This window comes from Paracholeplasma manati, from assembly GCF_025742995.1.
Lineage (GTDB): Bacteria > Bacillota_I > Bacilli_A > Acholeplasmatales > UBA5453 > Paracholeplasma > Paracholeplasma manati.
Window position 1 is genome coordinate 173,015 of sequence record NZ_JAOVQM010000003.1, and the last position, 57,671, is coordinate 230,685.

At 38.1% G+C, this 57,671-nt stretch carries 52 protein-coding genes, 1 other RNA gene, 1 pseudogene and 1 other annotated feature (2 of these 55 running past the window's edge); of the genes and pseudogenes, 29 read left to right on the forward strand and 25 right to left on the reverse strand.

Going from position 1 to position 57,671, the window contains the following annotated elements; genetic code table 11:
* Positions 1–745: the 3' portion of an RluA family pseudouridine synthase gene (locus N7548_RS05080; protein WP_263608381.1), read on the forward strand. 167 nt of this gene lie to the left of the window's left edge; 745 of the gene's 912 nt are visible here — the last part of the coding sequence; its start codon lies off the left edge, out of view; its stop codon occupies positions 743–745.
* A 25-nt stretch (positions 746–770) separates the two neighbouring features.
* Here N7548_RS05080 and rnhC read toward each other — a convergent pair whose 3' ends face one another.
* The gene (gene rnhC / locus N7548_RS05085) at positions 771–1,643 is read right to left on the reverse strand and encodes a ribonuclease HIII (RefSeq protein WP_263608382.1); all 873 of its coding nucleotides are present in this window, start codon (positions 1,641–1,643) and stop codon (positions 771–773) included.
* Between the two features lie 63 nt (positions 1,644–1,706).
* Here rnhC and N7548_RS05090 point away from each other — a divergent pair, with 63 nt between their 5' ends.
* Positions 1,707–4,022 (forward strand): endonuclease MutS2, encoded by a 2,316-nt coding sequence (locus N7548_RS05090; RefSeq protein WP_263608383.1) that lies wholly within the window; start codon positions 1,707–1,709, stop codon positions 4,020–4,022.
* Positions 4,023–4,097: 75 nt separating this feature from the next.
* Complete coding sequence (gene trxA, locus N7548_RS05095; protein ID WP_263608384.1) at positions 4,098–4,415, forward strand: thioredoxin; 318 nt, start codon at positions 4,098–4,100, stop codon at positions 4,413–4,415.
* 36 nt (positions 4,416–4,451) lie between these two features.
* Here the strand turns inward: trxA and N7548_RS05100 are convergent, their stop codons facing one another.
* Complete coding sequence (locus tag N7548_RS05100) at positions 4,452–4,907, reverse strand: GNAT family N-acetyltransferase (protein WP_263608385.1); 456 nt, start codon at positions 4,905–4,907, stop codon at positions 4,452–4,454.
* Positions 4,908–4,994: 87 nt separating this feature from the next.
* On the opposite strand from N7548_RS05100, the gene truB reads away from it, so the two are divergent.
* From truB to rnpB, 7 genes are all read left to right on the forward strand, one after another.
* A complete protein-coding gene (gene truB, locus N7548_RS05105) occupies positions 4,995–5,855 on the forward strand; it encodes a tRNA pseudouridine(55) synthase TruB (protein ID WP_263608386.1) in 861 nt (286 codons plus the stop codon).
* A gap of 2 nt (positions 5,856–5,857) precedes the next feature.
* A complete protein-coding gene (locus tag N7548_RS05110; protein ID WP_263608387.1) occupies positions 5,858–6,751 on the forward strand; it encodes a bifunctional riboflavin kinase/FAD synthetase in 894 nt (297 codons plus the stop codon).
* A gap of 50 nt (positions 6,752–6,801) precedes the next feature.
* A complete protein-coding gene (locus N7548_RS05115; protein ID WP_263608389.1) occupies positions 6,802–7,125 on the forward strand; it encodes a cyclic-di-AMP receptor in 324 nt (107 codons plus the stop codon).
* Between the two features lie 97 nt (positions 7,126–7,222).
* Positions 7,223–7,492 (forward strand): 30S ribosomal protein S15, encoded by a 270-nt coding sequence (gene rpsO, locus N7548_RS05120; RefSeq protein WP_263608390.1) that lies wholly within the window; start codon positions 7,223–7,225, stop codon positions 7,490–7,492.
* Positions 7,493–7,608: 116 nt separating this feature from the next.
* Complete coding sequence (locus tag N7548_RS05125; RefSeq protein ID WP_263608391.1) at positions 7,609–9,741, forward strand: polyribonucleotide nucleotidyltransferase; 2,133 nt, start codon at positions 7,609–7,611, stop codon at positions 9,739–9,741.
* A 42-nt stretch (positions 9,742–9,783) separates the two neighbouring features.
* Positions 9,784–10,119 carry a Smr/MutS family protein gene (locus N7548_RS05130; RefSeq protein ID WP_263608392.1) on the forward strand — a complete coding sequence of 112 codons (336 nt, stop codon included), beginning with the start codon at positions 9,784–9,786 and terminating at the stop codon, positions 10,117–10,119.
* A 34-nt stretch (positions 10,120–10,153) separates the two neighbouring features.
* Positions 10,154–10,484: RNase P RNA component class B (gene rnpB, locus N7548_RS05135), an RNA gene on the forward strand.
* A gap of 100 nt (positions 10,485–10,584) precedes the next feature.
* On the opposite strand, the gene N7548_RS05140 is transcribed toward rnpB, so the two are convergent.
* Positions 10,585–11,511, reverse strand: a complete 927-nt coding sequence (locus tag N7548_RS05140; RefSeq protein WP_263608393.1) for a hypothetical protein — start codon at positions 11,509–11,511, stop codon at positions 10,585–10,587.
* 191 nt (positions 11,512–11,702) lie between these two features.
* On the opposite strand from N7548_RS05140, the gene lepA reads away from it, so the two are divergent.
* From lepA to N7548_RS05215, 15 genes are all read left to right on the forward strand, one after another.
* A complete protein-coding gene (lepA, locus tag N7548_RS05145) occupies positions 11,703–13,526 on the forward strand; it encodes a translation elongation factor 4 (RefSeq protein WP_263608394.1) in 1,824 nt (607 codons plus the stop codon).
* Between the two features lie 349 nt (positions 13,527–13,875).
* A complete protein-coding gene (locus tag N7548_RS05150; protein WP_263608395.1) occupies positions 13,876–14,697 on the forward strand; it encodes a helix-turn-helix domain-containing protein in 822 nt (273 codons plus the stop codon).
* On the forward strand, positions 14,694–16,739 hold the full coding sequence (locus N7548_RS05155; protein WP_263608396.1) for a glycosyl hydrolase 53 family protein: 2,046 nt from the start codon (positions 14,694–14,696) through the stop codon (positions 16,737–16,739). Before N7548_RS05150 ends, N7548_RS05155 begins: the two co-directional genes overlap by 4 nt.
* Positions 16,740–16,747: 8 nt before the next feature.
* Complete coding sequence (locus N7548_RS05160; RefSeq protein ID WP_263608397.1) at positions 16,748–19,051, forward strand: glycoside hydrolase family 2 protein; 2,304 nt, start codon at positions 16,748–16,750, stop codon at positions 19,049–19,051.
* A gap of 38 nt (positions 19,052–19,089) precedes the next feature.
* A complete protein-coding gene (locus N7548_RS05165) occupies positions 19,090–20,307 on the forward strand; it encodes an extracellular solute-binding protein (protein WP_263608398.1) in 1,218 nt (405 codons plus the stop codon).
* 173 nt (positions 20,308–20,480) lie between these two features.
* Positions 20,481–21,887 carry a carbohydrate ABC transporter permease gene (locus tag N7548_RS05170; RefSeq protein WP_263608399.1) on the forward strand — a complete coding sequence of 469 codons (1,407 nt, stop codon included), beginning with the start codon at positions 20,481–20,483 and terminating at the stop codon, positions 21,885–21,887.
* Complete coding sequence (locus N7548_RS05175) at positions 21,884–22,765, forward strand: sugar ABC transporter permease (RefSeq protein WP_263608400.1); 882 nt, start codon at positions 21,884–21,886, stop codon at positions 22,763–22,765. Before N7548_RS05170 ends, N7548_RS05175 begins: the two co-directional genes overlap by 4 nt.
* 62 nt (positions 22,766–22,827) lie before the next feature.
* A complete protein-coding gene (locus N7548_RS05180; protein ID WP_263608402.1) occupies positions 22,828–23,982 on the forward strand; it encodes a galactokinase in 1,155 nt (384 codons plus the stop codon).
* Complete coding sequence (locus N7548_RS05185) at positions 23,975–24,934, forward strand: aldose epimerase family protein (protein ID WP_263608404.1); 960 nt, start codon at positions 23,975–23,977, stop codon at positions 24,932–24,934. Before N7548_RS05180 ends, N7548_RS05185 begins: the two co-directional genes overlap by 8 nt.
* Positions 24,935–24,942: 8 nt before the next feature.
* The gene (locus N7548_RS05190) at positions 24,943–26,382 is read left to right on the forward strand and encodes a UDP-glucose--hexose-1-phosphate uridylyltransferase (protein ID WP_263608406.1); all 1,440 of its coding nucleotides are present in this window, start codon (positions 24,943–24,945) and stop codon (positions 26,380–26,382) included.
* Between the two features lie 69 nt (positions 26,383–26,451).
* A complete protein-coding gene (gene hemW / locus N7548_RS05195; RefSeq protein WP_263608407.1) occupies positions 26,452–27,543 on the forward strand; it encodes a radical SAM family heme chaperone HemW in 1,092 nt (363 codons plus the stop codon).
* Positions 27,540–28,445 (forward strand): site-specific tyrosine recombinase XerD, encoded by a 906-nt coding sequence (gene xerD / locus N7548_RS05200; protein ID WP_263608409.1) that lies wholly within the window; start codon positions 27,540–27,542, stop codon positions 28,443–28,445. Before hemW ends, xerD begins: the two co-directional genes overlap by 4 nt.
* Entirely contained in the window at positions 28,438–29,610 is a 1,173-nt protein-coding gene (locus tag N7548_RS05205) for a phosphopentomutase (protein ID WP_263608410.1), read from the forward strand. The genes xerD and N7548_RS05205 overlap by 8 nt, the downstream gene beginning before the upstream one ends.
* Positions 29,611–29,620: 10 nt before the next feature.
* Positions 29,621–30,796, forward strand: a complete 1,176-nt coding sequence (locus tag N7548_RS05210; protein ID WP_263608411.1) for a cell envelope integrity TolA family protein — start codon at positions 29,621–29,623, stop codon at positions 30,794–30,796.
* Positions 30,797–30,953: 157 nt separating this feature from the next.
* A complete protein-coding gene (locus N7548_RS05215) occupies positions 30,954–31,796 on the forward strand; it encodes a nuclease-related domain-containing protein (RefSeq protein ID WP_263608412.1) in 843 nt (280 codons plus the stop codon).
* 44 nt (positions 31,797–31,840) lie between these two features.
* Here N7548_RS05215 and pyk read toward each other — a convergent pair whose 3' ends face one another.
* Both pyk and N7548_RS05225 read right to left on the reverse strand, forming a co-directional pair.
* The gene (pyk, locus tag N7548_RS05220; RefSeq protein ID WP_263608413.1) at positions 31,841–33,256 is read right to left on the reverse strand and encodes a pyruvate kinase; all 1,416 of its coding nucleotides are present in this window, start codon (positions 33,254–33,256) and stop codon (positions 31,841–31,843) included.
* A 246-nt stretch (positions 33,257–33,502) separates the two neighbouring features.
* A complete protein-coding gene (locus tag N7548_RS05225; protein ID WP_263608414.1) occupies positions 33,503–34,477 on the reverse strand; it encodes an asparaginase in 975 nt (324 codons plus the stop codon).
* A gap of 752 nt (positions 34,478–35,229) precedes the next feature.
* Between N7548_RS05225 and N7548_RS05230 the strand changes: the two genes are divergently transcribed.
* Positions 35,230–35,661 (forward strand): hypothetical protein, encoded by a 432-nt coding sequence (locus N7548_RS05230; RefSeq protein WP_263608415.1) that lies wholly within the window; start codon positions 35,230–35,232, stop codon positions 35,659–35,661.
* Positions 35,662–35,700: 39 nt separating this feature from the next.
* Here N7548_RS05230 and N7548_RS05235 read toward each other — a convergent pair whose 3' ends face one another.
* The 4 genes from N7548_RS05235 to parE are packed head-to-tail and all read right to left on the reverse strand — an operon-like array spanning position 35,701 to position 43,122.
* Positions 35,701–36,771 (reverse strand): hypothetical protein, encoded by a 1,071-nt coding sequence (locus tag N7548_RS05235; protein ID WP_263608416.1) that lies wholly within the window; start codon positions 36,769–36,771, stop codon positions 35,701–35,703.
* Between the two features lie 25 nt (positions 36,772–36,796).
* Positions 36,797–38,434, reverse strand: coding sequence for a nucleoside kinase (locus N7548_RS05240; RefSeq protein WP_263608417.1), 1,638 nt, complete (start codon positions 38,432–38,434; stop codon positions 36,797–36,799).
* A gap of 1 nt (position 38,435) precedes the next feature.
* Positions 38,436–41,171 carry a DNA topoisomerase IV subunit A gene (gene parC, locus N7548_RS05245; protein WP_263608418.1) on the reverse strand — a complete coding sequence of 912 codons (2,736 nt, stop codon included), beginning with the start codon at positions 41,169–41,171 and terminating at the stop codon, positions 38,436–38,438.
* Positions 41,164–43,122, reverse strand: a complete 1,959-nt coding sequence (parE, locus tag N7548_RS05250) for a DNA topoisomerase IV subunit B (RefSeq protein ID WP_263608419.1) — start codon at positions 43,120–43,122, stop codon at positions 41,164–41,166. The genes parC and parE overlap by 8 nt, the downstream gene beginning before the upstream one ends.
* Positions 43,123–43,264: 142 nt before the next feature.
* Here parE and plsY point away from each other — a divergent pair, with 142 nt between their 5' ends.
* Together plsY and N7548_RS05260 are read left to right on the forward strand one after the other, a co-directional pair.
* On the forward strand, positions 43,265–43,936 hold the full coding sequence (plsY, locus tag N7548_RS05255; RefSeq protein ID WP_263608421.1) for a glycerol-3-phosphate 1-O-acyltransferase PlsY: 672 nt from the start codon (positions 43,265–43,267) through the stop codon (positions 43,934–43,936).
* A 68-nt stretch (positions 43,937–44,004) separates the two neighbouring features.
* The gene (locus N7548_RS05260; protein WP_263608422.1) at positions 44,005–44,802 is read left to right on the forward strand and encodes an AAA family ATPase; all 798 of its coding nucleotides are present in this window, start codon (positions 44,005–44,007) and stop codon (positions 44,800–44,802) included.
* Positions 44,803–44,813: 11 nt separating this feature from the next.
* On the opposite strand, the gene N7548_RS05265 is transcribed toward N7548_RS05260, so the two are convergent.
* Together N7548_RS05265 and N7548_RS05270 are read right to left on the reverse strand one after the other, a co-directional pair.
* Positions 44,814–45,695, reverse strand: a complete 882-nt coding sequence (locus tag N7548_RS05265; RefSeq protein ID WP_263608423.1) for a hypothetical protein — start codon at positions 45,693–45,695, stop codon at positions 44,814–44,816.
* Between the two features lie 56 nt (positions 45,696–45,751).
* On the reverse strand, positions 45,752–45,973 hold the full coding sequence (locus tag N7548_RS05270) for a YneF family protein (protein ID WP_263608424.1): 222 nt from the start codon (positions 45,971–45,973) through the stop codon (positions 45,752–45,754).
* A 137-nt stretch (positions 45,974–46,110) separates the two neighbouring features.
* On the opposite strand from N7548_RS05270, the gene fdxA reads away from it, so the two are divergent.
* Complete coding sequence (fdxA, locus tag N7548_RS05275) at positions 46,111–46,278, forward strand: 4Fe-4S ferredoxin (RefSeq protein WP_263608425.1); 168 nt, start codon at positions 46,111–46,113, stop codon at positions 46,276–46,278.
* A 61-nt stretch (positions 46,279–46,339) separates the two neighbouring features.
* On the opposite strand, the gene N7548_RS05280 is transcribed toward fdxA, so the two are convergent.
* The 14 genes and pseudogenes from N7548_RS05280 to N7548_RS05345 form a co-directional block, all read right to left on the reverse strand.
* The gene (locus N7548_RS05280) at positions 46,340–46,876 is read right to left on the reverse strand and encodes an RsmD family RNA methyltransferase (protein WP_263608426.1); all 537 of its coding nucleotides are present in this window, start codon (positions 46,874–46,876) and stop codon (positions 46,340–46,342) included.
* Positions 46,873–47,946 (reverse strand): Fic family protein, encoded by a 1,074-nt coding sequence (locus tag N7548_RS05285; RefSeq protein WP_263608427.1) that lies wholly within the window; start codon positions 47,944–47,946, stop codon positions 46,873–46,875. The genes N7548_RS05280 and N7548_RS05285 overlap by 4 nt, the downstream gene beginning before the upstream one ends.
* Positions 47,947–48,026: 80 nt before the next feature.
* Positions 48,027–49,682, reverse strand: coding sequence for a DEAD/DEAH box helicase (locus N7548_RS05290; RefSeq protein ID WP_263608428.1), 1,656 nt, complete (start codon positions 49,680–49,682; stop codon positions 48,027–48,029).
* A gap of 322 nt (positions 49,683–50,004) precedes the next feature.
* Positions 50,005–50,886, reverse strand: coding sequence for a UTP--glucose-1-phosphate uridylyltransferase GalU (gene galU, locus N7548_RS05295; RefSeq protein WP_277617976.1), 882 nt, complete (start codon positions 50,884–50,886; stop codon positions 50,005–50,007).
* Positions 50,887–50,913: 27 nt separating this feature from the next.
* Positions 50,914–52,368: a hypothetical protein gene (locus N7548_RS05300; RefSeq protein ID WP_263608429.1), complete on the reverse strand. Its 1,455-nt coding sequence runs from the start codon at positions 52,366–52,368 to the stop codon at positions 50,914–50,916.
* 68 nt (positions 52,369–52,436) lie between these two features.
* The gene (locus N7548_RS08925; protein ID WP_263608526.1) at positions 52,437–52,706 is read right to left on the reverse strand and encodes a Rho termination factor N-terminal domain-containing protein; all 270 of its coding nucleotides are present in this window, start codon (positions 52,704–52,706) and stop codon (positions 52,437–52,439) included.
* Positions 52,686–53,039, reverse strand: a pseudogene (gene rplT, locus N7548_RS05310) (50S ribosomal protein L20); the annotation flags it as partial. The gene N7548_RS08925 and the pseudogene rplT, both read right to left, overlap by 21 nt.
* Before the next feature lie 10 nt (positions 53,040–53,049).
* Positions 53,050–53,250, reverse strand: coding sequence for a 50S ribosomal protein L35 (gene rpmI / locus N7548_RS05315; RefSeq protein WP_263608430.1), 201 nt, complete (start codon positions 53,248–53,250; stop codon positions 53,050–53,052).
* A gap of 18 nt (positions 53,251–53,268) precedes the next feature.
* Positions 53,269–53,826, reverse strand: a complete 558-nt coding sequence (gene infC / locus N7548_RS05320) for a translation initiation factor IF-3 (protein ID WP_308699490.1) — start codon at positions 53,824–53,826, stop codon at positions 53,269–53,271.
* Between the two features lie 22 nt (positions 53,827–53,848).
* Positions 53,849–53,973 (reverse strand) — a sequence feature (ribosomal protein L20 leader region).
* Between the two features lie 62 nt (positions 53,974–54,035).
* Positions 54,036–54,704 carry a hypothetical protein gene (locus tag N7548_RS05325; RefSeq protein ID WP_263608432.1) on the reverse strand — a complete coding sequence of 223 codons (669 nt, stop codon included), beginning with the start codon at positions 54,702–54,704 and terminating at the stop codon, positions 54,036–54,038.
* On the reverse strand, positions 54,691–55,263 hold the full coding sequence (locus N7548_RS05330; protein WP_263608433.1) for an ATP-binding cassette domain-containing protein: 573 nt from the start codon (positions 55,261–55,263) through the stop codon (positions 54,691–54,693). The genes N7548_RS05325 and N7548_RS05330 overlap by 14 nt, the downstream gene beginning before the upstream one ends.
* On the reverse strand, positions 55,250–56,032 hold the full coding sequence (locus tag N7548_RS05335; protein ID WP_263608434.1) for a hypothetical protein: 783 nt from the start codon (positions 56,030–56,032) through the stop codon (positions 55,250–55,252). The genes N7548_RS05330 and N7548_RS05335 overlap by 14 nt, the downstream gene beginning before the upstream one ends.
* Positions 56,029–56,655: a hypothetical protein gene (locus N7548_RS05340; RefSeq protein WP_263608435.1), complete on the reverse strand. Its 627-nt coding sequence runs from the start codon at positions 56,653–56,655 to the stop codon at positions 56,029–56,031. Before N7548_RS05340 ends, N7548_RS05335 begins: the two co-directional genes overlap by 4 nt.
* 78 nt (positions 56,656–56,733) lie before the next feature.
* Positions 56,734–57,671, reverse strand: partial view of an aminopeptidase P family protein gene (locus tag N7548_RS05345; RefSeq protein ID WP_263608436.1) — the 3' portion only. It continues 307 nt past the right edge of the window; the window shows 938 of its 1,245 coding nt (coding positions 308–1,245); its start codon lies beyond the right edge, outside the window; the stop codon is at positions 56,734–56,736.

Consider the following 57,671-nt stretch of genomic DNA (forward strand, 5'->3'; position numbering starts at 1 on the left):
ATTTGATGATGAACTGACAGTCTACTCAAACGATGAGGCAGTTAAGATTGATCCAGTCAACTTGAACTTAGAAATCGTCTATGAAGATGATGACGTCGCTGTTGTATACAAGCCACAAGGGATGGTTGTCCACCCGGCTGTGAGTTATAAAGAAGTTACTTTAGTTCATGGTTTAAAGTATCAAATCCAAACTTTATCAGACATCAACGGCACACTCAGACCCGGTATCGTTCACCGCATTGACAAAGATACTTCAGGCTTGTTGTTGGTTGCGAAAACCAATTTTGCGCATGAATCGTTGGTAACACAACTTCAAGATAAAACGGTTAGACGTGTTTATGAAGCCATTTGTTTGAATCCGATTGTTGAAGATTCAGGCACCATTTCCACTCCTGTGGGCAGGGATGAAATCAATCGCTTAAAAATGGCTGTAACCAATGATGGTAAATTAGCGGTAACCCATTTTAAGGTGCTCAAACGTTATAAAAAACACAATTATATTGAATGTGTCCTTGAAACGGGCAGAACCCATCAAATTCGTGTACATATGCAATACATTGGACACCCTGTATTAGGTGATCCGCTTTATGGTAATAAACCTGTATACGGCACGACTGGACAATTTTTGCATGCGAAAACATTGGGATTTATCCATCCAAGAACTGGAAAATACCTAGAATTCTCACATGAATCGCCTGAGATTTTTAGACAAACATTGGAAAAACTAGAAAACAACGAACTATAAAACAAAACCTCCACAAGTGTGGAGGTTAATTTATTTTGATGGGTCCTTCAATGTGATTCTTGGTTAAATTCTTAAAATTCAATTTGGTAATCGGTGGTAATGCTTGATAACCTCTGGATTTATAGATCTCAACCAGTTGCTTGTCCACCTCACTGCCTGCACCTTTGAGTAAATTGAGGCCGATGAATTTAGAAAATTGTTGCATTTTCGCGAGGAAAGCATAACGAGCGATGATGGAAGCAGCAGCAACACTAATATGCACGCTTTCTGCTTTTGTATAGAAATTGATATCGCGATAAATGAGTTTTTCGGTTTTAAGATAATTAAAGTATATCGGTGGTTCACAAAATTGATCCAAAATCACTGGCACTTTTTCCGTTAATTTTTCGGATGTCTTGATGATGGCGTGGTTGTGTAAATACGCTTTAATCTTGTTCATATTATAACCCTTACGTACCATTTCATTGTATTTTTCAGGGTTAAGAATCAAAATAGAGTGGATTAAACGGTTGGCTAAAATCGGTCCAATCTTGGAAATCATGGTATCTGTCATCGCTTTAGAATCTTTCACACCTAGCGATTCTAGGAACGCAATATCCGTTTTAGAGACATAGGCACTGCAGACAACGATGGGTCCAAATAAATCTCCAGTCCCCACTTCATCAGAACCAATTGCCGCGTAGGTTTCAATCCCTAAAATGCTTTTAATGTGGCTGAGTTCTTGTTCAAAATCGCCTTGTAGCACCACTTTACCGGTTTTATATGCGTGGATGGTTAGTCCATTTTTAACGGCCGAGAAAGCAACATACTGATTCGAGTGATCACGTTCGAACGATTTATATGCTTGAATCAGTATATTTAATTGTTCGGGTGAAATACTCAAACTGTAATTTGCCATATATTTTCTCCTAACTGTATATGATTATACCATAAAATTTGATAAAATGTAAGAGGTGATACTATGAGTTACGCTTTCAAAGCACTCGAGTTTGATGTCGTATTGACGCGCATTTCGAAATATGCCATGTGTCAAACGACGGTACAAAACATCATAAACTTGGTTCCATTGGATGACCTTGAAACTGTGAAGGTAGAGATTCAAAAGACCAAACAAACCTTAGACCTCATCGCTCGCATGGGTTCTTTTCCATTCATTGAAGATTACGATATCGATGATCTATTCAACGCCATTACCATTGGACAAACATTATCGATAAAGGACATTCTCTCCGTTCGTTTATTCATGGTGATGACACGTGACATTTTAAATCAGTTCAAAGAAATGACTCGAAATAAGATGAATTTTGATTCCATCAAATACATTCATGAGCGCTTGTTTCCAACCGATCATTTGATTTCATTGATTGATTCTAAAATTGACCCTGATGGGATTGTCCTAGATAGTGCCTCCGAGGCTTTGATGACAATCCGTAAACAGCAGAGAAGATTAGAACAACAACGTCGTGAAATTCTCAATAGCCTTTTACAAAAAAGAGCTTCACAACTCAATGAACAAATGATTGTGATGCGTAATAATCGCTATTGTTTACCAGTTAAAGCCGATTATAAGCACACCTTTAAAGGAATCATCCATGATGAATCCTCATCCGGGACCACTGCATTCATCGAACCGATTGAAACCATTGAAAAAACCGTTGAACTCGAACGATTGATGTTTGCTGAACAACAAGAAATCATCAAAATACTCGAAGAGATTTCTGGTGAACTTAAAATCGATGTTGATGCGCTCAAAGGCAATCTAGATGCCTTACTGGTGTTGGATTTACTCCAGAGTAAGGCCAAATACGCCCTTGAAATTGACGCCTATGCTGTCTCTATGAATGATCAAGGGTTGATTCGTTTAATCGATGCGAGACACCCATTAATTGACCCTAAAATGGTCGTACCTATTTCTTTGGAACTCAATGAAATTAAACGAACCATCCTCATATCTGGGCCGAATACTGGTGGTAAAACGGTGGCTTTAAAAACCACAGGCTTATTATCATTGATGGCCCAATCCGGCTTATTGGTACCGATGAAAAGCGAAGGCGAACTTTCGATTTTTAAAGGGGTATATGCCGACATTGGTGATGAACAATCCATTTTACAATCCTTATCCACATTCTCATCCCACATGAAGAAAATCAAACACATCGTCGATATCGCGAGTGATGATATTCTGGTATTGATGGATGAACTGGGCAGTGGGACAGACCCACAAGAAGGTAGCGCATTGGCGATGGGTATTTTGGACTATTTAGAACCATTTAATCTTAGGATGATTGTGACAACCCATTATTCTGAGTTGAAGGTCTACGCTTACACACACCCACACATTGCGAACGCTAGTGTCGCATTCGACATCGATACATTAAAGCCTTTATACCGTATCAATTATGGTATTAGTGGATCATCAAATGCCCTTTACATTGCGAAAAAACTCGGTTTGAGCGAACAGGTGATACGATTAGCTCAAGGGTATTCTAGTCTCAAAGAAAATGATTTAACCAAATCCATCAAAGCTTTTGAAGATGAATCATTGATTGTCAAACAAAAAGAGGCTGAGCTTTCGAAAGAACTCCTCCATATCGAAATGCTCCGCAAGGAATATGAACAAAAAATCGATACCTTAGAAGCCGAAAAAGATGCGATCATTGCTAAAACCAAAGCACAAGCCGATAAAAAGATGAAAGCTAACTTGGAAAAAGCACAAGAATTGATCGATATCTTATCCATGAAAGATTTGAAAGACCATGAAGTTGCTCAAATCAAATACGAGTTCAAACAGTTGGATTTTGATGATGTTCCGAAAGAAATAGCCCGTGACTTAAAGGTTGGTGACCATGTGTTCATCAAATCTTATGATCAAAATGGTGTCATCACACAAAAGATTAAAAATCAATTCAAAGTCAAATTTGGGATGTTTGAATTGTTATTTGATGCAAAAGACCTAAAACCAACAGACGAACCCATCATTAGACCCAGAACAGTCAAATCAAAACCGATTGAAACCAAGACAGTGGTTAGTGATGTGAAAATGGAACTGGATTTGAGGGGTTATCGTTTTGAAGATGTGAAAGAAGAACTTGAAAAATTCCTTGATACCGCTGTTTTAAATCATATGCGTTCCGTGCGAATTATTCATGGTTTCGGTACTGGAGCGGTTCGTAAAGCCGTTTATGATGTCATAAAATCCTCACCTTATGTTGGGTCATATCGCTACGGTGGTGAGGGTGAAGGTCTCAATGGTGTAACCATCATATCGTTAAAGTAGGTTGCTTTTGACTTGAATTAAACGGTTACATAATTTATAATAATCTTAAGTAATGATGAAATTGGAGGGTATTTTATGCTTATCACGTATGACGGTAGTGAATTCGAACAAGTCGTTGGCAGACAAGGTCTTGTTTTAGTCGATTTTTTTGCAACATGGTGTGGACCATGCAAGATGTTGATGCCTCAATTGGAAGCTTTATCTGAAGAACAACCACAAATTCCTTTTGTTAAAGTGGATATTGATCAATATAGACCTCTTGCGAAAGAAACTTACGGCATTACTTCGGTTCCAACATTAATCTTATTTAAAGATGGCGTTGAAGTATCTAGACAAAGCGGATTTGCACCAAAAGACGCTGTTTGGAAATGGATTCAAGCAAACAATAAATAAAAAAACACGACAATGTCGTGTTCAAAGGGGTATTCGTCAAGTTGACGAACCCTTTTTTCTTAGTTCCATCGCGTAATGGTCGATACCATCCACCAAATAAATGTCTGAAATCACTTCAAATCCGAAACTTTCATAAAATTTTCTAAGATAACTTTGTCCTTCAATTCGAATGATGGTTTCAGATTGAAATAAATGCGCTATAGCCGCTTTAATCAATGCTTTTGAATAACCTTTATTGCGGACATTTGGATAGGAAACCACTCGACCTAAAGAAGATGCGTCATCGAATTTAACCCCATAGGGCATGGTTCTCACATAAGAAACGATGGTGTCTTGTTCTTTGATGAAAAAATGGGTTGCTTGATAATCTAAATCATCTAAATCTTGATAAATAGCGGTTTGTTCAACCACAAAAACATCGCTTCTCAATTTGAGTAGTTGGTAGAGCTCAGTTGTGGTAAGTTTGGAAAACTTTTTTTGATGAATTTGCATAAAAACACCTCGTTTTTATTATACAGGAAAATGACTTTTTTGGGCATATTTTCGACCTTTTATTGTATAATGTAAGAAGGTGATAATATGGAAGGTATCTTCTTAATCGATAAACCTGCTGGAATGACTTCTTTTGATGTCATCCGCAAGTTAAGAAATCAACTCAATACAAAAGAAGTCGGCCATGCCGGCACTTTAGACCCTATGGCAACCGGATTATTGGTTGTCTTGGTCGGTAAAGCAACCAAACTATCCGATTTATTGCTTTCAGAAACCAAAACCTATCAAGGGACCATTACTTTTGGGTTTTCTACGGATTCTTATGATCGAACTGGAAAAGTGGTCGATACATTGGATACATTTGATTTAAATGAAACACAAATTGATGAAACCATCAAATCTTTTTTAAGTCGTGATTCACAGTTACCACCCATTTATTCAGCGATTAAAATACAAGGCAAAAAACTGTATGAATACGCTAGAAAAGAACAAGCCGTGGAAATTGATGAAAGACCTATGGTAATTCATGAGTTTGAACGAACTTCAGCCTATATGAATCAAAGTTTTAATTTTGAAATTAGAGTATCTAAAGGCACCTATATCCGTTCGATCGCCCATGATTTTGGTGTATCTCTGGCTATCCCAAGTCATTTAAGTGCTTTAAGACGCACCCATTCAGGCCGATATTCATTATCAACGGCTTATCGTTTGGGTGAGATTGATGAATATACCATGCCAAATTTTAGTGTTGAAGATTACGCAAAAACACTGGATAAACTCGTTGTGGATGACTATTTGATTCCACTCATCCGAAATGGTGTCAGACTCGATGAACGTCAAACGACCATGGATGGCCCATTCACGGCGTATTCGAAAGACAATAAGCCGATCGCTATCTTTAAAAAAGATGGGAAAAATTATAAACCACTGATTCAGTTAGGAGAATAGCCATGGATTTACAAATCAATGATTTCCATGCTTTTAAAAATGACCAACCATTAACACTGACCATCGGCAATTTCGATGGATTACACCTCGGTCATCAAGCATTGATCAAAAAAACTTTATACCCAGATACCGAAAGTGCTGTGATGACATTCTTTCCACACCCAATGAAAGTCTTAAGGGGAATGAAAGACCATGTGATTTTAATGAGCCAAGAGAAAAAAATCAAACTCATTGAATCGATGGGGGTTGATCACTTATTCATCGCTAATTTCGATATGCAAATGGCATCCACATCGAAAGAATCATTCATTGAACGGCTAAAATCCTTGAACGTTAAGCGATTGGTGCTTGGCATCGATTTTCGCTTTGGTTCACATGCTTCTGGTCATGTGGAAGACTTAAAGCAACATTTTGAAGTCATCATCGTTGAAAATGTGACACATCAAGATACCCGCATCTCAACCACATACATCAAAGATTTACTTTACTCTGGTGAATTGTCTAGGGCTGAACTCTTGCTTGGCCGTCCTTATAGCATCGAAGGTGTTGTCATTCATGGCGACAAAGTCGGTCGAACCCTGGGTATGCCTACCGCTAATCTAGACTTAGAAACCTATGTGTTGCCACCAAATGGGGTATACTATGTGGATGTACTTTATCAGGGACACATGTATCCAGGCGCACTTAATATTGGCTACAACCCAACCATCAATTACAGTGTTAAGAAAAGGGTAGAAGTTTACATATTGGATTTTAATGAAATGATTTATGGCAAAAAATTGGAGATTTTTTTCCGATTATATTTAAGACCTGAAAAGCAATTCAAGTCCAAAGAAGCCTTGATTGAACAACTCCAAAAAGATATCGAAGATGTCAAACGTCTTTCATCCAAATGATTGATAACTTTCTTCGCGTATGTTAAAATAGACATAAGGTGGTGTATATCATGAAACTCGTATTAGCGATTATCTCAAATGATGATTCAAATAAAGTTTCCAAAGGTTTAGTTAAAGAAAACTATTTTGTAACAAAACTCGCAACTACCGGTGGTTTCCTATTAACAGGAAATACAACCTTTTTGATTGGTACCAATGATGAAAAAGTACCAAGAATTCTAGAAATCATCGAAGAACACTCTAAAACACGTGCAAAACTCGTGCCAAATTCGATCATCAGTGAATTTGGTATGTTCTCTAGCCTACCAGTAGAAGTTAAGGTTGGCGGTGCGACAGTGTTCGTATTAAACGTTGAACAATTTATTAAGATTTAAGTCTTGCAATTTGTTCAATTTGTGTTAAAATGGTTATGGCGTAATCAAGGATTATGGGTGCCTCCTAATCTTTAGATTCACGAGAAAGGATATAAACATGGCAATTTCAAAAGAAAGAAAGCAAGCACTTATCAAAGAATTCCAAATCAATGATAAGGACACAGGATCTGCAGCTGTTCAAATCGCAGTCCTAACAGAAGAAATCAACCAATTGAACGCACACTTAGCTGTTCATACACACGATTTCCATTCTAAACGCGGCTTATTCCAAAAGATTGGCTTACGTAAGAGATTCTTAGCTTACCTAAAGAAGTCTAATTTGGAAGCTTACACTGCTTTGATTGAAAAACTCAATCTACGTGGCTAAAAGATTGCGAAAGCAATCTTTTTTTTACTAGTAAAAGGGCTTTATTTGGTGTATAATGATTAAGGCATACATATATAAAATAGAAGAAAATATAAAATGAAGGAGATTTTTATATTATGAGTGAAAAACGCATTTATGAAACGGTCATTGGCGGCCGTACGCTAAGAGTTGAAATCGGCGAATTAGCGAAACAAGCCAATGCAGCAGCCATGCTTTATTATGGAGATTCAGCCGTATTATCAGTTGCAGTCGCAAAAGACTCAGCATCCACCCAAGATTTCTTCCCGTTAACCGTATTGTACCAAGAAAAACTATACGCAGCAGGCAAAATTCCTGGCGGTTTCTTAAGACGTGAAGGTAGACCTTCCGAACATGAAACCTTAACCTCTCGTTTAATTGACAGACCAATCCGTCCATTATTCCCAGATGGTTACAGAAATGAAGTACAAATCATCAATACCGTCATGTCATCTGACCATGACGCAACCCCTGAAATGACCGCTTTAATCGGTTCATCTCTCACCTTGATGCTTTCAAACATTCCATTTAAAATGGGTGTCGCTGGTGTCATCGTTGGTAGAGTCAATGGTAAACTCATCATTAACCCTACCGTCGCTGAGATGGAACAAAGCGATATCGACTTAACCGTTGCTGGTACCAAAGAAGCCATCAACATGGTTGAAGCTGGTGCTAAACAAGTCACTGAAGAAGACATGTTAGCTGCTTTGATGTTCGGTCACGCAGAAATCAAGAAAATCGTCGAATTCCAAGAACAAATCCAAAAAGAATTGGGTCAAGAAAAAGCCGCTTTCGATATGTTCGTTGTGGATCAAGCAATTGAAAAAGCCGTTAAAGCATTCGCTGAAGAACGTTTAATTAAAGCCGTATCCGTCAAAGGAAAACACGAAAGACAACATGCCATTGACTTAATCGTGGAAGAAACCGTTGAGAAATTCGGACAAAAAGCATTCTTTAAAGAAGTTGAAGGCGTTAAAGTATTTGATGCTGAAGCGAAAGATACTTATATGAAATCCGTTAAAATGACGTTAGAAAACATCGAAATCGATGAAGTTAGACGTCTCATTACCGAAGATAAAGTCAGACCAGACGGCCGTAAGGTGAACGAAATTCGTCCATTATCCAGCCGTGTTGACTTATTGCCACGTGTTCACGGTTCTGCATTATTTACCCGTGGTCAAACACAAGCATTATCGATTACAACCTTAGGTTCCTTAGGCGAAAACCAAATCATTGATGGTCTTTCCCCCGAAGATTCCAAACGTTTTATGTTACATTATAACTTCCCACAATTCTCCGTAGGTGAAACTGGCCGTTATGGTTCTCCAGGTCGTCGTGAAATTGGTCACGGTGCATTGGGTGAAAGAGCCATTCTCCAAGTATTACCAAATGAAGAAGAATTCCCATATACCATTCGTGTGGTTTCAGAAATTCTTGAATCCAACGGTTCTACCTCACAAGCATCCATTTGTGCAGGTACCATGAGCTTAATGGCTGCAGGTGTGCCTCTAAAAGCCCCAGTTGCAGGGATTGCTATGGGCTTGATCAAAAAAGGTGACGCTTATACCATTTTATCCGATATTCAAGGGTTGGAAGACCATTTCGGCGATATGGACTTTAAAGTGGCTGGTACTAAAGACGGTATTACAGCACTTCAAATGGACATCAAGATTGATGGTTTAACCGAAGATATTTTAAGAGAAGCACTTGCTCAAGCAAAAGAAGGCCGCTTAGAAATCTTAAACCACATGTTATCGACCATTCCTGCGGTTAGAGAAGACTTATCTCCATACGCACCTAAAGTCGTTATGATGAAGATCAACCCTGATAAGATTCGTGATGTGATTGGTGCCGGTGGTAAGATCATCAGCCAAATCATTGAAGATTGCAACCAAGTGAAGATTGACATCGAACAAGATGGTCGCGTATTCTTGATGCATTCTGATATGGTATGGATTAAGAAAGCCAAAGCGATGATTGAAAACCTAACACGACAAGCTGAAATCGGCAAAGTGTATGAAGGTACAGTCGTCAGAATTGAAAAATTCGGTTGCTTCGTCGAATTATGGAAAGGTACTGAAGGTTTAGTCCACATCTCCAAATTGGCGAAAGAACGCGTAGAAAAAGTAGAATCCATTGTGTCTGTTGGTGATGTCATCCTCGTTAAATGCATCGGCATCGATGACAAAGGCCGTATTGACCTATCTAGAAAAGACGCTTTAGAACAATAATTTAAAGAAGATGCTTCGGCATCTTTTTTGTTAGGAGAACTTATGATCAAAGTCGATATTAAAACCAGTATGCCTACCGTTGAGGTTGCGAAAACATTATTACTGAATGGCATCAAAATGCATCGATCTGAAAAAGTGATTAAAATCATTCATGGGTACGGTTCATCTGGGGTTGGTGGTAAAATCAAACACATGGTCCATGAAGTATTAGAATCCTTAAAAGAGACCAATCAAATACGCGATTTTATCCCTGGTGAAGCCTTGGTTTCGTTCATGGGCTACGCCGATACCATTCAAAAATATAAACCTTTGATCATGAGTGATTCAGATTATCGAAGAGGCAATGATGGCATCACCTATGTATTTATAAAGCCTTGACATTTGATTGGATTTACTATAGAATATACCTCGTCAATTGAAGGTAATCGAGCCGATTCGTCGGTTAGGAAAGTCCATGCTAGCACAGTCTGAGATGATTGTAGTGATTGTGCCTAAGGAAACAATAACTTAGGATACACGCAAGTGTAATGGCGGTTAAATTTGCTAAAGGAAACCATGCAAATACTGTAATGTGCCACAGAAACGAGTCCATTGGAAACGATGGAATGAAACGCGGTAAACCCCACAAGCTAGTAACCCAAATTTTGGTAGGGGCACTCGAAGCGCATAAATGAATGTAGCTTTGGGCTTATCATAGAGATAAATGATTACACTCGAAAGAGAACAGAACATGGCTTATGCAAGTTGACAACAATAAAAAACAGCTCCTCGGCTGTTTTTTTTTTATTTTAAACGTAAAAAAAAGATGCAACCCATTGGGATTGCATCAATTTGTTTGTTGGATTATTTACCAGCGTATTCGAAAATATCGTCTAATAAGTGGAAGTAACCAGAAGTCTTGATGGTAACACCAGCAAGAGAGTCAACCATTGTACCATTGATAGCACCAGAACGATCAGCTAGAGGATCAACAGAACCATCCCAACCGTTTGCTGCAACATAGTCTAAGATTAATTGGATTTGTTCGTTCCATTCAAGTGTAGTCTTTTCAGTAGTAGAAGCTGTCCAAGCACCGTTAGCATAAGTATTCTTAGCACCAGTACCCTTCATGCCATAAGCTGCACCTAATTCTTGTTTAGTTTGATCTTTCCAAACGAATGTACCAGCAGTTGCATCTTTAGTAGCTTGTCTAACATCGATTAATAAGTTAGAAACTTTGCCTTTTGCGTCTACGTTCATGGTTGCGAAGTAGAAGTCAGTACCAGAGCAGTAAATAGAAGTGAATAAACCAGCTTTTGCATTTTCAACTGCAGCTTTTGCAACTTCAGTGTAAGCATTCTTGATGGTAACACCAGCCATACCGTCAACTGCGAAAGCTTCGCCGATTGGGGTAGAATCTAATGAATCAACACCATTTTCTAATAAGTATGCTTCGATTAAAGCAGCTTGTTCGTACCATTCTAATTGGCCTTCAACTTTAGCCATACCATAGTCATCACCAAGTTCTTTTTTAGTCTTAGCGTTCCATGCCCATGAATAAGCTTGTGTTTCTGTGTTTTGAGTTCTTGTACCTTGACGAACATCAATGTTGTAACCTACGATTTTACCTTTTTCAACGGTAACAGTTACGAATGTTACTTGTGGTTTGTTGGAGCTAACTTCTAGGCTGTAAGCTAAGAATTCGCCGTCAACTTTGAATTCTTTTTCTTGGCAAGCAGACAAGCCAAAAGCGGCTACTACGACAAGTAGTAATACCAAAATCTTTTTCATTATTAAATTCCTCCTATGAATTGATTTATTACGATATCATTATATCTTGTTGTCAACTAAAATGCAATCCCAAATAAAGATGACTTCTTTGAAAACGTTTTATTTCTATTTAAGCATGGCTAGATTGAAATATCTTGCTTATAAAGCGGTAAAATGATAAAATTTTAACGTTAGAAAGTGATGTGCAACCTTTGAATAAACATGATATATTAGAAAGACAAAAACGAATCCGAAATTTTTCGATTATCGCGCATATTGACCATGGTAAATCGACCTTAGCCGATAGAATATTGGAACAAACACAAACGTTGACTCAACGTGAAATGAAAGAACAAATTCTAGATGGTATGGATCTTGAAAGAGAACGTGGCATTACCATCAAATTAACTGCCGTAGAAATCAAATACCGCGCTTTGGATGGTGAACTATACACGTTCCATTTAATCGATACCCCGGGGCATGTCGACTTTACGTATGAAGTCTCCCGCTCACTCGCCGCCTGTGAAGGCGCGATTTTAGTCGTGGATGCAGCTCAAGGCATCCAGGCACAAACCTTAGCCAATGTGCATTTGGCCTTACAAAACAACCTTGAAATTTTACCTGTCATCAATAAGATTGACTTACCAAGTGCTGACCCTGAAAAAGTCAGAAATGAAATTGAGGATGTCATCGGTATTCCCGCTGATCATGCTGTACTTGCATCTGCAAAATCTGGTATTGGTATCCGCGACATCATGGAACAAGTGGTCGCGCATGTTCCAGCCCCACAAGGATCCATCGATGAACCACTTCAAGCATTGATATTTGACTCCATCTTTGATGCGTATCGTGGTGTCATTCCATATATTCGTATTAAAAATGGTATCGTCAAAAAGGGCGATATCATCGAAATGATGAGTAATGGTGCTACCTATGAAGTCATCGAAGTCGGTGTACACGCCCCAAGGGAAGAAAAACGTGATTTCCTCGCGGCAGGTGACGTTGGTTACTTAACTGCAGCCATCAAAACCATCTCACACGTACGCGTGGGTGACACGATTACATTAAAGAACAACCGTGCTAAACAGGCACTTCCAGGGTACCGTAAACTCAACCCTGTGGTATTCTGCGGATTGTATCCGATTGATTCATCAAAATTCAATGAATTGAAAGACGCTTTAGATAAATTAGCGCTTAATGACGCATCTTTGGCTTTTGAACCTGAAACGTCACAAGCTTTAGGCTTTGGTTTTAGAACTGGTTTCTTAGGTTTACTTCATATGGAAGTTGTTCAAGAACGTTTAGACCGTGAATTTGGGATTGAATTGATCGCTACAGCACCTTCGGTTATATATCATGTCAACTTAACCAATGGTGACCAATTAGTCATTGATAACCCTTCTAAATTACCTACCCCACAAGAAATTGAATCGATTGAAGAACCTTACGTTACTGCAACCATCATGTGCCCTTCGGATTATGTCGGTGCAGTCATGGACTTAGCACAACGAAAACGTGGTTTATTCGTCGATATGAATTATTTGGACAAAACACGTGTTGTCATCCATTACGAACTGCCATTATCCGAAATTGTGTATGATTTCTTTGATAAACTCAAATCTTCAACCAGAGGCTATGCTTCATTTGATTATGAAATTGGTGAATACAAAGAATCCAGACTTCAAAAGATGGATATTCTATTAAATGGTGAAATCGTCGATGCTTTATCCTTAATTGTTCATCGTGATTTTGCATATCAACGCGGAAAAGTAATCACGGAAAAACTTAAAGAACTCATCCCACGACAAATGTTTGAAATTCCAGTTCAAGCAGCTGTTGGTAATAAAATCATTGCTAGAGAAACCATCAAAGCCATGCGTAAAGACGTATTAGCTAAATGTTATGGTGGCGACATCTCACGTAAACGTAAATTATTAGAGAAACAAAAAGAAGGTAAGAAGAAGATGAAAGCGGTCGGTTCGGTAGACGTCCCCCAAGAAGCTTTCCTCGCCATCTTATCGAACTCAGAAGAATAACATCCTTAAATGGATGTTTTTTTTATTTTATGTCATTTCTTAATTATAGATATATACGTAAATCTACGTATCTATTTTGGAATGAACACAGATATTTTAACTTTAAAAGATATTAAAAAATCATTTTTTCATGTGGCTACATCTATTTCAAATACCTTTATAATATCTAAATTACGCGATAAATAGCCTAATAATAGATTTTTCAATATATACAAATTTCTACGCAATGTAAAAAACTATTAATAGACAATTTTAATCTATATATAAGAATTTAAGATTCATGTTATAATCATTCCAGATGAAAGCGTTTTTCTATTATAATGAAAGTGAAGGTGGCTTTATGAACTCGATGGACAGCCTACTCGTGGCTAATTTTACTGAATTGTCTTTATTTGAATGTGGCAGGGAAAAATGTCAACCCGATAAACGCATTTTGATGGATATCAAACCATATCATATTTTTCATTATGTCCTTTATGGATCAGGTGTATTTATCTTAAATGCCAAAAAGTATTTTTTAAAAAAGGGCGATTTGTTTTATGTTCCACCTGGTTGTACTGCACAATATTACCCTGATCCGAACGACCCTTGGATCTATGTTTGGATCGGTTTTAATGGATCAAGATCGGATGATTATCTCAACCGCATCGGTTTATCCATTGACCAACCGATTTACCATGATAGTAAATCGCTCGAATTAAAGGCACTATTCAATGATTTAGCAGATAAATACAACCATTCAAAGTATTTAACCATTGAATCCTTGTCTGTATTCATCAGCATTTTATATCGTATGCTCATCAGTAATCGTAAAAAAGATATCTTACTGAGTTCAAAAGAAACACATATCCGTATGGCAAAACAATTTATGGAGAACAATTTTCAGTTTAAAATTAAAATCACCGATATCGCCAGTGCATTATCGTTGAGTCCAAATTATCTAGCCAATATTTTCAAAGAACAACTGGGGATTACTCCAAAAGAATATTTAACCAATCATCGGATGCAAAAAGCAAGTCAGTATTTAATCAACTCACAAATGTCGGTTAAAGAAATCGCATCCAAGGTCGGTTATGATAACGCATTACACTTTTCTGCAGAATTTAAAAGAATTAAAAAGGTTTCACCAACCTTATATCAAAAGAATAATCAATTATCGGAGGAATCATGAAAAAACAGTTATTATTAATTCTATCGTTGGGATTTGTCATCCTAGCGACTGCATGTCAATCCAAAGTGTATGTGGATTATATCGATAAACCCATCAGTTTCACCCCAACCATCGGCGATAAACGAAACAATGAATCCATCGCAGACTTAAAAGTGATTTACAACGATGAGACTGCCGATCAAATCCAGGTGCTACCCGTCGAATTATCGGATGATTTTATCATTGGTGTTGACATGTCATCCATCATCGATGTTTTGGATAAAGGCGGTGTATTCTACAACGCCAATGGTGAAGAACAAGATGTGTTTGAAATCTTAAAATCTTACGGTGTGAATTATGTACGTATCCGTTTATGGCATAACCCTACCAATTCAAATGGTTTAGGTTTCGGTGGTGGCAATAATACCACTGAAGTTGGTATTGAGATTGCGAAAAAGGCTGCACGCGTTGGTATGAGAATTGCGCTAGACTTTCACTACAGTGATTTCTGGGCAGATCCATCGAAACAAAGCATGCCAAGAGCTTGGACAGGTTATACCGATGAACAAGTGGTTGATGCGATATATGAGTATACAAAATCAACTTTGAAATCCTTTGAAAAAGCGGGTGTTAGACCCCATATGGTACAAATCGGTAATGAAATCAATAACGGGATGGTGTATCCAAATGGAAACATCGCGACCCGTGGTTACCGTCGATTGGCGATGTTCTTAAATGCGGGTATCAAAGCGGTTAAGGAAATTAGTCCATCCATCCAAACAGTCATTCACTTGGCAGAGGGGGCTTCGGAGCAACGATTGACCTACTTTTTCGATAAAATGATTGAAAATAACGTCGAGTTTGACATCATAGGCTTATCCTACTATTCCTTTTGGCATGGTACTTTAGCGCAATTCCAACAAACTTTAGAAGCGCTTGATGCGCGCTATACTCAAAAAATCGCTGTCATGGAATATTCTTATGGCTATACCGATTATAGCAATGAATTTTCAGCCAATATTTATTCCTCTGAAATGGAATCTGAAGGTGGCTACAAAACCTCTATGCAAGGTCAAGCGAGCTACATTCGCGACGTTAACGCTGCGATTGCTTCGATAGAATCTGGTATCGGTTCATTTTACTGGGAACCTGCTTGGTTAGCAGTGGCTGGTGCAGGCTGGGCTAGTAGTGGTGCCATTGAATATCTGAATGCACAAGGCGATGATGTCTCATCGATTGGCAAAGCTTCTTGGGCAAATCAAGCCTTATTCAGTTTTTCCGGTAAAGTATTACCTAGTTTAAATGTGTTCAATCTCATGAAAACATCGACATTTAACGATGAACGCATTGAAACACTTGAAACAGAGTTATCGGTAGTCATCAATATTCGTGCCAATGAAACACTACCATCACATACCCTCGCTTATACCTCATTAGATAGACGAACCTTGGTTCCAATCACATGGAATAGAGCAGAACTAGATGCCATTCAAGGTGCAGGAAATTATACCGTTCACGGCACAGTGACCCAAGGCAACCAAATCCTACAAGTCGTATGTACAGTCGAAGCTTATGAAAATTACTTGGTTAATGGCAGTTTCGAAGAAGGTGGAAAAGTCACGGCTGACGTCAAAGATTTTTCCTTAGTCAATGGTTGGCAAGTCACACAAAATATCAATGGTGCTGTAAAAATCGAAAGTAAAAATCCACGTACATCCGATAACAATGGACACAACAACTTAAATATCTGGGCCTCTGCCGCTTATGACTTCACAGTTTATCAAACTGTTACATTGTCACCAGGTACTTATATATTGGTCGTTTATGGCAGAAGTGCGATGAACGGAGAAGTCAATACACCGAGTGTATCGCTTTATGTTGGTAATGGTTCAACTATACTGTTCGAACAGTCCTTTGTTTATGGTGGTTCTTGGAGTGAATGGCAAAAAAATGAATTAACCTTTACAATCACCGAATCAATCACCGTTCAAATCGGTCTAAAAGGCACTGGCGCAGCCACTGCATGGGCACATTTCGATGATTTCGCCCTCAAATCAATGTAGGTGTTTAAATGAGAACAATCATCCCCATCAATGATGGGTGGCGTTTCGGTCATAAAACCGATGAAATAATCAAAATGAATATCGATGATAGCCATTTATCCTTAGTAGATATTCCCCATTCTAACGCCACTTTAGGTTATAACAATTATACTGAATCGGTTTATCAGTTTGAAAGTGTATATCGTAAAAAAGTTTTGATCGAGCATGCCATATCCAAAAAACATTTCATCCGATTTGAAGGTGTTTTACATCGAGCAGATGTCTATTTGAATGATCATTTTGTTGGTAGACATGATGGCGGCTATACCGCGTTTGAATTTGAAGTAACCCCTTATGTTCAATCGGGTGAAAATACCCTCGTGGTCGTTGTAGATTCTAGAGAAACTTTGAATATCCCACCCTTTGGTAAAACGATTGATTATTTAACTTATGGTGGTATTTATAGAGAAGTTTATTGGGTTGAAACCCCAATAAATCACATCAAACATGTCCATATTGCATTACAAAAAGATACCATTAAACCCACACTGCACTTTCAAATTCAAACCGAAGGTGGCACACGGGTTCGAATCCAACTGGCTGAACATGGTAACGTCGTATATGAAGGTGTATACAACCTAAAAGACGATATTGTCATCACACCAAATATTACCTTGTGGGATATCGATCATCCCGTTTTATACGATATCAAGGTTGTGCTAGATGACGCGGATTGTTATGTCTTTAAAACCGGATTCAAGCACAGTGAATTTAGAACAGACGGTTTTTATTTGAATGGAAAGAAAATTAAAATTGTCGGATTAAATCGACATCAAATATACCCTTATGTCGGCTATGCGATGCCGCGAAATGGACAAATCGAAGATGCGAGATTGTTGAAATCTTTAGGTAACGCAGTTCGAACATCGCATTACCCTCAAAGCAAGCATTTTCTTGATGCCTGTGACGCTTTAGGTTTATTGGTCTTTACAGAAGCCCCAGGTTGGCAGTATGTTGGTGATGCTTCATGGCAACAGTCATACATCACACAGGTCAAAGAAATGATTTTAGAACAACAACATCACCCATCGATCATTCTTTGGGGGGTTAGAGTTAATGAATCTGGTGACTTTGATAATTTATATGCGTCTACGAATGCTTTAGCCAAATCACTAGATGGTAGACAAACTGGTGGTGTACGCTGTTTCAGCTTTTCCAATCCACTAGAGGATGTTTACACCTATAATGATTTCTTTCACAATGGCACCAATGATTACATGAAGGCTATTAAAGATGTGACGATTGATCAAAAACCCTATCTGATCACAGAATTCAATGGTCACATGTTTCCAACCAAAACCTTTGATACCCCAACTCGAAAAGTCGAACATGCGTTACGGTATGCACACATATTGGATGCGCACATGGGGAACCCACGTGTGACGGGGGGATTTGGCTGGCAGTTCATCGATTATAACACCCATGAACAGTTCGGTAGCGGTGATCACATCTGTTATCATGGGGTTTATGACGCGTTTAGATTGCCAAAACCAGCCGCACATATTTATCTATCTCAACAAGAAAAACCACACTTAGCTGTTCTAAATAGTACCGATATTGGCGACTATGACGCCGGATACATCGATCATTTAGTTGTAGCAACCAATGCGAGCTACATCGAAGTGTACCAAAACAATCGTTTATTAGGTTCATTTTATCCAGACACCAAGCATTATCCACATTTAAAGCATCCACCCATCATCATCGATGATTTTTATGGAGATGCCTATGCATCTTTAGGACTAACTGAAGATAAAATTAAAACTTTGAAAGCCATTGGGGCTGATATTGCAAAAAGGGGTGGTTTGGACAAGCTGACTTCTTTAGACACATATGACGCCAGCGATATCCAATTGGCTTGGCAGATGTATGGAAAGTATGTGGCTAACTGGGGTTCAGAATCATTCACTTACACCATCATCGGACATTATGAAGGTCAAACCATCCAAAAGGTCCTAGGTCCTTATCGCAACTATCAACTACAAATTCATGTTCATGAACCAGTGATTGAAGTTTTCGATACTTATGATGTTTGTAAGATTGATATAGAAGCGGTAGATGATCGAGGTAATTTAAAGGCTTACGCTTTTGATGTGATATCGATCACAACCAATGACGTTATCGAAGTCATCGGTGAATCCAATGTCGCATTGATTGGTGGACAACGTGCTGTTTGGATTAGAAGCAAAGCCATTGGTGTTGGCAATCTGATGATTCAACATCGCAATCGTCAAATACCCTTAGAAATCATTGTAAAAAAAGGCTCAAACTAAACCTAGTTTAGTAAATATAGAGGAGAAAAAGGAGAAAAATGAAAAAAGTATTTTCACTCATGTTGGTGTTGATATCCATCTTCGGATTAGCTGCATGTCAACCCAAGGAAGAAGAATTAGAAGAGGTTTCATTGACAGTATGGGCATCTGAATTAGACCAAACATTGATGCAAACCATGATCGAAAGTTTTAAAGAAGCGTATAAAGATGAAGCCATCTTTACCATTACTTTAGGTGCAGTTTCTGAAGCTACTGCAAAAGACCAAGTATTGACTGACATTGAAGCTGCTGCAGACGTATTCGCATTCGCAGATGATCAAATCAATGAACTCTATGTTGCTGGCGCGCTTCAAGAAGTACAAGAAAACACCGCTGCAATCATCGCTGCCAATGGTGGTGCAGAAGCCGGTGCCATTAAAGCAGCAACCAAAAATGGTAAACTTTATGCTTATCCAATGACTGCTGATAATGGTTATTTCCTATTTTATGACAAATCTGTTTATACAGAAAATGACGTTAAAACTTTGGATGGTATTTTAGCCAAAGCACAAAGTGATGGTTCTAAATTTACCATGCAAATCAACAATGGTTGGTATTTGTATTCATTCTTTGCAGGTGCTGGGTTACAACTAACCTATAACGGTACTGTAAATAGTGCCAATTGGAATAACGCGACTGGTGTTAAAGTCACTGAATCCATCATTCGCATGGCTTCTCACCCTGGATACATCAACTTAAATGATGCTGGATTCGTTTCTGGTATCAAGGATGGCTCCGTTTCTGCAGGTGTTAATGGGGTATGGAATGCCACTGAAGCACAAAATAAATGGGGTGCAAACTACGCAGCTACCAAATTACCTACTTACACACTTGATGGTCAACAAGTACAAATGAGTTCATTTGCAGGTTATAAATTAATGGGTGTTAACGCCCTTACATTACAACCTTATTGGGCAATGAAATTAGCTGAATGGTTCACCAATGAAGACAATCAAATCTTACGTTTCCAAGAACGTGGACTTGGGCCTTCTAATGTCAATGCTGCAAATTCTACTGAAGTGAAAGCTTCTCCAGCCATTTCCGCATTAGCTCAACAAGGTGCCTTCGCAACCGTTCAAAATGTCGGTGGTAATTATTGGTCACCAACCGAAACTTTCGGAAATATGATCGTTAACGCCGAATTAACCCTTCAAGGCAACATCCAAGATGCACTCGATATCATGGTTCAAGGTATTGTGGCACAACCGATTGGATAATCGTTATAAACACTATGGAATAGGAATGCACTTAGGTGCATTCCTTCACCCTTTACACGAGGTCAACTATGCACATCATTCAAAACATGAATCGGTCTCTTCTAAAAAAACTTAATCGCTTTTGGTTAAATATAAAACGTTTTGGCTCTAAAATACATCAAGGATGGCAATCTTTGAGTCATGACTTTAAAACCGGTGATATTTATGTAAAACTATCCTTACTGTTCTTGAGTATAGGTTTTTTTAGAAGACATCAGATTATTAAAGGCATTTTATTTTCAATCATTCAAATCGGGTTTATTTTGTTTATGATCTTTACAGGTATCCCAAATTTATCACGATACAATACCTTGGGTACCATTCAATTTGAATCCGTATATAACCCAATAACGAGACGAAATGAAGTCAATAATTACGATCATTCTTTCAAAATTCTATTGTATGGCCTCATCAGCATCATCGTGATTATCGTTTATGTGTATATCCATTTAAAAAACATCCATACACAAAGAAAACTACAATGGTGTGAAGCTGAAGGTCAGCACATCAACACCTTTAAAGAGGATTTAATTCAACTCAAAGATGATCGTTTCCACATCACTTTGTTGACTTTGCCAGTATCCGGTATTGTATTCTTCACAATCATTCCGTTGTTATTCATGATCTTGGTTGCATTCACCAATTATGACCAATTGCATATGCCACCAACCAAACTATTCAGTTGGGTTGGGTTTAGAAACTTTGAAATATTATTAACCACAGGTTCAAACACAGTAACATTTGGTTATGCGTTTAGAAAAGTTCTGACTTGGACATTGACATGGGCATTTTTCGCTACCTTTTTAAACTATATTGGTGGTATCATTCTGGCATTACTCATCAATAGCAAATATACCAAATGGCCTAAATTATGGCGAACCATATTTGTCATCACGATTGCTGTACCTCAGTTTGTGTCATTGTTACTGGTTAGACATTTCTTTGCTGACCAAGGTATCATGAATACCCTCCTAAGTTCAAACATCCCATTTTTATCTGACTACACCTGGATTGACTGGATTCGTCAACTCGGATTAATTGGTGCGAATCGTGAGTTCGTGCCATTCCTAACAGACCCTGTATGGTCAAAAGTGATGTTGATTTTAATCAACTGCTGGATTGGTTTCCCATACGTCATGCTCATCACAACTGGTGTATTGATGAACATACCAAAGGATTTGTATGAGTCTGCTGAAATTGATGGTGCCAATAAATTCCAACTATTCGCTAAGATTACGATGCCTTATATGTTGTTTGTTACCGCACCGTATTTGATTACGAATTTTGTCCACAATCTCAATAATTTTAATGTCATTTACCTCTTAACATCGACACGGGTCACATCCAACCAATTACTAGCAAATGCGAATGCATCAGATACCGACTTGTTGGTCACTTGGTTATTTAAGTTGACACAAGACTACTACAACTACAAAATGGCCTCAGTCATCGGCATTATGATGTTCCTATTGTCAGCGATATTTACGTTACTCGCATTTAACTATACCATTAAATCCAATAAGGAGGACCGCTTCCAATGAGCCGAACACCCGATCAAATCAAACGTGCTGCTAAATCTAAAAAGCGTATAAAAACCATCCTTCATAATGGTTTATTGGCTGTGCTATCATTTTTTTGGTTAATTCCTATTTTCTGGTTGATTGCTTCCGCATTCAATACTGATCGCGGGGTCAACATTCGACAATTTTTTCCTATGAATTGGACACTGGATAATTTCTATCAATTGTTTTTTCAAACCGATAGTGTTGCTAACTTCCCTAGATGGTTCTTAAATACATTAACTGTGGCAGTATTCGCCTGCATCATCTCAAGTTTGTTCGTATTAATGGTTTCTTATACGATGAGCCGTTTGAGATTCAATATGCGAAAACCACTCATGAATATCGGTGTTATATTGGGATTATTCCCTGGTGTACTCTCAATGATTGCCATTTATTTCATCTTAAAATCATTGGGATTAACAGACAGTTTATTGGCCCTCATCATCGTCTATTCTGCCAGTTCAGGTTTGGGTTATTTGGTTGCGAAAGGTTTTTTTGACACCATCCCTAAATCCCTCGATGAAGCTGCAAGGATTGATGGTGCTACACAATGGGACGTGTTTTGGCGAATCATCATACCACTGTCGAGACCAATCATTGTTTATACTGTCTTATTAGCGTTCTTAGCCCCATGGGTTGACTTCGTTTTCGCCAATATTATTATGACTTCTCGTGACACCAATAAGTTCACAGTTGCGATCGGACTTTATAACATGTTAGACCGAAATTTGGTCAATAATTATTTTTCATTATTCACTGCAGGTGCAGTGGTCGTATCCATTCCTATATCGGTGCTCTTCATTTTCATGCAAAAATTTTATGTCGAAGGTGTCACAGGTGGGTCTGTGAAAGGTTAAGCACTGAACATCAGTGCTTTATCTTTGTATCTATAGTATAATTTGAATAGAAGGTGACTTTTATGGAACTTAAACAAACATTTAATGACGTATATCAACAACATCCAGAACGACTCTACTATTCGCCAGGTAGGGTCAACATCATTGGCGAACACATCGATTATAATGGCGGATTGGTATTTCCTGCTGCCATATCGATTGGCACTTATGCTGCAATTTCAAATAGAACCGACCAAATGATCCGGTTCTATTCATCCAATTTTAAAGATCAAGGCATCGTCACAGTATCGTTATCGGATTTATCTTATCAAGAAACCCATGGTTGGGTGAATTATGCGAAAGGTATCATCCAAACATTGATAAAGCGTGGTTATCAGATCGAACACGGTTTAGATGTCTTGATTGAAGGTAATCTCCCGCCAGCTTCAGGGTTATCATCCAGTGCGTCCTTAGAAGTGTTGATTGGTTATGTATTTTCAGATGTATTTAACCTCAATTTAACGCGCGAAAACATCGCTTTAATTGGTCAAGAAGTCGAAAACCACTATATGGGTTTACATTGTGGGATTATGGACCAACTGATCATTGCGAAAGGGATTGAAGGGAAAGCCCTCATCATGAATACCCATACCCTTGAAACCCATGCTGTAAACGCAACCTTTAAGGGCTATACCTGGGTCATTATGAATACCAACTACAAACGTAAAAATACCGATTCCAAATACAATGAACGCGTGAAAGAATGTCAAACTGTTTTGAATCAAATTCAAACGATTCAACCCGTTAAAACCTTATGTGAAATCACACCAGATCAATTGGACTCATTGAAATCATGGATTAAAGATGACGTTTTACTCAAGCGATTTAAACACGTCGTGACTGAACAAGCACGCGTGATTGAGGCAGAAAAACGTATGGCCAACAATGACGCTATTGGCTTTGCTGCGCTATTGAATGCGTCTCATGCATCGCTAAAAGATGACTATGAAGTCACTGGTTTACACTTAGATGTCTTGGTCGAAGGTGCGCTAAAAGCAGGTGCCATTGGTGCCCGTGTTACAGGCGCTGGTTTTGGTGGCTGTGCCATCGCACTTGTCCCAAATGATATCATGGGTTCATTTGAATCTTTGGTTTCACAAATCTATACAGATAAAACCGAACTCGTGCCTACTTTTTATGATGTCATATTTACGGATGGGGTGAAACGCATTGAATAAATTCATCACACTTGAAAACGAACACCTAAAGACAGTCATTTCGACGCTAGGTGCTGGTATTTATCAAATTTATTTAAAATCGAATCAAGAAATTCCTGTGTTAGTCACCAATACGAATCCAGATGATTACTTAACGAGTACCAATTATTACGGTAAATCGATTGGTCGCATCTCAGGTCGTTTGTTTGGCCCAAATTATCAGCTAAATCAACATGTATACGATGTGGAGTGTAATCCCAATAGTCCTTTTATGTTACATGGCGGTAAAGATGGGTTATGGATTAAAACATTCGATGTGGTATCACAAAAATCGGATGAGGTTATTTTAGCCTATGTTGATCCTGAAACCAATACATTTCCAGGAGAACTATCTGTTCGCGTATGGTATCGTTTGGTCAATAAAACGGTGCATATTGAATATCAAGCTCAAGGGACAAAAGATACATTATGTAACTTAACCAACCATGTGTATTTCAATTTAAACATTGACGGTGGTGATATTTTAGACCACCATTTGATGTTGAATGCACGAAAATACAATGTCTTAGATGACCAATATCGATTCATTAAGCAAGCAAATGTCGCTCAAACACCTTTTGATTTTATACAACCAAAACCGCTCAGGAACGGCGTTTTAGCTTTGTTAGATACCGCTCAAAAAGGGCTTGATCACTGTTTCATCACCAACAGTAATCACGTTGGCAGTTTATTCGATCCCAAGACCCAAAGACGATTGAATGTCTACAGCAACTACCCTAGTGTGGTCATTTATACCCATAATTTCATATCTAAAAAACCACTGAATACCTCGGTACCTCAAGGGGTTCATTCAAGTATCACATTCGAATGTCAGTATGAACCTGATGGCATTCATCATCCTATATTGAATTCAGCGATTTTAAAGAAAAATGAACCATACCATCATTTTATTGATTTTGAGTTCGAATTTTAGGAGGCTATATGAATCCACTATTCGCGTTAGTTACTTACGGTTTGAAACACCAATGGATTGTCGATCCCAATCCATCCTTACATAAACTATTACAACTCTATAATCTACCACTTAGTCCATTCAAAATGGTGGATGAACCCATCGATTTGGTCATGGAAAAGCTCTTGGATTTAGGGTTTGATTTGGGCTTATTTGAACCCAATACCTTGAATGAACGGGATGCTTTTGAAGCGTATTTATTTGATTTTGTGATGCCATCTCCAAGTGAAACCAAAATGACGTTCTTACGCCTTTATCAACAAAATCGACGTAAGGCATTTGATTATTTATATCACTTATCCATGGATGTGAATTACATTAAAACCAAACGTATCGCTCAAAATGTGTCCTTTCATTATCCATCCATCTATGGGACAATCGATTTGACCATCAATCTATCCAAACCTGAAAAAGATCCAAAAGATATTGCGAAAGCTTTGGAACAAAAGGATGTACCAAAAACAGGTCCGAAATGTCTCATTTGCAAAGAAAACGAACACAATTATGACAATGCAAGAATGAATTTGCGAATCATTCCAATCACGTTATACAAACGTTTATGGCATTTTCAATATTCGCCTTATGCCTATTATAACGAGCATTGTATCATTTTAAGTGATGACCATACACCAATGAAAATGTGTGAAGAAACATTCCACTATTTGCTGGATTTCATCGATTATAACCCAGATTATTTCATTGGTTCAAATGCAGATATCCCGATTGTGGGTGGCTCGATCCTCGATCATGACCATTTTCAAGGGGGAAAACACCATTTCCCAATTGAATCCGCTAAAATCATTAAATCCTATCAAATCCAAGATTTAACCCTCTCACACATTTATTGGCCCTTATCCACCATTAGATTGACCAGTCAAAATAGGGACACTTTATTAAAGGTATCCAAACGTATACTTAACCAATGGCGTACCTACGATCATGAAGCACTCGATATCATTTCAAAATCTTATGGTTTACATAATACAATTACACCCATTGCGAGAAAAGTAAATGATGCTTATCAAATCGATATCATTCTACGAAATAATCGTGTGAATGAGGTGTATCCTGAAGGCATTTTCCACCCACACCGTGATGTCCAACACATCAAAAAAGAAAACATCGGTCTAATCGAGGCCATGGGGTTGGCCATTCTACCTGGTCGTCTCAAAACGGAACTTGCTAAAGGGTTAGATTTCATATTACATGGTACTATTTACCCTGAATTAGCCATTCATCAACCTTGGTTGAATGCATTAAAACAATCCAACCAAGTTCACAACATGGCAGATCTTGAAGCTGCGGTTGGTGATAAATTCAAAACGGTATTAGAGCATGCAGGTGTTTTTAAACTGAACGATTCAGGTATCCAAGCCATGGATGAATTCATCCAAAGTTGTATCCGATAACCGAGCAATCCTCGGTTATTTTTTTTCAATATTATGTAAACCTGTGTTATAATTATTACAGGTGATGTTATGAAAGGCTTATACGTCCATATCCCATTTTGTGAGCACATATGTTTTTATTGTGATTTCGCTAAACGGGTGGCGAAAAACCGTGAAATGATCGATGAATATTTGGTCCATCTCAAAAAAGAGTTTGACCAAATCCCCCTAATTGATCGACAATTTGATACCGTCTATATCGGTGGTGGTACACCTTCGATGTTAGATATCAAGCAGTTAACCTATTTACTAGAATTATTTAAGGACCTTAAACCTTTAGAGTATACGATTGAAGTGAATCCAGAATCATATACCCATGACAAAGGGATGTTATTTAAACAGTATGGCATTAACCGCGTTAGTTTAGGGGTCCAATCCTTTGAACCAGAAATCTTAACCTATATTGGAAGAAAACACCACAATACTCAAGTGTTCTATGCCATCGAAGATTTAAATGACATCGGCATTGACAACATCAGTATTGATTTAATCTTCGCAATTCCAGGTCAAACCATGGCTTCGATTCAACACGATTTAGACATCGTATCCACGTTAGCCATCAAACACATCAGTTACTATTCTCTCATTTTAGAAGAGAAAACCGTATTTTATCACCAATACTTAAAGAAGCAGTTTCGAAAAGCCGATATCGATTTAGAAGCCGATATGTATGAATACATCATCGACCGCTTAAATGCGTTGGGATTTAAACAATATGAAATATCGAATTTCACAAAAGGTAACCACGCTTCTAAACACAACCAACTTTATTGGTCGATGGATCCTTACGTTGGCATCGGCGCAGGCGCACATGGATTTGATGGTAAACTCAGAACTCAAAATCATCGCAATCTCCCTGATTACTATGAAAAACCTTTAGCCTCTGCTTATCATGAAACTGACCAACAATATTTATCCGATACCCTCATCTTCGGATTAAGACGATTGGAAGGCATTCGAATCGATGACATTGAAACACGATTTGGGTTCAAATTATTCGAAAAATACCCAAAATTGATTCAGTTGCAAGCCCTGGGTTTAATTGAAATTGTGGATCAACACCTTCGATTAACTCGAAAGGGTTTATTGTTAGGCAATCAAGTGTTTGAGGTGTTTATATGAAATACTTAATCAATGAATACCAATACTATCTGAAACGTGAAAAAGGGTTAAGTCAAAACACCATAACGGCTTACCTAAGAGATTTAGAACAATATCGGACCTACTTAGAAAAATCCTATGAAATCACTAAAATCCAAAAGATAGAACGAAAACACATCGAAACATTTTTAAAAAGTTTGCACAAAAAAAATTTATCTTCAAAATCGCTATCGAGAAAGCTAACCGCAATCAAAGGATTTCATCAGTTTTTATTGATTGAAAATGAATTAGATACGAATGTCGCTTATGATATAGAGTCACCTAAGGTTGAAAAAACGTTACCGCAAGTTCTATCGGTTCAAGAGGTCATTAAAATCATTGAAGCCGTCAAAGGGACCGATCCGCTATCAATCCGTAATCAAGCTTTATTGGAACTAATCTATGGTTCTGGGTTACGTGTATCTGAATTACTGGATTTGAAAATCGCAGATATCCATCTACTTGAAGGTTATGTTCGTGTCCTCGGTAAAGGCAATAAAGAACGCGAAGTTCCCCTAGGGGACATGTCTGTTCAAGCCTTAAGACTTTATTTGACAAAATCCAGAAATCAACTTACAATGAATAGCATAGATTACTTATTTTTAAATCAAGATGGGAAACGACTTTCCCGTCAAGGTTTCTTTAAAATCTTGAGGAAGATTGCGAAAGTAGCTGGGATTGATCGTGATGTTTCACCTCATACCTTGCGTCATTCGTTCGCAACCCACTTATTAGAAGCCGGTGTGGATTTACGCACCTTACAAGAATTATTGGGTCATGAAGACATTCAAACCACCCAAATCTATACACACATCAGTCAAAAACATTTAAAGGATGTCTATTTAAATACACATCCGAGAGCGAAGGAGAAAAACAATGTATAAACGCGTATTTTTAATCGTCATGGACAGCTTGGGATGTGGCGAAGCCCCAGATGCTAAAGACTACAACGACCTTGGTTCAAATACCATCGGTCATATCGCTGAAAAAATGAACTTGCATATCCCTAATATGCAAAAATTAGGTTATGGCAACATCATACCGATCAAAGGTGTGCCTGCTGCACAAGCCCCTCTTGCAAGCTATACCAAGATTCAAGAAGCTTCAACGGGTAAAGATACCATGACAGGTCACTGGGAAATGATGGGCCTCTATATCACCGAACCATTCCAAACATTTACCGATACTGGCTTTCCTAAGGCATTACTCGATGAATTGACCAAACAAACCGGTAGAGAAATCATTGGTAATGTGGCTGCATCAGGCACAGAAATCATCGCTGATCTGGGTGAAGAACACATGCGTACTGGTGCACTGATCGTCTATACATCGGCAGACTCCGTATTACAAATAGCGATGCATGAAGACATTATTCCTATTGAGGAACAATATCGTATTTGTGAAATCGCTCGTGAAATCACGATGAAAGAGGAATGGAAAGTGGCACGTGTCATTGCCCGTCCTTTTGTTGGAACCAATAAAAATGATTTCAAACGTACACCGAACCGTCATGATTACGCTGTAAAACCATTTGGCAAAACCACATTGAATTTCATGGATGAACATGGATTGGATGTCATTGCTTTAGGTAAAATCAACGATATATTTGTTGGTGAAGGAATCAATCACTATGAACGTACCCTATCTAATGAAGATGGTATGGATAAAATCATTAAGATTGCAAAAAATCACCCATTTAAAGGATTATGTTTCTTAAATTTAGTTGATTTTGACGCCTTATATGGCCATCGTAGAGACCCGATTGGCTATGGTAAAGCCATTGAATCCTTTGATAAGGACCTACCAAAACTCATGGAATATCTTAATGAAGATGATTTACTAATGATCACTGCTGACCATGGTAACGACCCAATTCATCATGGTACAGACCATACCCGTGAATATGTACCGCTATTGGTTTATGCCAAAGGTAAACCTGGTAAAGCATTGCCACTAATGAAGACATTTGCGGATATTGCGGCTACCATCTCAGACAACTTTAAAGTGGAAAAAACCGAAAATGGTCAATCGTTTTTGGATTTAATATAAGGAGGGCATTATGTTAGAATGGTTACAATCTTTAACCCCTGAAGACATCATTGTCTTCTCCGGGATTCTTGTTTTATTTGTGACATCGATCATCACACTCGTTCGTTTGTCACGTATCGCGAACCGTGTAGGTGAACAAGAATTCTATATTCAAGAAACATTATTGGAGATGGATGGCGAACAATACATCAATTTAACCATCATTAATAAAGCTTTCTCTACCAATCATATCAACGTGGTCGGTGTGGAATTACGTAATATTTCACATCCGCTCGAAGAAAAATTGGTTATGATTGCCCCTAGAAGCAAATACCAAGTTCGCTTCAATTTGGCTGAAATCAAGAAATTCGTGTTCGCGAATCGTAAAAAATACCGTAAATTTAGAATTTATGTTGAGAATGAAATTGGCTTAAGAAAGTCCATTAAACCGAAAATCAACAACCGTTTTATGAAACACCAATACAAACTATTGAAACGTCAAGAACGCATCGAAGCGAAACGCATTCGTTTCGAATCTGGGCAATACAATTTCATGGAACGTACGGGATTAATCGTTGGTTTGGTATTTAGACCGTTCATTAAATTACGCCGTCACATGGTGTTATCGACGAATAAAACGTTAAGAGAATCTGAAATTCGTCGACAACAAAAGAAAGAACATGACGCCATCAAATATAAACTTGATCAAGATGAATTTGAACTCAATGAGATTCGTATTCGTGAAGAATCCATTAAGGAAAATCGCACCAGAGAACTTGAACTTGAACGCTTAAAGAAAGAAAAAGAACTCGAAATCGAACGTATCAAAGAAGCCACATTAAAACGTGAATTCGAAGAAAATAAAGCGAAGATTGAAGCGATTGTGCCTGAAGAAGTTGCGCAACAAGAACTGGAACTCGAACGTCAAAATAAGAAACCAGAAGAGAAAAAACGCCCACGTAAAGCGAAAGTTGCTGAAGAAAAAGTGGAAGATGAAGCCGAAGTATCTGAACAAGCTTCTGTTTTACCAGTCGAATCAGCTCCACTGGCATCGGAAGTGCCAGTCGTCGAAGAAAATGAACCTGTTAAGGTTAAAAAACCGAGATCACGCAAGTCAAAGACTGATGTCGTTGAGCCAGTGATAGAGACAAAAGAAGCCTCTGTTGAACCCTTAGGCACCATTCCACTTCAAGAAGAGGATAAATAATCAAACCATACACAGATAATGTCCTTATCTGTGTTTTTTTTCATTAATATGGCTATTTTTTGATCAGTTAAGATAGTAAAATCTAAATTAATTTCATTCAAATGTTAGTAAATGTGTTATACTAAAAACAAATATCGATACGAAAGAAGGCATGTCTATGCATCGTCACCATTCATCTAGAGCGTATTTGAGAGATCTTCTTGAACTAGACTTCTATACGAGATTAATCATTCTAGCCATTACGTTTATGTTATCAGTGGTATTTGGTATTTATAATTTTGTTATTGGGAAGCGAGATGTATTCACTTGGATGTCCATTTCGTTGACAATCGGGACAGCCATCGCCATCATATTAATTGTCGTCTTTAGAAAAATAAAAAATGAGCGACAAAAACAACAATATTTTCGTTCAACCTGTTTCAAAATCTATCAAAAACCGTACCAAAAGGAGTACCATTTACCGAATTATATCGATCAAATCAGTGCTTTTGAAAGCATCTACAACAAGTTTAAATGTCCATTATACTTCGATGTTGTGCTTGAAAATCAATCATTCGATCATAGCGATATATCCATTGATTTGATTTTATTCCATAACTCAGGTATATACGCCATTCAAGTTTTATCCTTTGATGGCCCCATAAAAGGTGACATTACCGAACGTACTTGGACACCTTACTTCTATTTAGGTCTCAAAAAAACACTTAAAGTGGATCAAGATTTATATCATCACTGGATTAAAAGTAATCACTTATCCAATCCAATCATGCAAACCGATTTATATGTAAAAAATATTCAAAAATATTTACCCACATATCCAATTAAAGGCATAACTATTCTAAAAGAAACCATGATCGATGAAACTTTTGACGCCATGAATGAACGTCTTTTCTCACTAAAAGATTTCATCTCATACGTTCAAAATCAACCAAGTATCTATACAGAAAGCGATCTTAAAAACGCTCAAAACAAGTTAGAAAAAAACATCATTAAATACTAAAAAAAGAGTTCAATTGTGAGTTGAACTCTTTTTCTTTGGTTAAATTAGATTTCGATGATACGTAGGGTATTGGTTGAACCATGTTGTTGTGCCCAACCAGAGGTGATGATGATCTTATCGCCTTTTTGGAAGCCAAATTCTTTAGCCACATCGATAGCGACACGGTCATATGAACCCATGTCTGTAAAGTCTCTACGATAAGCAGAGAATACGCCCCAATAATAAGTCAATTGGTTGCAAGTAGCGCGGTTATTGGATACTGCGATCACTGGTACAGAAGGTCTAAATTTGCATAGACGTTTAGGTGTACCACCGGTTTCAGTAAACGCGATGATCACTTTAACTTCAGGTAATGTGAGCGCACTTAAACTAACAGAGATACCAATCGCATCGTTTACTGTGGATTGTGAGGTTTGAATCGCTTTTTGTAGCTTTTCATAATAAGGAATGTTGTCTTCAATGGCTTTTGCAATGGTATCCATGGTCAATACTGATTCCACTGGGTATTCACCAGCAGCGGATTCACCGGATAGCATGATTGCATCAGATCCATCCAAAATGGCATTCGCAACGTCAGAAGCTTCAGCGCGTGTCGGACGTGGGTTGCTCATCATAGATTCTAACATGTGTGTAGCGGTAATCACTGGTTTGCCTTTAGCATTGGCAACAGAAATGATTTTCTTTTGATATAGTGGTACTAAAGCGGTTGAAACTTCAACCCCTAAGTCACCTCTAGCAACCATGACACCATCACAAACTTCAAGGATGCTTTCGAGTTCATCGACGCCTTCTTGAGATTCGATTTTCGCAATGATTTCAATTCTTGGTGCATTGAATTCTTTGAGGATTTCTTTGATTTCTAATACATCGTCTTTACGTCTAACGAATGATAACGCGATCATATCGACAGCCATTTCAGCACAGAACTTCATGTCCTCTTTGTCTTTTTTAGATACAAAAGGCATTGACAATTTAACGTTAGGTACGTTCACACCTTTTTTGGTTTTAATAACGCCGTTGTTAAAAATCTCGCAGGTTAATACTTCATTGTTAGCTTCGATGATATTGAGACGCATCTTACCATCGTCAATGAGTAAGAAATCGCCCACTTTAATGTCATCAAATAATTCTCTACAATCGATATGGAAGGCTTCTTTGGTACCAACGATTTGTTCTTTATGGACTTTTACAATGTCACCCTTTTTAAAGGATGCGAAACCATTTTCGAATACACCAGTACGAATTTCTGGTCCTTTGGTGTCAGCTAAAATACCGACAAAACGGCCCATTCTCGCAGCGACACGGCGAATGGTTTCAATGCGGTTTTTATGTTCTTCATGTGAACCATGGGAGAAGTTTAAACGTGCAACGTTCATCCCTGCTTCAATCATTTTTTCAATCATTACTTCATTTTCACTGGATGGTCCAATGGTACAAACAATCTTGGTTTTACGTTTCATAAAATGCCTCCTAAATTCGATTTTTCGTAGGATCAATTCTGTTATGAATATCCTGATTAAACATCCATAAGTATTTTACCACATATTTCATAAAAAGGTAGATAAAAGGACAAGTTTTTCATATTTTCACAATTCCTTTCAAAAATCACAATAAACCCCATAATGGCGAGATAACGATGTAAAATCTAGAAAGCGCTTTACTTAATTTATTCATAATAAAAAGCCTAGGGTCGCTAGGCTTTCAAGTTAAAATTCAAAGTATTTTTCAACCTTTGTATTGGCTTGACTGAGGGCTAACATGAGCTTTAATCGTGCTTTTTGACTCGATAAATCACCAGCAAATAAGACGCCTAATTGTTTCAAATGATAGCCTCCGCCTTCATATCCATACGTGTCACGCACGCGTCCTTTAGGACAACGTGAAGTAATAACAACCTTAATCCCTTGGTCAAGTGCACGCTTAATTGCTGGTACCATGGTTGGTGGGACATTCCCTCGACCAAATCCCTCTAAAACAATGCCCTGAACTTTTTTTGAATCAACGAAGAAGTCAATAAGATCACCATTTTGACCAGTTACGACTTTAACAATTTCAACTTGAGCCGTCAATTGAGAAGGTGTTAAGTGATATTTTTTCTTTGCGGAATCACGATAATATGTGACATCCTGTTCGTCGACAATCCCAAGTGGACCAAACTCCATAGATTTAAATGTATCTAAAGCGAGGGTATGTGTTTTCGTAACTTCAATGGCTGAATTGATTTCATCATTCAAAACCACAAGACACCCACGATTGTATGAGTTATCACTGGATGCAACCAATATGGCTGACAATAAATTACTAAACCCATCATAACCCAGTTCAGAGAAATTTCGCATAGATCCTGTAACGACAACAGGCTTTTTGGTCTGGACATATAAATCCAAGAAATAAGCTGTTTCCTCTAGTGTGTCTGTTCCATGAGTAACCACAGCACCAACAAATTCATCACTAGATAAGTAGCTATCAATCAGCTGACCAATTTGTAACATATCGGTTGGTGTGATGGATGGAGAAGGCTTCATAGAAAATAAATGCGGAACCAATGTAAAATTATGAAAACGCTTTCCTATTTTACTGATTAAATCAGATTCATTATTCGATATGACAGACTTAGATGTTTGATCATCATTGGTCATGGAAATCGTTCCACCGGTAAAGACAATTAGTATTTTTTTCATAGTCATCAACTCCGAATTCATTTTACCATGAAGCCATGAAATTTGCATTTAAAAAAGATGGTCTTGAAAGAGAATTTTTTCGAGATTAAAAGTGAAGCTTAAACGATATACCCAAAAATGGTAAAATACACCCATCACATTTTGAGAAGGCCGAAATTTAAGGCAAATGAGTTTTAAACATTCCCACAAAAAACCCATCGACCGCACTATAGTCGTTTTTCTATATGGTTTACATAATATACATTATAGGCATAAACATAAAAATAAAATAAGAAACTTCTCTTGATTAAATGATATCACGAATAGAACTTTTATATTGTTTAATGAGGCAATTAAACCTATTGAAAATGATTTAATTATACTCACTAATCGATTATTATATAATTAATATAGTGCGAGAGAGGTGTTTTTAACAAATGACATCTTGTATTGTTAACATTTGCCCATCTAGGGTCATTTTCGACCTTTTTAGGTGTTTTTTGGGGGATTTGTTTAGACCATCTTTTACTGCTAATACTTCTTCTTTTTCTCATGGGTATAGGTGTCATTTTTCATTATAACGAAAAGGAGGTATGATTACAGTTATAGACTATTTTTCTTCCATCGTGTTTGTGTCACTATTTTTGGAATCAGGTATCTAATCATCTTTTAATATAATATGAATAAATATTCGTATTATTACCTATGGTTATGTATTGATGTTTAAATGGAATACGTATAAAATAAAAGTATAAAAGAAACGAGGTAAAAAGATGTCTCTAGGTTTTAATCGTGTCACTTTACCCCATACACATTTAGTTCAAGTCATGGGGAAATCACCTGAGGAGGTTCAATCCGAACTTCATAAATACTTAGATCAAAATGCTGTTAGCGATTTTGAAGTTTATACGTTTGACATGGTCATTAAGCAAGGCGGTGTACGCAATGTCCTTTATGTTGGTTACGCATCCATCCCTGCAGGGCTTAAATCGGTTGGACAATCCAAGGTCATTTCATTGAGCAATAATAAATTCATTGAATGTGAAATCCCTATCTCGAATTATGAAGATTTCTTAGATGGCAAATTCAATGATGAAATGACTGAATACAAGAAAGTCAATCAATTGAAAGATGATATGTCTAGTGTATTCGCTTTGTTTCAAAAGAATGACAATGTCGTTCGTGTTTTAATCCCATATAAATAGAGATCAAAAAAACGCATATCGGCCGATATGCGTTTTGTTTTACTCTGCGTGGTTGAATAGATCCAACTGTTGGGGATTGAACTTTTCTAATTTGTCAGTGACCCTTAACCATTGTGCTGTACGACCACTGCCAAGAGGTCGAATGAGACCGCGTTCTTTCAAACTCATCAATGTTCGATTGATGGTAGCGTCTGAAGCATACGGATGTTTGGCACGGATGTCTTTTTTACTAAAGGTTGCTGGCCCGCTTAAAACAGTGCCTTCAATACTGTTGGTTTTATTCATTTTGCGTTCGAACTCATATTCATGTGCTTTAATTTCTACATTCTTGTGTAAGGTTTCTAATACATTGACAAGAATGCGTTGAATGGGTTCGGTTTGTGAGAAACCTTCACTCCAGTTATAAGATGCTTGAATGAATCCACTATCAAACTGTGGTTGTAAAGGTAATAAAGCTTGAAAGAATGAATCGTAGCGGCATACTTTAAAGTATTTCGCTGCGAGCGTATAAATTGTCATTAATCCAATCAAATCGTTTCTATCCGAAAATAGCCCTAATTTAACAAAATCGATATAGAAGTTCGTCATGATTTGAACCATCTCATATTTGTTGTTTCGTCGATGTTGATGAAACAACTCAATGATCTTTTTGAGTTTGTCTTCTGGTGTCAATTCTTCAAAAGATTTCGCTAAACGTTCCGCTTTCGCTTTGGGGTCTCGAATGAGTCTGATATCATCATACCCTCTAAACATCGTTAGGGTGAGGTCTTTGATCTCATTGGTGGTCAAATCGAAGGTGTCTGCCAATTGTTGTACACGAGATAAGATTTCTTTTAAGTTTTTTAATAGGATCTCATCTTTGTTTTTCGCAACAAAATCTTTTTTCGGATCGCTCAATAATTTGATTCTAGCCGGTGTTAAATTCAGCTTTAAATAATAAGCCAATGCTTGCGTATCGAGTTCGAGTGTGGTTCTTGCCATCACTTCATCATCACGGCTAAACAACGCTTTATAATAATAGGATTGACCCTTTTGTTCATACAGTCTAAACAACTGCATGACCAAGTCATTGGGCAAATGCAATCGTTCCATGTTGCTCAAGCATTTCAAAATAACACCTCCTTAGATTGTTTTTTTATACGTGGAATACAGACCCACCAATGAATTCTCTCAAGAGTGAGTTGTTTGGTACTAAATCATCTTCAATGTCTTTAAAGTATTTCAAGAACTTAATGAGGCGGTTGGCGGTGATGAAGTGTTCAGAATCCCTTGGAATCGCATTGAGCGTTCTAAAGGCATGTTTCTTCATGACGGCTAACTCATAAGTGAGTTCTGAATTAAAGACATAATTGGCGGTTTCTTGGTATGGATAAATCCATTTGAATTCACCACGACGAACACTCGCCCACATCGCGATGGTTTCTTCCGCTGGTGAGTTTCTAAATTTTTGGTCACGTACAATACGTCTTAATAAACGTAAGTCCGTAAAACTAATTGGATTGTGATTGTCGATGTGTAATTGGGTTTGAGGGGCGATGAACACCTTGAATTTTTGATGGTGTGGAATCGACTCAGTCAAACGGTCATTCAAGGCGTGGATGCCTTCAATGATGATTGGGGTGGTTTCGCTGATGCGTACCTTACGACCATCTTCACGCTTGCCTAATTTGAAGTTGAAATGTGGTAAGGTAACCTCTTCACCTTGAATCAAAGCCAACATTTGTTCGTCAAATAGTTGAATATCTAGCGCTTCAATGTGTTCTAAGTCCGGGTTTCCAAACTCATCTTTAGGCGCTTGAGATTTCGGCTTATAGTAGTCATCAATCGAAATCATCAACGGTTTAATCCCTCTGGATAAGAGTTCAATTCTCAAACGCGTTGAGAATGTCGTTTTACCGGATGAGGATGGTCCCGCAATCGCGATCAAACGAATCGAATCGATGTCGGATGCAATTTTATCACCCAATTCCGCCATTTGACGGTTGTGTTTGGTTTCACACATATTGATGAGTTCTACCTCTAAACCCTTTTCAACATATTGGTTGAGTTTTGAAATATAATCGCCACCAATGAGTTTACCCCATTTGGTTGCTTCTTTAATGGTTCTTGAGAAAATCGGTGCGTCATCAAATGCTGGGATGATGCCACCAAGTTCACTACGTGGGTATTGGATAATGAACCCAGGATGGTAAAGGCTTAGCACATATTGTTTTAAGTAACCTGTGCTAGGCAACATGTAACCAAACATATAGTTGAAGTATTGGTCACAGGTGTACATATTAACTTTGTCTTCATCGCGATATTTTAAAATACCGACTTTATCCATACTGCCACTGGATTTGTATAGTTCAATTGCTTCTTCTAAATCCATGTTTTTACGGACAATGGGTAAATCAAGTTCAACCAATCGTTTGATTTCGGAATCAATCGATTTGATGATGGTACGATCAATCTTTTGATCTAAGTTTTCTAGCACCCCTAAAATGGCTCTAGATACGCTATAGTTGAATTTAACATTGACGTTTGGATACAGATTTTTTACGGCCATCGCAATCACATATCTCAAAGTCGCTTCATAAATTCTGACAGCGTCTCGGTCTTTTAAGTCCAGGAAGACCACTTCTGAATTTTTAGTCAACGGGAATGTTAACTCTCTAATTCGGTTGTTGACGGTTGCAGCGTAAGCTTCAATCCCCAATTGATTCTTGAGTGCTTCAAGCGTCATGCCTGGATCAAGTTCTAAGACTTGATTTTTTACGGTAATTCTAATCATGTTACTCCTTCCAATCATCTTCTTCATCGAAGATTGATAATTTTTTAATTTGGATTTTCTTAGACTTTGTTTCCTTCTCTACCGGTTTTTGCTCCGATTCTTTAACAACTTCAACCGGTTCATTTTTTACAGGGTTTTCTGTCTTTTTTAGTTCTGGTTGTATTTTTGGTTCTTCTTTAATGATGGTTTGAGCAATCGGTTTTGGCTCGGCTTTTGGTTTAGGTACCTTCACAGGTTTTTCCTTCTGAACGGCTTCACCTTTTTCAATGATGTCTTCATCAATAGACTCACTCGAGGCAGTTTCAATGGTGATGAATAAGGATTTGCCAAAGGTGTTGAAATCGACAAATGGTTTACCATATTCTGCGCTCGACTTGATATCCTCAACCTTGAGTTGAACTGAACCCAACTTCGCAGTGATGAGGACAGAAACATTTTCTTTGATTTGTTCATTTGAAAGTCTTGAAACGTCACGAATGAAATGCGGATTACGTTTCTTCATCGCGAACAATTGGATTGGATTCTTCAATCGTTTAGACAATGGAATGTTAGCAACCTTTTCTCGTTTCAAATTACCAAGGGAGGTTAAAATAACCAAATCATCGGATGATTTCGCATAAATGGCTTTGACAACTTTATCATCACCCACCAGTGGTAATGACTTAATTCCACTAGCTTGTGTACCATAGATTGGGACATCGGTCGAATTGAATCTAAGCGCATTCGCTTGTTTGGTAAACACAATGATATTATGTTTTGGTCCGAGTTCAACAGAGGTTAATTCATCGTTTTCATCGACCTTCATCGCACGGATTGGTTTGGTGTAACGAGAAACATTGAAATCACTCAACTTGGTTTGTTTGATTTGACCGGATTCCGTAATGAGCAACAAGGTTTGATCTTCAACGAACTCACTGATACATAAAATCTTAATGATGAATTCATTTTTCTCGATTGGGATGATGTTGTTGATGAAAGAACCCAAATCTTTCCACTTGGTTTCTTCAATCTCAAACACAGGCATATACAAATAATTACCTAGGGTAGTAAACATCAACAGTGTATCTTTGGTCGATACTTCTTGATCGAATAACATACCATCTTGTTCTTTTAGACCTGGTTGTTTAGATGCGACATAACTACGAAGATTCGAACGTTTGATGTAACCATCTTTAGTCACACCTACACGAACACGTTCTTCGCTGATAAGGTCAGATTTTTCAATCTTGATGGCTGAAATTTCGTCTTCAATTTGTGTTTTTCTTTCTGTCCCAACTTTAGAAGAGACTTCTTTGAGTTCCTTCTTAATGACAGACAATAAAACCTGTTCATCGGAAAGTACTTTGGTAAGCCATTCGATTTTTTCAGTCAGTTCATTGGATTCTTTGATGAGTGCGTCAATATCTGTTGAGCTCAAACGATATAATTGTAATGTGACGATGGCTTCCGCTTGTAATTCTGTAAAGCCAAAGGCATTCATGATGTTTTCTTTAGAGTTTTGTTTATTTTTAGATTGACGAATGATGTGGACAACTTCATCGACGACATCCACCATTTTGATCAAACCATTGACGATGTGCAAACGTTTCTCTGCACGATCGAGTTCAAAGTTTGAACGGTTGGTGATGACTTCCTTTTGATGGTTGATATACGCATCTAAGATGTCTAAAATACCCATTTGAACGGGTCTTTGGTGGTGTATCGCAACCATATTATAGTTGTATGTGATTTGTAAATCGGTATTTTTTAACAAGTAAGCTAGGCAAATATCTGGATTAGAGTCTTTTTTAAGTTCAATCGAGATTCTTAACCCTTCACGGTCAGATTCGTCTCTAACTTCTTGTAAATCTTCCAGTTTTTTATCAATTCGAAGCATATCGATCGATTTAACCAATTCTGCTTTGTTGACTTCGAATGGAATTTCAGTCACGACGATGCGTGTTTGGTCTTTATTGAATGTTTCAAAAAATGTTTTTGAACGGATAATGACTTTCCCAGACCCTGTTTCGAAGGCTTGACGGATGCCATCACGGCCTTGAACAATCGCACCGGTCGGAAAATCCGGTCCTTGAACGATTTTTAAAATGCGTTCCACATTTAAATCGGGTTTGTCGATTTTTTCGATGGTCGCTTTAATGATTTCTTTTAGGTTGTGTGGTGGAATCTTGGTGGCGTAACCGGATGAAATCCCGTTCGCACCATTGACAAGTAGGTTTGGAAACTTCGCAGGTAAAACGGTTGGTTCCAATTCTTCATCATCGAAGTTTGGGATGAAAGGCACCGTACGTTTATCGATATCTGCAATCAAAAATTCAGCTTCTTTAGACAATCTCGCTTCGGTATAACGCATCGCCGCAGCCGAGTCACCATCAATCGAACCGTTGTTCCCGTGCATGTCGATCAAGCAAACGCCCATTTTGAAGTTTTGGCTCATACGAACCATGGCTTCATAAATAGATGAGTCACCATGTGGGTGGTATTTACCCATGACTTCCCCAGCAATACGAGCCGACTTTTTATATGGTTTGTCGTTAAACATACCCATTTTGTACATGGCAAAAAGAATGCGTCTTTGAACGGGTTTGAGGCCGTCACGCGCATCCGGTAATGCTCTATCTTGGATGATGTATTTGGAATAACGTCCAAAACGTTCCCCAACGATGTCTTCTAAACGTTCGCTGGTGATTTTCTCTTCGATAAAGGTATCAATGGCTTGGGAGACTGGTTTCTTACTCATAATCTGCCTCCTTGATTTGATAATCATCATCATCAATAAACTCAACGTTGTGTTCAATCCATTCACGACGTGGACCTACTTGGTCACCCATCAAGACGGAAACGCGTTTTTCAGCTTCGCCTTCATCTTCTAGACGGACTTGAATCAATGTGCGTGTCTTAGGATCCATGGTGGTTTCCCATAGTTGGTCAAAGTTCATTTCCCCTAACCCTTTGTAACGTTGAATGGTGGTGTTGCCACTTTGAGTCAGACGTTTCAACTCAACATCATTCCAAGCATAGTTGGAAAGGAGTTTGCCACCCTTCTTTTGGGTAACTTTATATAATGGTGGTAAAGCGATGTATAATTTACCCGCTTCAACCAATGGTTTCATATATCTAAAGAAGAATGTGATCAACAAGACTTGAATATGGGCACCATCGGTATCAGCATCGGTCATGATGATGACTTTGTTATAATTACATTTATTAACATCGAAATCGGCACCAAATTCCGCACCAATGGTGTGGATAATGGTATTGATTTCTTCATTTTTCAAAATCGCATCAACGGTTGCTTTTTCAGTGTTGATGACCTTACCACGCAGTGGCAAAATCGCTTGGAAACGACGATCACGGCCTTGTTTAGCCGATCCACCCGCAGAGTCACCTTCGACTAAGAACAATTCATTCTTGGTTTTATCTTTGCCTTGAGCTGGCGTCAATTTACCTGATAAGGAAACTTCTTTTTTATTTTTCTTCTTATCGCTTCTGGCTTCATCTCTCGCTTTGCGTGCAGCTTCTCTGGCCTTAAAAGCATCAAATGCACGTTTGATTAAACCTGAAGAGAATTCCATATTTTCTTCGAGGTAATAGGTTAATTTATCGTAGATGATCGATTCCATCGCGTTTCTCGCTTCAGGTGAGCCTAACTTGGATTTGGTTTGTCCTTCAAATTCAAGAAATGCTTCAGGGATACGAACAGAAATGACTGCAGTCATGCCTTCCCGGATATCAACACCATCGAGATTTTGATCTTTTTCTTTTAAAATGCCGTATTTTCTTGCATAATCATTGATGGCTCTGGTGGAAGCACTCTTGAAACCTGTTTCGTGAGTCCCACCATCTCTCGTACGGACATTATTAACAAACGAAATGATGGTTTCGCTGTATTGATTGGTAAATTGGAATGCGGTTTCGACTTCAATCGCATTGTTTTTATTGACAGTATACACACCCATTAAATCTTTTACTGGGTGATACTCTTGTTTGCCTTTGTTTAAGAATTCGACGTATTCAGAGATACCGCGTTCGTATTGAAATACGTCACTTTGATTGGTACGTTCATCGTTCAAGGTAATCTTGAGATTGCGGATCAAAAAAGCACTCTCACGGAGTCGGTCTTTAATGGTGTCATAGCTGTAAAGTGTGGTGGAGAATACCTTTGGGTCCGGTTTAAACCAAACCGTTGTGCCTGTTCTTTTCGTTTTACCGAGCTCAACCAATGGGGAAATCACTTTCCCACCTTCAGTGAATCGTTGTTGCATGATGAGACCATCACGATAAATGGTGACTTCTAGGAATGTTGACAAGGCGTTAACAACGGATGCACCAACACCATGCAAGCCCCCAGATACTTTATATCCACCCTCAGAACCAAACTTCCCACCAGCGTGTAAAACAGTAAAAATGATTTCCGTCGTTGGTCTGCCAGATTTATGCAACTTATATGGCAAGCCGCGACCAAAATCATTGATCACTATGCTATTATCATTTTTTATGGTGACGTTAATCTCTGACCCATAACCAGATAGGGCTTCATCGATCGCATTATCGACAATTTCCCAAACCAAATGGTGTAAACCCCTGGTATCGGTTGACCCGATATACATCCCAGGACGTTTTCTTACCGCTTCGAGTCCTTCCAATATCTGGATCGAATCCTCAGAATAAGTCTTCTTCAATTCTTCCATTAAATCAGTCCTTGCTTTAGTGATATTATACCAAATTTTAAACCGTTTTCACAATAAAAAATATAGTCATTTTCGATATTTGCAGTATTTTAATTGGAATTTCAAATTATATGATATAATATTGACGTTACGAGGTGAAAAGATGGGGTTTATCGCTATACAAATCGGTTTAATTTTATTCGCTTATTTGGTTGGTTCTATACCGAATGGACTATGGATAGGCAAAGTTTTCTTAAAGATTGATTTAAGAGAACATGGTTCAAAAAATATTGGGGCTTCGAATGCCTTAAGAGTGATGGGTTTAAAGCTAGGTATACTAACATTCGCACTCGATGCACTGAAAGGTGCATTGCCAATCATCATTGTTAGAATCTTAAAAGCAACCATTGAGCTAACGACCAATGTGGTCATTCTCGATCAAGCTTACGATTATGAAATCATCTTTGGTGTGGTTGCAGTACTCGGTCATACATTCCCATTATTCAATCACTTTAAAGGTGGAAAAGCTGTCGCATCTTCTGCAGGTATCGTGTTAACCTTAACACCGATTGCAGGGATCTTATGCATCATCACATACATCGTCACTGTCATCCTAACAAAATATGCTTCACTAGGTTCAACGTTTGCAGCACTAACGGTATTCGCTGCAGCATTCATTGAGTTTTGGATTAGAGGTTTATTGTTAGAACAACTATTTGTGTTGATTGTATACACAATGATGATTTTGTTTATCTTCTATCGCCATCGAGAAAACTACAAACGTTTGCTCAAAGGCACAGAAAATAAGATGTCATTTACAAAGAAAAAAGCATAATACCTGAACCCTTCATTTTTTGAAGGGTTTTTATATGTTATAATGCATATATGTTAGGATGTGAAATCATGTTGATTAAATCCATCGAATTCCCGACCGTTTCGGATCAAAACTACCCCTATTATTTGCCATTTTATGGAAAAACCATTTTAATCACTGCACCAATTACCATTTTGGTTGGTGAAAATGGTACCGGTAAATCGACTTTGTTGAAGCTTATAAACGATGTGATTCAACTGTATCGAATTGATGCAAGTGATGCTTCAAAACGTAAAAGTCCATTAAAATGGTTGAATTTACCCAAAGTCACCTTCTCTAGAACCAAACCCAAAGGATTTTTCTTCAGTGCTGAGGATTTTACCACTTACATACGCGGTTTGGAACAACACCGTCAGGAAGCTTATGACGCTTTGAATGAAGTGGATCGTGAATATGCCAATAAATCTGATTATGCAAAATCAATGGCCCGGATGCCACATATGAGAACCATAAACGACATTGACCAAATGTACCAAAAAGACTTGTTGAGTTCATCCCATGGAGAAGCTTATCTGGATTTTTTCATTTCCAGATTGCGTAGCAACGAACTGTATTTATTGGATGAACCTGAAACACCCTTATCGATTCAAAATCAAATTACCTTATTGAGTGTGATTGATGAGGCCGTCAGTCGCGGTAATCAATTCATCATCGCAACCCACTCACCCATTCTCATGTCTATACCAGGTGCAACCATTCTAAGGATTCAACCTGAAGGTATGGATGAAATTCGTTATGATGATATTGAATCGGTTCAGCTATTAAAACAATTTTTGAACCACAAAGAACAGTTTTTTAGGCACTTATATCAAAAAAAGTCCGAGTAGGACTTTTTATTTTATTCTTGGTCTTGATTCAATAAGACTTTGGTTTCATCCATCCATAATTTTGCGAAATGATTGTTTGAAATGACGATTGGCATCGCAAACACATACAGTAAAGGCAAAATCAAGTAATAATCGAGTGACAAATCAAATACATCGATGATAGCAACCAATACACCAATCGACAAACTCAATAGCCCTAAAGACACAAAATTCCATATGAATCGTTTTTTTGGAATATGAGACTTGATTTTGTGGTGCAAGTTAAACACATGTCTAAATGTAAATGCAGAAATCAGGAGGGCGGCAATAGCTGATAACCCTAACAATATTCCTGCCACCAAATGGTGATATTTCAAAATGGCTAAAACAGAAATGATCCCAAACAATTGAAATGTGGTCGCAATGATGATTTGTACCAATGTTCTAGAATAGTGGATTGCCTTTAAATACTTTTCTTGGATGATCGCACTCTTCTCAGGGTGCTTTTGGGTTTCTTCAATCAAATCAATGTAGGATGCATCTGGTTCCTTGGTTAATTCTAACAATTTTTCATAGTCTTTATACATAAACCATTCAACCAATATGTCGGCGACGAATAGTGGGATGGTAATCAAGTTAAATAAAATATAGCCTTGGGCGTCGAGTGCACTGGCCCGCAATACCACAAATAGGATGGAAATCTTTAGTAGGAAATCAATCAGTGTGTATCGCTTTAAATCCCGAAAGGACTCTGAAAACCCGAATAGGGTTAAGATGACAGGTACAATCATCGTAAAAATCCAAAACGGGTGGATGGTATCTAAACCATCGGTGTGGATTTGGTAATTTAAGAACAATACGTTCAAATATGAAAGGATTGACAATCCAATTAATAATTTTAAAAATGTTTTCATAGCATTACCTCTCAGTCTATTTTACCATATAAAATAAAAAGGTGTTTACACACCCATTATTTTACTTGATTCATTGAGTTTAATACTTGTCGAACTTGCTTTTCAGAAGGGGTTCTGCCCATTTGACGCATCATTTCACGAATCATACGTTCATTGACAGGTGGGTTTTTCTTAAGATAGTTTTTAAACCACGCTCTTGCGATAAAGAAACCTGCGATGCCACCCGCTAAGATGCCGCCTAATCCAGTCAATAAATACCAAAGCCATTCTAATCCCATTAAAAATCACTCCTTCAATAACAATAATATCATACTAAATCATAGCCTTAAAAGCAAGTCAAAACCAACATTCTACACGATTCAGTGTTTACATTTTGCTTGACATATAATAAAATAAAGTATAAGGAGTGATGATTATGCCAAGATGGATAGATGACAGCTGTATCGCTTGCGGTAGCTGCCAAGCTGTATGCCCAGTAGACTGTATTTCAGAAGGCGACATTTACGTGATTGATGAATCCGTATGTATCGACTGTGGGGCTTGCCAAGAAGTTTGCCCAGTAGGAGCTATTTCAGAACGCTAAAAAAGAAAACGCACTCAGTTGAGTGCATTTTTTTTTACATTAAACCATCCAAAATGGATGGTTATTTTTGATAGATTCCGATGCGTTTAATGCCATGAACACGATCTTTGATCAAGTGGATGCCATCAACAGTCGGGCATGCATGACTTTTTTCAATTTCGATGATGATTTTACCCGTTGGTTTAATCAGATCGACCACAGCTTCTAAAATCGGTTGGATATCATAAGCATATGGTGGATCTAAGAAAATATAGTCCATATAAATTTGATTATTTTTATAATAACCAATGGCTTTTGGATAATCCCAAGATGTGATTAATGCCCCTGTTTTAAGCGATTCTTCATTGATTTTCAATGACTTGATGGCCAATGGATGTAAATCATTCAAATAGAGCTTTTCAGCCCCTCTAGAATAGGCTTCGAATCCATATGCGCCAGACCCTGCAAATAAATCCAGTACAGACCCAGATACTTCAAACAACATATTGAATACAGATCCTCTAACGATAGAGGCAGTTTCTTTGGTATCATCGCTTAAACTGATTAAGGTTTTCCCTTTCAGTCTGCCAGCAATGATTTTTAATTTGACCTGTTTCATTCGAACAACTTTAAGATGGCTTTATTGTAATAGAGGTTGTTAAAATACGTGGTTTTTTTTGAGATTAGGTCTAAATCCATCAAATCGCGATAACGTTTAATGATGGTCTTAGATAATACACCAAAATGAGCTTGCAACGGTTCATTTTCAAGGTAAATGACTTTATGACTCACATGAATCATTTCAAGCAAGCGACGTTTTTGATAAATCGTATGGTCGCTTTCTTCAATCTTCTCTTCTTGTTTAAGCTTGATACGGTTGTATCCATTGATCATCTTATTCGCATCTTTGATAGCGGCTTTCAACCCCGTTAAGTAATAAACGATGAACCCATTGATGTCGTTTTCAACCAATGCCTTTTTGCGGACATCTTCTATGTTCTTTAAATGACGGGATAACGGGATAAAGTGTTTGATTCCATCAAATTCGATTAAATACAACTGGGACGCCATTCTCGCAAGTTCAACGTTGCCAATCAGAAATGGTAACGATGTGGCAATTTGATAATACATCAGTGCCGCTCTCACATAAACCGGAATATCGTCACGATACATGAAGAGTTCCATTTCTTCCATAATAGTAATCATGGATTCAGGGTCTGGTGGGATATATGTAGCTTGTTCGATTGAACTACCTACAAAGGATTGAGTTCTTCTAAACTCACCTGGGTATTGGTTTTGATGTTTCGAAAACAATGCATAATGCAAATCTTTTAAAAAGCGGTTGGCATAGCCAATTTTTTTCATATGGGCTGGTGCTTCATCGTACGTTTCTTGAAAGTGAATCAAATCGTTATAAAACAAATTAAATCCAGATGGTGCGTATAAATCACTAAAACTATAATCCCCAATCGAAGTGCGCATCCAATCCAACATTTCAGCATCTTGAATCAATCTGAAAAAGGCTTTATTGAGTGGCGACTCGAGTGGCAACAATTGATTGATTTCATCTACCAATTTGTCAATGCGTTCATCTTTTTTAGAGGTTATATAAAGACCATTCAATGTATAAGGTACGAAGACATTGATTTTCTTTAACCCGTAAGGCTTTTGTTCGTATGTACCTAGCATATTATCACCTATAGAAATTATACCAAAAAACCGCATGATTAAGCAATAAAAATGACAAAAAAAGGCATTTTGGATGCCTTTTAAAGTTTCTTCAATTTGATGGTCTTGTTCTTGAATTTTTTACCATTCAAGCCCATGACACGGTTTACCGATTGCTTGTTCAATTGGAAAACGGTTTTGGATTCACCAATCGTGATGTCACCAACATTACCTGTGTAGAGGTCCGCTTCTTTCTTGAATAAGTCGAGTAACGATACGGCACGAATTTGGTCTGCTTTACCAAAGTTGATTTCAAATTCAACGAATTGTTTTTGATTATCACGGAAAGGTTTATCGCCTTCGGCTCTTGGACGTCTAGCATCTGAACCCGCTTCACGAGGACGACGATCATTACGATCGAACGTTTTCTTTTCACGTGGTTTATCGATTGGAATCTCACGGTATTCTTTTTCTTGATCATCGATGGACATGGTCATCAACGCGTTGATGATGTCAATCCCATCATAACCATCCGCTAGTAACTTTTGAATCACAATTTCATACTTGTGTTCTTTCTTTTGACTGATCATGTCAGCGATTTGGTTATAGATACCTTTAATCGTAACGGCATGAATGTCTTCAACGGTTGGGATTTCTTTGAGTTCTAGTGGAGACTTGGTGAAATTTTCCAACTCTTTGATGCGTCTTCTGTTCCATGCATTCGATAACGTAATGGCATAACCACTCTTACCAGCACGACCTGTTCTACCAATACGGTGAACATAGACTTCCAATTCTTGTGGGATATCGTAGTTGATGATGGCTTCAACATCATTGATGTCTAGGCCTCTCGCTGCCACGTCTGTAGCCACCAAAATTTTGACATTCTTTTGACGGAATGCGTTCATTACTCGGTCTCTTTGGAGTTGTTTTAAATCCCCATGTAAGGCATCTGCACTATACCCCAAGTTTTGGAGGTAAGCGACCAAATCATCGACACCAGCTTTGGTGTTGGCGAAAATGATGATGGATTTGAAATGATAGAAATCCAAAAGTCTGACCAATAAGTCATCTTTGTATTCCTTTTTGACTTCGTAGTAAACTTGTTTGATTTTTTCTACGGTCAATGTCTTCGCTTCAATCTTAATGTGGACAGGGTCCTTTTGATAAGTGGAAGCGACGGTCTTAATGAAAGGTGGGATGGTCGCGGAGAATAAGACAGTTTGTCTTTCTTTCGGCGTATCTTTCAAAATGATCTCTAAATCTTCTTGGAAACCCATTTTCAACATTTCATCCGCTTCGTCCATGACGAGCATACGTAAATTATTGAAATCGAGTGTCTTTCGGGTCATGTGGTCGATGATACGACCTGGGGTCCCGATGATGATTTGTGGTTTTTCTTTCAAGCTCTTGATTTGTCTTTCAATCGATTGGCCACCGTACACGACGGTTGCTCTAATTTGTCTTGAGAAGCGAATTAGTTTTAAGAATTCAGCGTAGACTTGGAGTGATAACTCTCTCGTTGGCAATAAAATAAGCGCTTGTACATTTGGGTTATTCATATCGATCGCTTCAACGATGGGTATTGCGAAAGAGAATGTTTTCCCTGTACCTGTTTGGGCCTGCCCAATCATGTCTTTACCGTCACGAACCACTGGGATCGATGCGGCCTGGATATCCGTTGGATAAACGAATCCCAATTTGTCTATCGCCTTCTGAATATCTTCTTGTAAGTTTAAATCTTTAAATGTAATCATGCAATTCCTCAATTCTGTATAATACCTTAATACTATATCATATTTAGGCCGTAAAACCTAAAGTTTTATGCAGTAATTTTGTAAAAGTGCTTACAAAGTAAAAGCCCATATTAAATGGGCTTAAAAGTGCTTATTTTACCTAGAAAGGTGTGAGAACTAAAAGTGCTAAAGTGGGTAAAATCGACCTTTACTTTGTGATTCCTATATCTATAGGCATTCTAACCCCGCAAGGCCTCAATTCCCGTTTCGGATGGTTGGGTTCCACAGCTTACCTTCTAGGCACCTTCATTGTATCACTCAACAATCCATTTTGTCAAATGACCTACTTTGACTCGATTTCTTTCAATTTCTTCTTTAGAAGGTCGATGACTTGAGGTCTAACATCGTCGCGTTTTAGACCAAAATCCAGGGTCGCTTCGATGTAACCGATGCGTGAACCAATGTCATAACGCTTACCTGCGACGTCAAAAGAATAGACCGATTCTTCCGCCATCAAGCGCTTAATGGCATCGGTTAGTTGGATTTCTCCGCCTGCCCCGCGTGGTTGATTTTCTAAATATTTAAAAATGGTTGGACTCAAAATATAGCGACCACCAATGGCACTTCTAGAAGGTGCATTTTCGGGTTTTGGCTTTTCGACTACAGAAGAAAGTTTATAAAGACCAGCTTCCATTTCTTGACTTGGTTCGCAAATACCGTATTTTTGGGTATCTTCATAACTGACAGGCAATGTACCTAAAATGGTGCCACCATACACATTGTATTTGTCGATGAGTTGACGTAAAACGGGTTGTTTGTCACCAACATACAAGTCGTCCCCAAGCAACAATGCGAATGGTTCATTGCCGATGAATGCTTTCGCACAAAGGACAGCGTGACCCAATCCGAGTTGTTCTTTTTGACGAATATAATGAATATTGGCGAGATTAGAGACATCTGTAATGACCTTTAATTCCGCATCCTTGTGTTTTTCTTTGAGGATGTTTTCTAGTTCGAGATTACGGTCAAAATGGTCCATAATGGCGTTCTTATTGGCTGAAACGATGATGAGAATTTCTTCGATCCCTGAAGCGAGTGCTTCTTCAACGATGTATTGAATCGTTGGGGTGTCGATGATGGGGAACATTTCCTTAGCAAGTGCTTTGGTGGCCGGTAAAAAACGGGTTCCGTACCCTGCGGCTGGGATAACTGCTTTTTTGATCATAGTGATTACGCGTGGCGTATCTCCTTTCTAATAGTAAAGCATGATGCGTACATACGTACCTTGATTCATCTTTAATTCTAATAATATGTCTCTCACCGTGTTTTCAATGATGTAATCGAGGTTTCTCACCCTTACATTGGTTTGTAAGGTGATGACCCCTGCTTCATCATAATCGAGTTCACGCGATGGATATGCCTTTACATAAGTGCGTGCATGGTCTTTGTCTTTAAAATAGACCATCAAACTGATGATGACTTCACCACGGATTTCAAGTTCGTTCAATAAGTGCGCTAAATTGAGGGCGCGAGCGACAATATAATCCGGGTTATGGAAAAATGTATTTTCATAAAATTTACGGTTTAGGTCTGAAAATTGTCTCAAACCTACGTGGGTCTTGAATGCCCCTTCAAGAAAGGTTTGAAACTTTAAAATACGCTGATGTTGACTCTTATGAAATTCAGCATAGATATAAGCATACTTCTTATTGTGGGTGTATGCTGTAATGATGAATCGGTGTAAATTGGCGTAGATTAAAATTTCGGATAAATGTGACTGGAAGGTCTCTAAAGATACTTCCATCCCATAGTGACCAATTTCAGTCGTATGCTCATTATACACCAAAGGTTCAAATAAAGCATTAGCAAATACGAGTTCTTGACGGTCTTGATCGTAATATTGATAAGCGTTATAGCTGACACGCATGTAATAGCGTATGAGCTCGACAATCCCCATGGTTACACCAAAGATGATAACGACAGGTAAAAAGATCCATTTATATGTGGTTGATATGTCATCTGTCACAGCAAGAATGAAAATGATGGGTAGAAATACCGATAGTCTTACCACACGCATCATGGTTGTAAAGCCTTTTTTATGCAGTAAAATCATCATGATAAAGACAATGGTTATGAAATAGATGACCAATGCGTTATTCGGGGTGATGCTTCTGAATATCGCGATGTCATTCGCAACAAATATCAACATAAAGATATCTATCGCGAACAGACCAAATACCGAGATGGTTCGTGCTTTTTGATACCATTTTTTGGTATAAAGCTTTCGAACTTGTGGTAGATGATAATGTGATTTCATTTCTTTTCGGTATGCATAGAATGTTTCAAATTTGCCATACCAAGGCACTTTAAATGGTTCGATGTCTTCGTCATCAAGTGTTTTATTCAAATAATTTTCAAAGTCTGCCAATGGGTTTAAAACGAATAGCAACGTACCAATGAATATGATGGCTAAACTGAACCGAGTATCGAAGAGAGCCAATGTAATCGCAATTAAAACACCGTATATGAAAAATACGATGAGTTTGGCCAAACCACCAAACAGATAGAGGGCGACATATAGTAAAAATAAGACGCTCACTAAGAGATAAATGGTTTGTTCGTCGGATTGTAAGAAATACGATGCAATGACCATACTGACGATGATCGATGATGCAATCGTTAAAGCAATCAATAAACGTCGCGACATATTTTATCCTCGATATATACTAAATTATACAAAAAAAAGAATGGAGTGTCCATTCTTTATTCTTTCGATTATTTTTGTGCTGCTTTGATGGCTTCAACCAATTCAGCTTTCTTTAAACCAGAAAGACCGGTTAAGCCTAAACCTTGTGCAACTTCTTTAAGTTGTGCAACGGTTAAAGTTTCTAATTCAACTTGTGGTTCAGCAACTTTTTCAACGACTGGAGCCGCTTCTACGACTTTTTCAGCTTTGACTGCTTTTTCTACTTTAGCTGCTTTAACGACAGGTTTAGCTTCAACCACTTGTGGTTTGATTTCGCCTGCTAAGCCTTTTCTAGCCACTTCAACAACGGCTGTGAAGCCTTTAGGATCGTTAAGTGCTAAATCAGCCAACATCTTACGGTTGACTTGAACGCCAGCCTTTAATAGACCGTTGATCAATGATGAATATTTGAATCCGTTTAGACGGCATGCTGCGTTGATTCTGGAAATCCAGAGCTTGCGCATATTTCTCTTGGTTTGTTTTCTGTCTCTGTATGCGTAAGCGAGCGCTCTCATGACTTGTTCATGGGCTGTCTTATAAATCGTGTGTTTGGAACCAAAGTAACCCTTGGCTAATCTTAATATTTTTTTACGGCGTGCTCTTGTTTGCACGTTTCCTCTTACTCTTGGCATGTGTGTCCTCCTACTTCAAGTTCGAAATCAGTTGTTTGATACGTTTGTAGTCTGATGCAGACACACCTGTTTCGCCTCTTAATTGTCTATTTTGTTTGGTTGTTTTGCTTGCAGCTAAGTGATTTGAATAAGCTTTGCCTCTCATGAGTTTACCAGAGCCAGTAACTTTAATTCTCTTCTTTAAACCGCTATGTGTTTTTTGTTTTGGCATATTGTTTGCTCTCCTTTATTATTTGGTTGGTTTTGGTGCAACCGTCGCGAATAATTGACGGCCTTCCATCTTCACTGGGGACTCAACCACGATAGCGTCTCCCAACGATTGAATAAAGCCTTCCATGACCTTAACGCCTTGATCGCTATGAACGATCATACGGCCCTTAAAGCGTAATGAAATTTTAACTTTATCGCCTTTTTCAAGGAATTTGATGGCTTGTTTGGATTTGGTTTCCAAATCATGGGTGTCGATGACTGGGGATAAACGAATTTCCTTCACTTCAACGACATGTTGATTTTTCTTCATTTCACGTTGTTTTCTTTGTTGATCGTATCTGAACTTAGAATAATCCATGATTTTCGCAACCACTGGTTTGGAATCCGGGGATACGACCACAAGGTCTAACTCACGTGTTCTTGCTTCATAAAGCGCTTGATGGATTTTAATTAATCCTAAATTGTTGCCTTGATCATCAATGACTAACAACTCTCTTGCTGCGATGCCTTCATTGACTAGTGCATCGACTTGTTTGTTGCCTTTAACAGGACTGTTTCCTTTAACAGGACTCTTGATAAACGCCACCTCCTATGTGTTTTATAAAAAGAAAAAGTGTGTACATACAGTACCCACTCATATACGTTAATTTAAATCAAATTTAACGTGACCGTTTGCCTACCGATTCATCGATCAGGCGAGAAGTAGGTACTTCTTCTTTTCACTATTTCTAGTTTCCTTATGTATTATAACGAATTGCCCCAGGTATGTCAAGCATAAATGCATATTTATTTTGGCTTTATCCCGTATAAGTGATATGCAAACCAATAATAGGCCAATGCAAGCCAAATGGGTTGCCACTCAAAAGTCCCCTGGTTGTAAGGCATGACCCAATCGATCCAACGAATGGTCGGTAATAGATCACTCAGATTGGGGTGTAGAATCAACATCACCAATCCAAACAGGGTGATGTATGTGGATTTAACCCGTATCCATATTACCATAAAACCACTAAAAAGGCACGTGTTTAAAGATAATTGTATCCAAAAATTGGATAAAATATCTATTTCTTGGAAGGATAATGCATAAAAAATGGGTACCCAAATGCCATACATGATAACTTGTAACATCACATTCAGCCAAAATCGGACTAAATTGAACCTTAAATAAGAAGACCCAAACATCACCTCTAAATAAGCATCTTTTTTACCCATCCACTCAATTGCGTATACTAGCGTGTGACATCCAATCAATAAATAGCACAAATAACCGCTCTGTTCTAAGTAATATTGTTGATAATAGCTGCGATTGAGTCCTCTTTCCGTTGTTGATAGCCATGCATGACTGAAATAAAACAACAACAATACCCACAAAACATAGAACAATACGGACAACCAGACCCATTTGGTTGGTTTTCTTTTTCTAAAATCATAATTGAAATAATTAATCCAGTGCATGGGTTGTAACCACCAGTTTGGAGAACAACTTCGGTTCATGGGTCGAGATTATGAGACAAGTCCCTAAACTTTGAAGGGTTGCAATGCGTTTTAAAACCACCTTCATGGTTTTTGAATCCAGTGCTGTGAACGGTTCATCCATGAAAACCACATCGGGTTGTCCAACCAAACTGAGATATAACAATACTTTTTGTTTATTGCCTTTGGATAAATTCGCTACTTCACTAGACATATCGATGTCTAATTCAGCCAAAAAACCCAGATCCATGGGGACACGCATAATCGATAGCATCCATGCGATAAACGTATAGGGTCGATCTGCGTATGGCAATTCAACCAAATCGGGCATATATCGACATTTGAGCGATTTTCGATGGATGATTTCACCACGATCACTTTGAATGCGATTCATGCATAGTTTTAAAAGTGTGGTTTTACCAGACCCGTTTTGCCCGACCAATAAATGGATGGTCCCAGGGTCAAACTGAATCGATAGATTTTGAAATAACGATTTATTACCATAGCTTTTGGAAACTTCACGCAGTTCAATCAATGACATATATACGATTTAAGCTATTCTCAGGAATCACTGTTGACATCGGTTCAAAATACAAAAACGTGTCAACGGTTTGAGCATAGAGTGTCCCTTCTAAAGTATAAAATATTCGTAATGACGTTTTTTGGTAATAAAATAAATCTGGTTCGATGTCGATGGCAATAGAATTTTGACTTTGTATGGTGTTAAGGATAGGCACACAATGATTGACCGTATAACAAACCGATTCAATGGTGACTGGTCTTTTCACTGAAATATCCAACACAATTTGTGTCAAAAATGGCCCTTCATCGGCATTATCTCCATATTGATTATAGATAGAAAGTTCTTGTTCTTCACTCGGTTTCATCAAAGACAATCGTCCGATGCTTGCTTGAAGCTTATCCCCATTTTTTAAAAGAATGGTCAAATAACATGTTTTAATATAGTAATCAACCTCAAGTTTTGGTAGTTCCAACAAGAAAACAACCTTATTATATCGATCACCTAAGTAGGTATACCGGCCATAGGTCTTAATATCTATGGTTTTGGGTACCAATTTTTGATGTTCGTCTAGGGACGATAAATAGATGGTTTCGATGGCATCCACATCAGCATAAAGTGATGAATGATTGGTATACCCCTCCACGCTGAGTTGGGTATCCGTGGTCAATTGCGAATATAACGTTTGTTTAAACAACCACTTGTTTGAAGGCAATTGTTCCGATTGTACGCTTAGAACAATGAAAAGAATCAATACGAATGTAACAACAACAAACAGCCATTTTTTCATATTTTCACCTTTTCAAGTCGATAGTATTGTGTGGTGACGACAAATACCTCAAAACCACCCTTTTCGAGTTCTAACCAAAATAAGTACCTTGCAGCCACCCCATTGGTGATTTTCCCTTCACCCACCACATATAAATTCGCCATCGTTTGTGGGTCAACTTGCATCTTGATCGTCCAGGTTTCTGTTTCTTTCTTCACGGTTTCTGTAGAGGATGTGATTTTGAGTGACGCATCCAAATTGCCTTTAAATTTCTTCACGGGACCGGACATGTTGATTCCAATCGAACCGGTCGAGGTGATGTTTCGAGCCGTGGTATAACTACTTTCGTATTTATAGTTGTATTCGATCGGTGTTGTCCCGTCATTATAATAAGAAAATACCGATTTGGACTTATAAGTCACCCGACAATCCTCATACACATATTTCACATTCCAACCAGCAAATCTTCTTTTGGTGACTTCTTTAAGGTAGGCTTTATAGTCTTTTTCACTATAATCACTTAAAAATTGCCCTTCATGCAACGTGATGGACTCATAGGCTAAATAGTCACTATCGGCCTTTAGTTGTAGCGTATTTAGCGAGATAAGTAGGCATAATAAACAAAACATCAGATATTTTTTCATTTGAAAACCTCCTACTAGATACATACAAAAAAAGATGAAAAAAAAAGAAAAGGCATGGGATATACCTTTTCTAATCGATTATTTTTTCATGAATGCTTCAATGTCTTTCACTTCTTTGATAATTGACTTCGATAAATTGATTCGACCATCTTTGGTTAATAAGACATTGTCTTCGATACGAATACCAATACCTTCATCGGCGATGTATAAGCCCGGTTCAACGGTAAGTACTTGGTTTTCTTCAAATGGTTTGGTGTAATTACCGACATCATGAACATCTAGGCCTAAGAAATGGCCTAACGAATGGTAATAGTACTTCGTTACTTCGGATTCATCTTTTATCTTTCCAAGTTTAATCAACCCTTCAGCCAATACTTTTTTACCAAAATCGTTCCATTCTTTAAAAGTAACCCCTGGCTTTAAAAACTCAATCGAGCGTTTGTTCGCTTCAAGGACGATTTCATAATAGGCTTTTTGACGTTCAGTGAACTGACCACTCACTGGGAATGTTCGGGTGATATCGGAACAATACATGTCCTTTTGAACACCCAAATCGAATAAAATCAAGTTATTTTCTTCAATCAATGCGTTGTTTTTACGATAGTGAAGAATGGTTGCGTTAGACCCGTTGGCAGCGATTGTACCAAATGAAGGTTTAACCCCATGTTGATTTAACACAAAATTGTAGTGGGCTTCGAGTTGATGTTCTTTAATCCCTGCTTTGGCAGCTTTATAAAGGGCTTCAATACCTTCACGGGTAATTTCAATGGCTTTTTGCATCGCTTCAACTTCTTGAGGTTGTTTGATGCTTCTCAGTTCACCCAGTTCAGGATGGATACTCGCAACCATTAAATTGGGATACTTTGACTTCATCAAATCCCCAAATTGATTGGCTAAAGTAGGCATATGACGTAGATCACGACGTTCTAAATCCAGATAAAGATACTTGAGCGCGCCAAATACAGCCGCACGTGAATCCTGAAGGTATTTGCTTAAAACCGCTTCAAAATCTTTTC

Excerpts from the sequence above, each read along its gene's own strand:
- N7548_RS05285 (WP_263608427.1), bottom strand. The coding sequence starts at position 47,946 with ATGCTAGGTACATACGAACAAAAGCCTTACGGGTTAAAGAAAATCAAT.
- N7548_RS05175 (WP_263608400.1), top strand. The coding sequence starts at position 21,884 with ATGAGCCGAACACCCGATCAAATCAAACGTGCTGCTAAATCTAAAAAG.
- N7548_RS05165 (WP_263608398.1), top strand. The coding sequence starts at position 19,090 with ATGAAAAAAGTATTTTCACTCATGTTGGTGTTGATATCCATCTTCGGA.
- N7548_RS05205 (WP_263608410.1), top strand. The coding sequence starts at position 28,438 with ATGTATAAACGCGTATTTTTAATCGTCATGGACAGCTTGGGATGTGGC.
- N7548_RS05160 (WP_263608397.1), top strand. The coding sequence starts at position 16,748 with ATGAGAACAATCATCCCCATCAATGATGGGTGGCGTTTCGGTCATAAA.
- N7548_RS05210 (WP_263608411.1), top strand. The coding sequence starts at position 29,621 with ATGTTAGAATGGTTACAATCTTTAACCCCTGAAGACATCATTGTCTTC.
- parE (WP_263608419.1), bottom strand. The coding sequence starts at position 43,122 with ATGGAAGAATTGAAGAAGACTTATTCTGAGGATTCGATCCAGATATTG.
- N7548_RS05230 (WP_263608415.1), top strand. The coding sequence starts at position 35,230 with ATGTCTCTAGGTTTTAATCGTGTCACTTTACCCCATACACATTTAGTT.
- rpsO (WP_263608390.1), top strand. The coding sequence starts at position 7,223 with ATGGCAATTTCAAAAGAAAGAAAGCAAGCACTTATCAAAGAATTCCAA.
- N7548_RS05300 (WP_263608429.1), bottom strand. The coding sequence starts at position 52,368 with ATGTCGCGACGTTTATTGATTGCTTTAACGATTGCATCATCGATCATC.
- N7548_RS05330 (WP_263608433.1), bottom strand. The coding sequence starts at position 55,263 with ATGTCATTGATTGAACTGCGTGAAGTTTCCAAAAGCTATGGTAATAAA.
- N7548_RS05125 (WP_263608391.1), top strand. The coding sequence starts at position 7,609 with ATGAGTGAAAAACGCATTTATGAAACGGTCATTGGCGGCCGTACGCTA.
- rpmI (WP_263608430.1), bottom strand. The coding sequence starts at position 53,250 with ATGCCAAAACAAAAAACACATAGCGGTTTAAAGAAGAGAATTAAAGTT.
- N7548_RS05240 (WP_263608417.1), bottom strand. The coding sequence starts at position 38,434 with ATGATTAGAATTACCGTAAAAAATCAAGTCTTAGAACTTGATCCAGGC.
- hemW (WP_263608407.1), top strand. The coding sequence starts at position 26,452 with ATGAAAGGCTTATACGTCCATATCCCATTTTGTGAGCACATATGTTTT.
- plsY (WP_263608421.1), top strand. The coding sequence starts at position 43,265 with ATGGGGTTTATCGCTATACAAATCGGTTTAATTTTATTCGCTTATTTG.
- N7548_RS05340 (WP_263608435.1), bottom strand. The coding sequence starts at position 56,655 with ATGAAAAAATATCTGATGTTTTGTTTATTATGCCTACTTATCTCGCTA.
- N7548_RS05155 (WP_263608396.1), top strand. The coding sequence starts at position 14,694 with ATGAAAAAACAGTTATTATTAATTCTATCGTTGGGATTTGTCATCCTA.
- N7548_RS05215 (WP_263608412.1), top strand. The coding sequence starts at position 30,954 with ATGCATCGTCACCATTCATCTAGAGCGTATTTGAGAGATCTTCTTGAA.
- N7548_RS05225 (WP_263608414.1), bottom strand. The coding sequence starts at position 34,477 with ATGAAAAAAATACTAATTGTCTTTACCGGTGGAACGATTTCCATGACC.
- N7548_RS05115 (WP_263608389.1), top strand. The coding sequence starts at position 6,802 with ATGAAACTCGTATTAGCGATTATCTCAAATGATGATTCAAATAAAGTT.
- N7548_RS05335 (WP_263608434.1), bottom strand. The coding sequence starts at position 56,032 with ATGAAAAAATGGCTGTTTGTTGTTGTTACATTCGTATTGATTCTTTTC.
- N7548_RS05110 (WP_263608387.1), top strand. The coding sequence starts at position 5,858 with ATGGATTTACAAATCAATGATTTCCATGCTTTTAAAAATGACCAACCA.
- fdxA (WP_263608425.1), top strand. The coding sequence starts at position 46,111 with ATGCCAAGATGGATAGATGACAGCTGTATCGCTTGCGGTAGCTGCCAA.
- xerD (WP_263608409.1), top strand. The coding sequence starts at position 27,540 with ATGAAATACTTAATCAATGAATACCAATACTATCTGAAACGTGAAAAA.
- N7548_RS05090 (WP_263608383.1), top strand. The coding sequence starts at position 1,707 with ATGAGTTACGCTTTCAAAGCACTCGAGTTTGATGTCGTATTGACGCGC.
- N7548_RS05260 (WP_263608422.1), top strand. The coding sequence starts at position 44,005 with ATGTTGATTAAATCCATCGAATTCCCGACCGTTTCGGATCAAAACTAC.
- trxA (WP_263608384.1), top strand. The coding sequence starts at position 4,098 with ATGCTTATCACGTATGACGGTAGTGAATTCGAACAAGTCGTTGGCAGA.
- truB (WP_263608386.1), top strand. The coding sequence starts at position 4,995 with ATGGAAGGTATCTTCTTAATCGATAAACCTGCTGGAATGACTTCTTTT.
- N7548_RS05270 (WP_263608424.1), bottom strand. The coding sequence starts at position 45,973 with ATGGGATTAGAATGGCTTTGGTATTTATTGACTGGATTAGGCGGCATC.
- N7548_RS05190 (WP_263608406.1), top strand. The coding sequence starts at position 24,943 with ATGAATCCACTATTCGCGTTAGTTACTTACGGTTTGAAACACCAATGG.
- parC (WP_263608418.1), bottom strand. The coding sequence starts at position 41,171 with ATGAGTAAGAAACCAGTCTCCCAAGCCATTGATACCTTTATCGAAGAG.
- N7548_RS05265 (WP_263608423.1), bottom strand. The coding sequence starts at position 45,695 with ATGAAAACATTTTTAAAATTATTAATTGGATTGTCAATCCTTTCATAT.
- N7548_RS05325 (WP_263608432.1), bottom strand. The coding sequence starts at position 54,704 with ATGCACTGGATTAATTATTTCAATTATGATTTTAGAAAAAGAAAACCA.
- N7548_RS05180 (WP_263608402.1), top strand. The coding sequence starts at position 22,828 with ATGGAACTTAAACAAACATTTAATGACGTATATCAACAACATCCAGAA.
- pyk (WP_263608413.1), bottom strand. The coding sequence starts at position 33,256 with ATGAAACGTAAAACCAAGATTGTTTGTACCATTGGACCATCCAGTGAA.
- N7548_RS05150 (WP_263608395.1), top strand. The coding sequence starts at position 13,876 with ATGGACAGCCTACTCGTGGCTAATTTTACTGAATTGTCTTTATTTGAA.
- N7548_RS05280 (WP_263608426.1), bottom strand. The coding sequence starts at position 46,876 with ATGAAACAGGTCAAATTAAAAATCATTGCTGGCAGACTGAAAGGGAAA.
- galU (WP_277617976.1), bottom strand. The coding sequence starts at position 50,886 with ATGATCAAAAAAGCAGTTATCCCAGCCGCAGGGTACGGAACCCGTTTT.
- N7548_RS05290 (WP_263608428.1), bottom strand. The coding sequence starts at position 49,682 with ATGATTACATTTAAAGATTTAAACTTACAAGAAGATATTCAGAAGGCG.
- N7548_RS05140 (WP_263608393.1), bottom strand. The coding sequence starts at position 11,511 with ATGAAAAAGATTTTGGTATTACTACTTGTCGTAGTAGCCGCTTTTGGC.
- N7548_RS05130 (WP_263608392.1), top strand. The coding sequence starts at position 9,784 with ATGATCAAAGTCGATATTAAAACCAGTATGCCTACCGTTGAGGTTGCG.
- N7548_RS05100 (WP_263608385.1), bottom strand. The coding sequence starts at position 4,907 with ATGCAAATTCATCAAAAAAAGTTTTCCAAACTTACCACAACTGAGCTC.
- rnhC (WP_263608382.1), bottom strand. The coding sequence starts at position 1,643 with ATGGCAAATTACAGTTTGAGTATTTCACCCGAACAATTAAATATACTG.